We start from the raw sequence: 57,671 nt of genomic DNA on the forward strand, positions 1-57,671 counted from the left end.
ATCAACAACAGTATTGTAAAAAAGTGTTTTGAGCTGCGTAAATGCAGTCCTGCGATCTGATAACTACAATATAGATTGCCAAACCAAACCTCTAAGCCCTTGTTTTTTGAAACGGGGGTTTTTTATTGCCATCACTCCCTAACAATGGCGACTGGCTATTCCCTTTACCTCAGAAAATTGCACTTACGCCAATACTATCTCTCAAAAAAATATGCCAAGACTGACTCAACTTGAACAACCTTGACATATTTTCCTTAAATCAACGGATTGAGGTTAAGCACCAACCGCTTCTTTGGCGGCATACAGCACTTCAGCTGTAATTTCGGTAATATTGCGCTCACGAGCGAACTTCTCGGTATTGCGCTTCACTTTACCGCGCACAAAACCGGGGATTTTGTTGAGTTCGGCTTGCCCGTCGGCACTCCAACCCAAATCAGAATCAGCTGAAATTCCCTTCGTAATCACTTCCTTCGTGTCATGGCCACCGAAGATTTCGAGCAAGTGGTCTTCCATACCGAGGGTGAAGGAGTTGTAAACCAAATCAGCCACCTGATTGGTCCCTTCATAGCCAAGAAAAGGCTTGTAGCCGATGGGAAAATCTTGGATATGGATGGGAGCCGCAATCACCCCACAGGGAATATTAAGCCGCTTGCCGACGTGACGCTCCATTTGCGTGCCGAAAATAGCAGAGGGTTCGACTCGGGCGATAGCATCACCGATGGCACCATGATCTTCATTGATCAGCACTTCGTCACAATACTCGCTGACTTCTTTGCGGAACCATTCTTGATCATATTTGCAGTAGGTACCGGCCCAAACCACATGAATGCCCATTTCCCGTGCCAAGATTTTGGTCATGGCTGCAGCATGGGTGTTATCGCCATAGACGACTGCTTTTTTACCGGTGAGGTTTTGGCAGTCGATGGAGCGAGAGAACCAAGCCGCCTGGGAAACATGTAAGGTTTGATTCTCGATGTACTCTTCATAGTTAACATCTGCCCCTTGCGCATTCAGCACTTCTTGAATCTTGCGAATGCAACGAGCCGTTTCTACCACACCCATGGGTGTGATATCGACGAAAGGCATACCAAACTCTTTCTCCAGATAGTGAGCGGACATATGGCCAATCTCACGATAGGGAATCAGGTTAAACCAAGCTTGAGGGAGGCGCTTGAGGTTATGAACTGAAGCCCCTTCAGGAATGACTTCGTTGACTTCAATGCCTAGGTCAGTCATCAACCGCTTCAGTTCGGTGCAGTCATGCTGGTTATGGAACCCTAGGGTTGAAACTCCAATGATATTAACGGAAGGCTTAGCGGTTTTTTCTTCCAGTAAATCGCCATTCTTACGGGCTTTTTGGATATAAAATTGAACAATTTGGTCAAGGGTGCGGTCTGCAGCCTGTAGCTCGTTGACCCGATAGTGATTGACATCAGCCAGTAGGACATCCCCTTGAGTACTAAGGGAGGCGCGCTCTACAAAGTTCTCCAGGTCTTCTTGCAAGATGCTGGAGGTGCAGGTGGGGGTGAGGACAATTAAATCTGGATTTTCCTCTTCATCCTTGCGAGTAATGTTATCGACTACCTTTTCTTGGGAGCCACGGGCCAATACATGACGATCGACAACGCTGGCCGTGACGGGTGTGAAGTTCCGCTCTCGTTCTAGCATGGAGCGCATGACGTTGAAGTAGTCATCCCCCAAGGGAGCATGCATAATGCCGTGAACATTTTTGAAAGAACTGGCCACTCTCAATGTGCCAATATGCGCTGGACCAGCGTACATCCAGTAGGCTAATTTCATTCTCTAGAATCTCCCTTGAGTTTCAGCACCTGTAAGCATTATTGACTAGTTTGTAGTGCTTTAGGAAGAATAAATTCCCCTTAAATCTCAAAAAAAAGAATTAAATAAGCTAATAGGAAAAATAAATCATCCATAGCCTCTAAAATAAAATAAATAAAAATTATATGGATATTTACTTTATTAATTTATAAATATAAGAACAATAGACAATTAAGCCTTTGATCAAATGCCAGCCACCAAAGACCCCATATGTGAGCACAGCTGATCTCAATGGCTAGGGATGAGGGACCAATGTTGTTGAACGATAGGATTGATGTCCCTTAGATCCTTTGGGTTGGCGTAAACCTATCAGCGTTATTCATAAGCGGTTTGTCAGGGATATCGTGTTCTGGCCCTTCAGAACAGCATTGCTAATTGGAGCAACAGAACATATTAAGGATATCCAGAGAAAAGGGTTGGCATTGAAAGAAAAAATGTTGGTGATTAACTGAGCCCGTTCCTTCGATAGATCTGATCACGAGTCATCCATAGGAGTAAACATTAAATTTAGTTACTTTTTCTATTTGGGGGTTTAGACGGGGCCTTAGAGGTTGAAGTAGGAGGCCAATCAACCCAATGGACAAATTTAAACTTGAGAGTCGAGGTTTGAGGCCAAGTCCAACTTTATCGGTGATTCCTTCAAAGGTTTCGATAAGATGGGACAAGTCCGTAAAATTAGCTGAAACAATAGATCCACAATGTCCGCTGAACAGCAACCTGAACAACAGCCTGAAAAGATTCACTTACCCAAGACTAGTGAATCAGAACAACTCAAGAAAATCCGCCACACCACCTCTCATGTGATGGCGATGGCTGTTCAGAAGCTGTTTCCCGGTGCCCAAGTTACCATTGGTCCGTGGATTGAGTCGGGTTTCTATTATGACTTTGACAGCCCTACACCTTTTACGGATAAAGATTTGAAAGCCATCAAAAAAGAGATGGTCAAAATCATCAAGAAAAAGCTACCCGTAGAACGGGAAGAGGTGAGTCGAGAAGAGGCAAAGAAAAGAATAGAAGCTTTGGGAGAACCTTATAAGCTGGAGATTCTAGAGGATCTAGAGGATCCGATTACCCTCTATCACCTAGGCGATCAGTGGTGGGATTTATGTGCGGGTCCCCATGTGGAGTCCACTGCCGATTTAAATCCCAAGGCCATTGCCCTAGAAAGCGTGGCAGGGGCCTATTGGCGTGGGGATGAAACCAAAGCCCAACTACAGCGCATCTATGGCACTGCTTGGGAAACCCCCGAACAGCTAGCAGAACATAAGCGACGCAAGGAAGAAGCCCTACGTCGTGACCACCGCAAGTTGGGTAAAGAGCTGGGGTTATTTCTCTTTTCTGATCTGGTAGGACCGGGATTACCCTTGTGGACACCGAGGGGAACCTTGTTGCGATCGCAACTCGAAGACTTCCTCAAACAGGAACAGGTCAAGCGAGGATATCTGGGCGTAACCACACCTCACATCACTCGGGTTGATCTCTTTAAAATCTCAGGTCACTGGGAAAAGTATAAAGATGACATGTTCCCGCTGATGAGTGACGATGATGCCGAACGGAATGCTGAGCTGGGCTTCGTGATGAAGCCGATGAATTGTCCATTTCACATTCAGATTTATAAGAATGAGCTACGCTCCTACCGCGACTTACCCATGCGATTAGCTGAATTTGGCACCGTTTATCGATATGAGCAATCCGGTGAGCTAGGTGGACTCACACGAGTACGCGGCTTTACCGTCGATGACTCCCATTTATTTGTCACCCCTGATCAGCTCGATGATGAGTTTCTGAAGGTAGTGGATTTAATTCTCTCCGTCTTTGAGAAGCTGCAGCTCAAGAATTTTAAAGCTCGCCTTAGCTTCCGTGATTCAGATTCCGATAAGTATATTGGCTCTGATGAAGCCTGGGAGAAATCTCAGAATGCCATTCGCCGAGCGGTAGAGACCCTGGGAATGGACTATTTTGAGGGCATTGGAGAAGCTGCATTCTATGGTCCCAAGCTGGACTTTATTTTCCAAGATGTTCTGGATCGGGAATGGCAGTTGGGAACGGTGCAGGTGGACTACAACCTACCCGAACGCTTTGAACTGGAATATATGGGTGAAGACGGTAATCGCCAGCGCCCGATTATGATTCACCGGGCTCCCTTCGGATCTCTCGAACGACTGATTGGCATCTTAATCGAGGAATATGCAGGTGTCTTTCCCCTATGGCTAGCCCCCGAACAGGTGCGGCTGTTGACGGTAAATGACGACCATATGCCTTTTGCCCAGAAGGTGGCAACTGATTTGCAAGCTACGGGTATTCGAGTTTCGGTCGATCAAAGTGGCGATCGCCTAGGCAAGAAGATCCGCAATGCAGAGAAAGCCAAAATTCCAGTGATGTCGGTGATTGGGGATAAAGAGGTGGAAGCCAATAGCCTCAATATTCGCACCCGAGCATCGGGAGAGTTAGGGGCGATTCCAGTGGATGAGGTGAAGCAGAAGTTAGGAGATGCGATCGCAACCTTCTCTGCTTTTTAGATTTGGCAGTGCAATCAGTTCTTTGAATCAAGACCAATGTCAGCCCCAAATATTGGTCTTGTTTCTTAATGTGCAATCATCTACATTGAGAGGGAAGGCTTTTAGAGTATCTCCAAACACTATCCACAGGGCTTATTCGTATTAAACAAGCTGCTCTTTTATTCAGCTTGGATTTCTTCCTGTTTTGGTCCCAAGTTCAATTGAGCATGGCTAATCAACACTAGCAGTTCTATCAATTAGCTCCATCTGTAAATCCTTCATAAAGTCCAAGAAAAAATTCATAAATGAGCAGGCTCTTTCTGAAGTACCCGTTCCGAAGGTGAAGTATAGATCGCTCGTTTTTTGTGCCGCTTTTGCAATTTGAAATATAACAACAGTCCACCCTGGTTTGGTCTTGGACTTAAGTAGCCCTCCCAAATCTGAATCGCGTATTGCAATTCGAGGAGCTTGTAATGTTATTGGGTTTTTTGTGAAAATTTTATCGACCGGAAGATTTATATTTTCTTTCAAAATATGTAAAGCATCGACCATACTTTTAGCTGCTCCAGCAATAGTATGCTGGCCTGCATCTACTAAGTGATAATCGTCAAGCAAATTATGGGCACAAAAATCATAGAGTTTCCCATGTGCTTTTTTTGCTTGAGCGTATCTAACAGGATTGATAGCTTCAGGAAGCCTTTGCAGCGTTTCTCTTCCAGCCAGGCAGATATCTAATGGTATTTCTGCCTGAGAGAAACGGCCCGCAATAAGTTGAGCCATGTGAAATGATAAGTCGCTGTCGTCAGCATTAGACACTAATAAATCTGCAATTTTAGTTATATCTTGTGGACGATATCCCCGCGCAATTTGATCGTCCATTTGTGATCTTCTTTTTTGGTATTCACGATTGGCTGATGATTCAAAGGGAAGAAACCAATTATCATCCTGAGGGGTATGGAACCGAGTTGCGCTTAAATAATACTTAACCCACCATGGTAATTCAGCAGTAGGATAGGCATGAAGTCTGTCTACATCACTAGAAGACTCAATTCTTTTAATCTGTTCAGGATTGGAAACAATAATAATATCTAAAACAAAAGGAATATTGATACGAGAAGGATTAGGTAAAAAGCTTTGTTCTCTAGTCATATAAATCACTAAATAGCTTTTTCTTTATCTAGCTAGCAAACTGATGATAATCTCATCTGATGTATAAAATCTACAACATTAAAAACCATTAAATTATTTACAGGAAATAATATCAAAAAATCAATATTTTGAATAAGAGAAAAATACAATCATCCTACAAGTCAAAAAAGCACTATTTTCCTAGCAATTGAATTGAGAATCGATCATTCAATAACTTAAAGACTTATTTGGAAAGAGTCATACCATGGGAAATCAGGGCTACATTGGAGAAATAAATACATCCCATCGTCAAAATACAGTTTGAAAGATTTAATGAATAGTCATGCCTATTAGTACCGAGTTTAGATGAAATCCTATGTTGAGATCTGGAATCTGTTACACGATGGCAACATTGCCTCTATCAGGGGTGAGTGTCCTGGCAATGTCTCTGTGAAGGTCGAAATAGAATATCTATGCGAAGTACTAGCCGCCGAGTCTACTTTCATCTGGGTACATCTCCATGGTTGTAGCACCATAGCGTACACTCCCTTTCATGACTCAACCTGTATCACAGCACTCTCTCAATTAAGGGATTGTGATTTCGAAATCTTGAGCGCGAAGAATGAGGGAGATCACATATCCGTCTGTTGTACTGATGGCATACTGCACCTTAAGCACTTAGCTAAAATTAATTACATAATCATCGCTGTAGGTTTTCAAAACTCTTTCCACATATTCGACCAAAGATGACCACCCCCAGTAGGCACTCATTTCAATCCACTGATATTTCATGAATTGCCACAGACGCTCAATCAAATTTAGATGGGGAGAATAGCTTGGCAACTCAAACAAGGTAATTCCCCGTTCGGCCCACTCTGCCTTCATCTCATAGATTGCTTGGCTCGTATGGATAGGGGCTTGATCCATCACAATGACGGTGGGCAACTCCACGTCAGCAAAGAAGGTATCAATGCAATGACTGACAACCTCACTGGTGATGGTCTGTTCTGATGTATAAGCATATAGCCCCAGGGTTGTTTTACGTTACTCCTAGAAAAAATAGGATGGTTCTACTGACCAACAGTAGAGAGACCGATGAGCCATCTAATCGATACTTTGAAGCAAGTCCCGGATTTCCGCAGTGCCCATGGCCGTATTCATCCGTTATGGCTGCTGTTGCTATTGATGGTGATGGGCATGCTTGCTGGATATCAAGGGTACCGTCCGTTAGAAACCTTTGTGAGCGATTATCGCCAGCCTTTAAGTGAGCTATTGGGGCTTGAGAGCCTCGAAGTTCCGTCTCACTGTACCTTTCGTCGAGTGATGAAGGGGCTTGACTTCCAAGCGTTGAGCCACCAATTTGAAGCATGGATGCTCTCGAAAGCCCAGACTCACTCTCCCGATAATTATGCAGCCTCCATTGATGGCAAACGGATTCGTCAGGGGCTGACAGATGCCAAGGGGAAGCAGCGTTTTGTAGGGTTGGTGAGTTTATTTGCGGTGGAAGCAGGCATCACCCTCAAGCTCGAAGCCCTCACTCAGGAGGATAATAGCGAAATCAAAGTCGTCCAGGCACTGTTGGAAACCCTTCAACTCGATGGCTTGCTGATTACCATGGATGCCTTACACGCCCAAAAAACACTTGAGAAGATTGTGGCCTCGGGTAACGACTATCTTGTGGCGGTCAAATCCAATCAGGGAAGACTTTACGACCACCTCCAGACTTACTTTGAGTGTCTTAAACCCATGGCTGAGCACATCCACTCCGCCCAAAGTAGAGGACGAGATGAACATCGGTGTATACAGGTTTATGAGCCTGTCGGCATAGCCCTACAAGAATGGGAGGCAATTCGCTCTGTGCTTTGTGTCCAACGATGGGGCACTCGCAAAGGAAGGAGTATCACAATACGGCCTATTACATCAGTTCAGCTGCCACCTCACCCCAGCATTGGCAATCTCTGGTCCGAGAACATTGGGGCATTGAAAATCGGTTGCATTGGCCGAAGGATGTTGTTTTTGGCGAAGATGATTATCGACTCGAAGATGAACAAGCACTGCTCAATTGGTCAGTGCTTAGAACTATTGGGATTAATATCCTGCGGCTAAACGACTATCAATCCCTCAAAACCGCGATGACTAAGCTGGCTAATCGGGTCGATATTATTTTTTCGCTGCTAACTTAAAACAGCCCTGCATATAGCCCTTGTCGTCGACTCAAAAACCCCAGAACATTCAAGCGTTTACTTGAACGAGTCGGGATTTCCAGATAAGTCCCTATGGGTTGCCATCCATAGGGAATACAGGGGACTAACGAAAAACCACTCTCATCCATAAAGAATAGGTGGATGTCTCCCTTCTCTTCTTGTTTCTTGAGATGTTCTAACTGCTGTTTTTTCGAGGTAGTCGGCATATAAAGGCTGGCCTGATGTCCCTTGGCGAAAGCGATGCCAGCTCATGTCCATCTGCTTCAAGACGCGTTTAACGGTGGCCTTTGACACGCGTACTGACCACTGCTGTTCAATCTGAGCTAGCACCCGATTGAGTTGGATGGGAGATGCCTGAGTCCACTCATAAATCTGCTGTTGTTGGTCGGGATTAAACATCGGTTTTCGACCTCGGCCTGGGCGATTATAGAGTCCTGCAAAACCACGGTTATTCCAAGCCTTAAGCCAGTTGTACACGGTTTTAGGACTCACACTAAAAGGGAGGCTAAGGTGTAGGGACTCCAACCCTGGGCAGACAAAATGAGGCAATGGGCGCGTTGTCTGACCTGATGATGGCGACTACAGTGATAAATCCGATGCAATAAGCGTAAGCTTTCGGTGGAGATAGGACGGACTAATGACATCAAATCAATGGATGTAAAAAAGAGGACTCAGGTAGTTTACAACCTGGAAATTCTATGTAATTAATTTTGTCCATCTGCTTAACTACGTGGACACTACTTGCGAGCTGGACAACGGTACTTCAGTGACACTCGATACTCTATTGCAGGCGTGTCAGAAATATTGGGATGAATGGAGCCACAGGGAATGACCTACGACAAACCATCAATCATTGACTACCAATGACTGAAGATTCTGACAAAATTACGATTGAACAAGCCTACTTGGCAGCATATGAGTACTTGCTGCGTAGATGGAAATATATACCCGAACGGCTGATAGCCGATGAACTCAGTGACATGAGTTTATTAGATGACGGATGTAGTGCCGACCCAGCTTGCAAACATGAGTTTGTCGAAGCTCTTCACGCAGTTCTTGACGCTGAAGACACACCAGAGGGATATAGAAGAGCCGACCAACAGCTAAATTGAGATCAATGGCACTGAATTAACCTTAAGCAATCAGCTAGCTTGGCTTTGAGAATATGCTTGCAGTCACTAAGATGATTTCCTACGAGTAAGTGGGTAGCGTTGACGGCACTATCTTAAGACAGATAAAGATCAAAAAAGTATTTGAACATGGACTCCCAAGAAAATCTCACTGCCATGATTGTGCCATTCTATTTGGGTGAACGCCCCGATGTGGAAGGACGGAAAATACAAGAAATATGGGCATGGGATTTTGAAGAACTAGAATGTGTCCATAATTACGTCCAATGGTTATTCCCCCTTACCGAACAAAGCCACTTTAATCCCCAGGCTCCAGTAGTTGAGCAGGAAGTTATCCGTGCATTCCGAGAAGCCCCAAGACTACGGCAACACTTGTCCCAGTCTTTCTCAGTGATGTTAAATTTCTATGGTTTATCTATTGCTAGTGACAAGAGAGTAGCGCCAACGGTAGAGAAATCAGAAATCTACTCACAGCGAAAGAAGGAATGGGTCAACATGCTTAACCATAACTACCTTCGCATTACCCGAATACTCAAGTGTTTAATGACATTCGGATTAGAAGAAGAAGCCCAAGCCTTCTACAAGTGTCTGAGTCAGATTTATCGGGAAGAGAGCGACCAGATTGGAGGTGAAACATTCCAGTACTGGACTGATGCTGTTAACTCTCCGGTCATGGATCAGTAAAGTGCAGTGACCTTAAGACTGGTGCTGACCTATTTTAACTGGATCTGGTGCCACTCTCGATTCAAGAATACGGGTCTGCACAACGTGCTGGACTGACGGAGCATCCCTGGGAATAGCAAGACTTAGTCACCTATCCCACACTTTATTGAAGCACAATCGCCTTAGCCCTCATACACTTGGTCTATAGGTTCCCTAACCAAAGGCCAAGTGTATGAGGGGCTTGATATCGTGCCAGATATCCTATAAATGGTGTAACCGCACCAATTGCATAAGAGCTGCTTTTCAGTGCATTGCTTATAGAACAGAACGAACGGCTTTTAGAAAATCTTCGCGGGTGTAGGGCTTAGTGACGTATTCATCTGCTCCTTGCTTTTTACCCCAGAGCTTATCTAAATCCTGATTCTTAGTCGTGCAGATAATCACAGGTAATTGCTGAGTCGCTTCATTCTTCTTTAGACTTCGGCACAACTCAAACCCACTCATTTCAGGCATAACCACATCAGTAATGACAAGATCAGGCTTCTGAGCTTCAGCTTTTTTCAAGGCATCTTTGGCATCATCTGCGCTAATCACAAGATAACCAGCTTCTTTCAAATATAGACACATTAGCTTTAGTTCAGCTGGACTATCATCCACTACTAAAACAGTTTTCACTGGTTGTTTCTCCTATAAACAATCGAGGTAAGCTCATAAAAAATGGCTCTACCTAATACCTTTAGGATGCCCTTTTTTATCTAAGACTCACTGCCTTTTGGCGGCATGGTTTTAAAACAGAGGATTTTAGGTTACACCTCCACAGCAAAATAAGCCATCAATTATCGATGACTTGAGGTCTATTCCTTACCGATCAGGTCAGACTATGCCCTTTGGAATCGCTTAAATCCCTGTAGCTGCCTGGGGGAAGATAACATTTAAGTTGAACTGTCAGAGATCCTAAAACTGAATCTCCTATCATAAAAAAGTAAGTGGCTCACATCATAAAAGTATTGATATACATGGCTTTAAGAGAAACGTGAACTTTTACGAATCGTTGCCATCTCCCGTTCTGGCTCGATTCTCCTGTTCGCAGTCAATTCTCGCCCCGATTATCTGGAACATTTAACCAAGCATATGGTGATGGTATGAGTAACAATCACAAATCGCGAACGGGCGTAGCTAATGGATCGGGGATGCCTTAGACTTCGGAATGGTTACCCCTGGGAATAGGGAGTCAAACCGTTGATTGACCCAGGCAAGCCGCAGCATGAGTAGATGATTGAAACCATCCTCACTCCAGCGCATACCAACGGGAGCATGTCACCTTTGCAGATTGTTTTGAAATCGTTCAGGATACAAGTGTTGCCCAGAAGTCTTCATCAATGAACTCCGAAAAAGCAGCTCAACTCAAAGTCCATCTTGATGCGATAGCCCAATTACTGTACGAAGAAAGCGATCCAGAGAACCTGAAGACGCTAGAAGGTATTGAGATGACGGTGCGTCAGCAAATTCAGACCCATGTCAGTCCCGAACTCGGTCATTTTTATCCGCACAGCTACTGGCACAGCAGCAGGCCGCAACCGACGCCTGAAAAGCACCTTGGGCGTTCTAAGCATTACAACTCAACAGGCACAGCATCTAGCCGTTTCCCCCTATCGTCAAATCAGTCCTCATTTAGAGAATTGTTGCTTGCGCATCAGTGCCAATGTCTCCTATGCTCAAACTGCTAAAGATGTGGCTTATTTAACTGGGATTCAGGTACCAGCCAAAACCCAGCAGCGATTGGTGCATCAACAACGGTTTCCTACCCCCAGGCTCATGAAGCTTTAACCGAAGTGAGTGTAGATGGTGGCAAAGTGCGCATCCGCACCCCTTTAGGACACCCTTGTCAGTGGAAAGACTATAAAACCCTGGCAACGCATGTGGGACTCATCGCGGATTATCACAATAATGCCCGGCTCATTGACTGGACTCACCAGCAACCGTTAGCCTCTCCACTGACTTGTTTAGGGGATGGTCATGATGGCATTTGGAATATCATTCGTCAGCTGAGCATACCTGAGCAACGGCGAGAGATTCTGGACTGGTACCATCTGGTGGAAAATCTTCATAAGGTCGGTGGGTCCCTCAAACGTCTGCACCAGGCTGAGCAGCTCTTATGGCAGGGGAAGGTTGATGAAACCTTGGCTCTATTTGAGTCATTGAAGAAAAAGCAGGCCCAAGTCTTTTGCAACTATGTTCGCAAACATCGGCATCGGATCGTCAATTATGACTATTACCAGAGTGAGCAAATCTGCTCTATTGGGTCTGGGGCTGTTGAATCTGCTATCAAGCAGATTAGTCGCAGAGTCAAAATTTCAGGGGCGCAGTGGAATGAAAGTAATGTCCCGCAAGTGCTGGCACATCGGTGTGCTTACCTCAATGGCTTAATTGGAATGCAAAGGTGACATGCTCCCCATACCAACCCCCTTAAAGCGCTGTTGAATCAGCCACTTACAAGCACTTTCGACCATTCCTGACCCCAGCGGTATCTGTAGTTGTTCAAAGTGGCGATATTGGATGTGTCGCAGATGGCGCTGGAAATAAGCCTGTACCTGGAGCAACGTCGTAAAAGATTTGCCCGTAAACAATTGTGAGTGAATCAACATCGTCAAGGACCGCAATACTAATAGGTGTTGCCCATGTCGCAATTGGTGTCGCCAGCGCCGAAACCAGGCTTGGGCTTGAGCAGAGCGAGCATCCCCAAACATCGCTTTTGTTGCTCGTGCAAGATGGCCTGCTGCATGAAAGAAATCGAGAACTGCCACAGCACAGTGAGAGAACAAGGTGCGGTAGACTCGCCAGAAGCCTCGCCCCCCATCACTCAACCAGATGACGCTTGGGGCCGATTCAAAGTCTTGTTTGCGGGCTTCGAGGTGCAGTAAGGGGATGAACTGGTCGATATCGCCCAATACTGCCACCAGTCTTCGACGTAGTAGTTGGGGGACACGCTTTTGTGCTCGGGTGCCCCGTGTTCCTAGGCGGGCTAAGATAGCAACTTTGACTTCTCGCCACTGGATTTTCCCTTGGGGGTTTTCGGGGTGGGGCGAAAGGGCACCATCACACCGTCAGCAGCAATGGCCAAAGGTAGAGCAGACAACACCTCTGAAATCGCTTCACAAGGAGTCTGGTCACCTGAGGCTTGAGCTTTGAGTTGAGTCTCTAGCTCCTGATAAGCTTTGTTGCCCATGACTTGCACCCAACTCCACAAGCTTGATGAGCTGACGGATAAACCACTCCACTGACTCAGCATCCAACTGGCCAGTTCATAGGGCATAAATAGACTTAACAAGCAGCCTAGACGAACCAATTCTTCACTGCTGTGCTGATAGGAGGTAATCCCAATGGATTGATCCAAAGGAGCGGATAGACTACCTGGACACCTGTGGGGACAACGACCCACCCGTCGCTTTCAGGCAATATTTCCCACCAGTGTCTGCATCTGACGAGATTCCCATCCCTTCGAGTGCAAGCGGGTTCCGCAAGTGGGACACCTCGGCCATTCCAATACTGTTTTTGCTCGCCGTGAGAGTTCATCCTCCAGAAGCCAGCGAGCCAAAAACAAACCCATTTGCAGAACGATATAAACCATCTGACTCAGGCTGGGTGCTTCTTTGAGTGCTTCGACCTGTTCTAGAAATTCGTGATGGGCTAGTACGGCTGGCAATTGCGATGTTAGGCTCATGACAAGTTTTTGATTCGGGTACAGGATCTATTGTCCTTGACCCGTTTTTCTTTGAGCCATACATCCCCGATTCTGTGCTTACGCCCATCGCGAACAAAGGAAGCGATGGCAAACGTTGAAGCCGTGCAGGCAATCCTAAGACGTTGGGATCCGATGGATCTTGCGCCGGGTGAATTCGCTCCAGCAGACGAGTATGACAGCTATGCACCCCATATTGTGTCGCTGGTTGCTCAGGGGTATTCAGTCGAACAGATATTGGATCATCTGCAGAGATTGCGATCAGGCATGGTTTGTATGAGAGAAAATCCCAAACATGACATAGAAATTGCCGGTGAGATAATCGCCACATTGCGGGGAAATCTTGCCCCCGGAATGGACTTCAATCCATTGGCCAGCTGATAACTAGATGTTGTGATGCTGCTCTTAAGTCTTATCCCTTGAGCACACTACGATTATCACAATCTTATTAACCCAGCACTATAAGAAATACCCCAAAGGGGTTTTGTATACAGAGAAATCTATCACTAGATCTAATTGATCCAACAACGCTTGCGATCCTGCTGGTGCATAGGGTGCCAACAATCGATCTAAGGTAAATCCCGTATAGGCCATCGTATTCAAGCCTTCTAATTTCAAACGCTCTACTAGTAACGCTAACGTCGGTGCTTGCCAAAAGGGTTCTCCTCCGGCAAAGGTCACCCCTTCATTCTTGGGATTGCGAACAATAGTTTGAAACAAGCGATCAATCGATATCAACTCATTGATTTCAAAGGACCAAGATTGGGGATTTGCACAGTCAGAACAACGACGATGACAACCTTGCAACCACACTACCGCCCGACAGCCTGGACCATTCTCTTCCGATGCATCCCAATACCCCATAACGTTCAAATAACCGGGTGGCACTGCAATCAGGGATAGTAAGGGATCAATTTTTTGGGTTGTTTCCATTCTGTTTACTACCGTTATGAAGGGTATCTAGGGTTGCGATCGCACCTATCGTTCCTTGCCTCAATCTCCAAAGGAGAGAAGGGCGACCCATACCAGTCGCCCCAAGCTGTTCATTCAGAGGAGATTGCAGCAACAGGAGTCAAAGTTTTAAGATTCAGCAATCAGAGTGGGGCTATGGGGGCTGAGGTTAGCCTGTGCTTCTAGAGACTGGCAGGCCACCATGGTTTTCACATGCTCCATTTCATCGTCCCGAATATTGACAAACACGTCGTATAGGTTATCCACGGCAGGACGGCGTTCTTCGGGAACACGAGCGGACTGGAACTCATCAAACATGTAGAGATCGCCATCGCGATAATAGCTAACGGCTATCTGGGGCGCAGGTTGACTTTTGAGTTCCTCGGCATGGTCATGCAGAAAAGAATTGTAGGTCTGAAAGGCTTCCTGCTCGACGAGTTCCATGAAATGATAGGCGGAGCGGGGTGACACCACATACAGCGCCACAACAATCCAGTAGTACAGCAACGCCACATGGCGAGCGAGAAACCGATCAATCCACTTTTTATCTCCACCCAACGCTTCCATAATCAGCAGGTGGTGAAGTTCATTCCAAGACTCCGCAAAATGCACCTTCAGCCAATCAGCCCGTCGCCAAAAGCCTAGAGTTTCATAGAAATGCAGCACAGAGAGATAGGAAAAATAGGGAATTCGAGCCACTGTTTCTAAGACATAAAAACGCGGAATAGGACGATCTCGATAGACCGTCTTTAAGACAAAAACAAGTACACCAACCAGTAGTCGAATCATGTCTAAGGGTTCCCTCTAGCTACTGATTGCATCCTGACTGATCCCTCCTGGGGCGGCAAGATAGTTACCTAGAGGTAGGCCTAGTTACCTAAAGTAAAAAGCTAGCGTCCGATCTATCCTTGACGGACTTCTGAACGAATTCTTAAATTTTGGATAATCTGTCCCCTATCCCTTGACGTCCCCTCTAGAACCGTCAGGATGGAAGTGTACCGACCCTGGGGTGAATGATGGACGATACCCAAAACTGTCTCAGCTCCTACTGTCCGATTGAATATACCCTGGATAGAATTGGCGGCAAGTGGTCTATTCCCATTTTGCGAGAACTTTTTAGCGGTCCCCAACGCACCCATCAACTCCAATCCGCCTTACCCGGCATCAGCACCAAAACTCTGATGGTGCGTCTACGGGATTTAGAGGATCATGGCCTGGTCGAGCGACAAGTGTTTGCAGAGGTTCCCTTGCATGTGGAATATTCCATCACCGACAAGGGACGCCAGATTCAACCCGTTTTAGCCGCCCTCTATCAAGTTGGACAACACTGGCTGCAGCAGGAAGAGTGCCATTGTCCCCTAAACGAAAAGGTCGGCTAGCTCTCTGAAGTCGATTGTCGCAAGTGAGGGCTACAGATCGCTCTCGGGAATCTCTTCTTTAAAGTCAACGACTAACTGCATGGCTTCTAACACCAAGGCTCGTAAATCTTGGGTTAGGGGCACCTTTGCCTGGTCTCCAAACCAGCGATCAAATGTCTCCACATAGGATGCTTTACCTTGCAAATACCCTTGCATAAAGCGAACTAACGAATAATTCACCTGATCGGCAAACTTAGAGTTATTCTCAGGCAGCATGCAGGCAATCCCTTCTTTGGAAAAATACCCGATAATGTTGAATTCGCTGGGATTTTTAGCCGTTTGCAGCCAAGCATCCAACAGAATGCCATCGGCGGCAAAAGCATCTACCTTACCCTGCTGAAGGGCATCATATCCTTCCCCATGATTTTTGACAATCACGATTTGGGCTTGTGGCTGAGCCCGACGGATGGCCGTTTCATTGGTGGTAGCGGCAAGGGCTGCAATTTTCTTATTGGCTAGGTCAGGGGTTTCCCACGCTGCATTTTCTTGCTTTACGAGCAGGCGAGTGCCCGTCAGGCCATAGCTCACGGAGAAGTCAATTTGCTTATCCCGCTCCCAGGTATAGCTACTGGCATCACAAACAATATCCACCTCCCCTTGGACTAGTTTAGGAATCCGGTCTTCGGGATTGATGGCAACCAGCTGTAGCTGAACCTCTCGCCCTAACTCTTTGGTCAACTGATCTTTGATCAGTTGCAACATCTCAATCGAGTAGCCTTGTAATTGCCCTTGCTCATCTGCAAAGGCAAAAGGTTGCGCTTCTTGGCTAGTCCCAGCCGTTAACTGCCCCGTACGCTGCACTTTCTCCAACACTGATTCGGCAGCAGCAAACGGTGCCCCGAAGCAGGTGAACAGAATCGTCAGGATAGCGATTGTTTTTGACCGCCTGAGCAGGCTCGGTCGGCGTGGGGAAGAAGGAGAGGTGTCCCTCTCAGAGGGACTAAGATTGCCTAGTTTCATAGGGGAAGACGGTATTTAGTATAGGGTTTTCAAAGCTGAGTCAAATGAACGAAGCCAGCGCAGATGCGTTAAAGCGTTCATCCATAAGCGACACATCTGCCAGAGATTCCAATGAACCTTGCACGCTAAGCTACCAGCAATACCTAAGCTTGAGAAGCCAAACGTCATGTTCTGTTACGAGGCTGTTGCTGCCTTAGCAATAACTGAGTCACAAAAAAGCACACTTGAGTGTAAGTGTGCTGAATGGAGTTCACGTAAGAGATGTGTTGGTTGGTGCAAGCTCCTTTATTGTAAATAGATTCATATATATCTTCAACCAAGAATAGATTTATTTTAATCTATCAATAATCTAAACGTTTATTGACTTTGACTGTTATCGAGATAGACAGCAGTGGCTCCAAATGTTTTCTCTGTCTAGCTTTTGGCCACTCATGGACAAACAGAGCACCACTTCATCCCAGCAAGCAGCTTCGAACAGATGATCTCTCCCTAAAATTTGCTCAGCACTTTGCTGCTTGATACCAATACGGGTTTTGCTGATGCAAACCCCTAAATTGCCAACCCCCACTGCACGATTTCAATGGCGGTTCTAGGGTCCATCAGCTAAGCCGTTTGAGCACCGTTTCGATAACCAACAATCCACAGTTGTTGCGGCGGTCGAGTTTTGACCAAGCTTTGGTAAAAACTAGCGGGGATGTGAGACTTTAGGGTCACAAATAGACGTATCAAAAACAGAAATACACTATTGTTTACTGCCAATACAAATTGCCAGCAGAATTCAAAGCAATATACTGATGCAACAAATCAAGACTTCATTGCAGATCGCAGCAGTCTGCTATAAACCAATTGATAGTTATCCCTATCTAACTCACCTACAATAGGGTGAAATCCAAAAATCTGGGCTTGGCTAATTAATATTCATTATCAATAAGTAGCCTTTTAGGGTCTCCACTTTTTAGACTGTCTTAACGAACTCATTCCATTTCAAAACCCTGAAATACCCTCACCACAATTAATTCATGGGAAGCCTAAGTTTTAGATGCCCTATGACAATGAATAATATTTTTTGATTTAAATCAAAAAATTACTTGTTCTATTTGCTTCTACATAGTTGCAGTAAGCCGTATTTATGACTGATGATTGATCTCAATAGCAGTTCTTAAAAAACAGCCCCAGTAGCCCTATGACCCTCGATAATCGCCAAGATGTGCGCAATGTGCTCGTCACAGTCTTGTTTTTAAATGTGACGGTGATGTTAATTAAGGCCGGACTCGGATGGTGGACTGGGTCCCTTAGCTTATTTGCCGATGCCCTCCATAGCATTACGGATAGTGCCAATAATGTCCTGGGATTGACGATGAATCGGTTGGCATCCCCCGAACCGGATCGAGAACATCCCTATGGACATCAAAAATTTGATGCCATCGGCGCATTAGGTATTGCTGCATTTTTAGGAATTGCCTGCTTTGAAATTTTAGAAGGGGCGGTGGGACACCTCTTCAACCATGAGTCTCCCGTGGAGATGTCTCCCCCAGTCTTAGAGCTATTGCTGGTGGTGTTGGGCATCAATATTGTGGTGGCGGTGTACGAACGCCGCGTGGGTGAGCGGGTAGGCAGCAGTATTCTGCTATCGGATGCGCAACATACGATGAGCGATATTTGGGTAACTGCCATGGTCATGCTTGGCTTAGTCGGCGTGGGGTTTGGCTATCAGTGGGTCGATGTGTTGCTGGCCTTTCCCGTTTGTATTTTAGTGTTTGCTAGTGGTTGGTCAGTATTGCAGCGCAATCTGCCCTGGTTGGTAGATGAGATGGCCATTGCCCCAGAAGCCATCCATGACGCCGTCATTAATGTGCCTGGGGTACTCAACTGCCACGATATTGCTTCTCGGGGGTTATTGGGACGACAAGCTTTTATTGAAATGCACCTGGTGGTTGACTCAGATAGTGTTGAAGTGGCCCATAACATCACAGAAGAGGTGGAATCGATTCTGGATGAAAAGTATGCTCCTGTTCGGGCCACCATTCATATTGAGCCCCGGTCTTATTCCTCCGAACAAATTAGTTTTGGTGAAGTGCCTGCCACAGAACAAGGCGTCTAATCGGACAAGTTTGGGGATTGACTTAAGGCGATCTCAATCCAGTATCGTCACATGGGGATTTGCGATCGCAATTTTCCGCAGCATGGTTGAACGATTTCAATCCCTGACAATTCACGCAATTTGATAATGGATACGATGGCTATGCCTTCTCTTTGAGAGACAAGGCGTTATCAACCAAATCAGCAATTTGATCGAATTGAAACCCGCTAAACAGCTTCATCAGCTTCTTGGTCAACCTGGGATTGTCAGCAGTAATGTCCCCTATTTTTTGGCTCACTAATTCTTCATCCAGTTCCACCGCTGCTTGTTGAAATTGAGCTAGCCATTTCTCAGTCCGTTGCGATAGCTGCAATTCTGCTTCTCGATCGCTCATCAACGGCGAATCCCCATCACCAGATGCCGCAACGGTCTGCCCCTGATTACCATACAAGAACTTCAAATTCAGATGTTGGACCAGTAGCTCGTATAACATACTGGGTTGATAAGGTTTGCATAGAAAATCATCACAGCCCACGTCTTCGCATTCAGCTTGAGTATCTTCAAAGACACTAGCAGAGACCGCAATAATGATGGTTCTTTCAGGCGACCGATCCGTGATCTCAATAGCATTTTGTGAAGCAAGATCGCCAGTATCCTGATCTTGAGCTTCTAAGGAGCGAATAGCTTTCGTTGCTTCATATCCATTCAGGATCGGTAGTTGCCAATCCATCCAAATCATATGAGGACGCCAAGTCTGCCAACACTCTACCGCAGCTTGGCCATTGTCGACGGTTTGCACCTCAAATCCCAACTCCGTCATCAGGCGCTTTAAGATCTGACGGTTTTCTGGATTATCTTCGACAATCAGCATTCGGATCGGTACTTGGCCAGGAGCAAGACCAATAACATTCGCATAGGCAGAGTCTTCAACAGCCTTCGCTTCTGGGATCAATACAGGAATCTGCACAGATACTGTTGTTCCTTGCCCCAGCTGACTCTGGATCTGAATATCGCCTTCCATCAGGTGGATAAAGTGATGACAAATCGCTAGGCCCAACCCCGCTCCTTCATGTGAGCGTCGCCCCGATGAGGTTTGGATAAAGGCTTCAAAAATATTATCGAGTTCATTGTTCGCTATGCCAATTCCCGTATCTTCGACTTCAAAGCATAAAGAAAGGCTCGGTTGAAGTGTCTCCTGATTGAGCGAAAATGGCCCTGGTAAGGGTTGGGTAAAAACTCTCAGAGTAACGGAGCCAACATCTGTAAACTTCAAGGCGTTGGTCAACAGATTAATCAATACTTGCCGAAGCCTGCTTTCATCAACACGGATATGAGACGGCAATTGGCTTGATTTTTGAATGTTCAGCACTAACCCTTTCGACTTGGCTTGTAAAGCAAACATTTCTTGCAAGGAATCTAGCAAGGGGAGCAGGTCACAGTTTTTGGGATTGAGGGCAATTTTTCCTGCTTCTATCTTGGACATGTCCAACACATCATTGATTAAACTCAGTAGATGGGAACCACTCCGATTAATAGTATTGAGAGTTTGTTTTTGTTCAAGGGTTAGGTTTTCATCCCGCGCTAACAGTTGGCTAAACCCCAAAATGGCATTGAGGGGGGTTCTCAACTCATGACTCATATTGGCTAAAAAAGCACTTTTAGCTTTATTTGCTGCTTCTGCTTTATCTCTGGACTCTCGGACCTGCTTTAATAACTCTGCCTGTTGCAATGCCACGCCGAGCTGAGCCCCTGCCTGCTTTAAGAGGTACAGTTCGACTTTATGCCATTGACGTGGGACGTTAAGCTGATAGGCTGCCAGCAATCCCCATAGGGTTTCTCCAATGAAAACGGGAACAACCATATAGGCACGAATCTTGTACCATTCCAAAATCTCTAAATGGCAGTCTCTATAAGATTCTTGGTAAATGTCAGCTACAACTGTAGTGGCATTATCTCGGTACTTTCCCCCTTGGTTTTCTTGCAAATAAGTATCCTGCCAAACCATTGGCACCTCTAATTCTGAGAGGGGCAGGATATTAGGGGCAGTTGCTTCAACGAGAAATTCTCCAGACCAATCAGGAAAAAATTTGTAGACGACGATGCGATCGCACCCCAAAGACTCCCGCACATCATGGGTCGTCGCCCGAAAAATATCTTGAATATCTAAGCTTTGCCGAATACGCAGAATAATCTCAGCAATATTACGCTCATACTTTGCTTTCCAAGCCTCCTGCTCCTTTTGGATCTCGACCTGCTGTAAGGCAATTTGTATTTGTTGGGATTTCTGCAACGCCTGTTCATACAATTCAGCTTGGGTTAAGGCAATCCCCAGCTGAGCCGCAATTTGCTGCATAAATTCTATTTCCGCAGTCAGCCATTTGCGAGGTCCTGAACACTGATGTAGGCATAACAACCCCCACAGATGATTCCCTTGAAGAAGAGGCAGCACTAACGTTGCCCGAACTTGAAACCGTTCATAAATCTGAATATGGCAATCACTGAGTCCTGCATCATAAATATCTGCAGCGGCAAAGTATTGGCCTTGATGATACTTTGATACATAATTAGACCCAAAATACTCATCCCTTACTTGGGCCGCAACAACTGAGTAAAAGACCGGAATAACTTTTTCAGCGACAAATACACCATCTGTATAGTTGGACTCAGGATCCAGCTGAAAGATTGCAACTCGGTCTACGTTCAGTATGTTCTGAGTCCTATCGACCGCAATCTGAAAGATAGTGTTGGTATCAAGGTTTTGCTGAATTTCATTGGTCACCTCTCTCAACAAAGTAGATTGCTGCAGAAGCATTTCCAAATTGGCATCACAGCTCAAAGCATCTTCTTCTGCAACAAAGCTATCCTGCCCATGTGAGCTTGAGACAGGAGAAGAATCAGGCATAGATTCAGTCATTTCATCTTCCTCACAATCAAAGATTCTTGAAATTCGAGAAAGTTTCATCTTTCTTTTTTTTCACTTCTCCAATCTTTCCCGAATCGGCTCAAATCATGCCAACAAGGAAGATCTATTTTTCCCACAATATTATTAGAAATTTCGTGCATTATTCATGCAAGCTTGCACCTAAGAAATAGCAGCCCTGCGAATACGCTAAAAGCAATAACCACAAGGCCATACATCTCTATATCAAAACGCTAGTTCAATCCAATAATGCCAACAAAATATTGAGATATAAAGTCACTTCACAATGATTCTGGCACTGGTCTACTAACAGGGCACATACCTAAACCCTTTATTGGTGAGGAGTTCTAGTGTGCTCAACGGACGAGAACAAAATCCCATCTCCATTGCTGGTGTGGTCTGCTTACTGAGCCCCCAATGGGGTCTAACCCAGTTATGAATCAGGCGTTGTACATCTAGCACTCGCTGTAACCCCGACCGCTTCTTAGCGTAGAGACTCTGCCGTCTTCGATAAGCACTACATCGTCTCCTCAAGGCAGCATTGTGAGCCTCATTATGATTGGCATGGACCTCAGACCCTAGACTGATAGCGGTAAAGGGATGCTCTGCTTTCACCCACTCTACTCGCCGATTCCCCTGAGACCCTTTAACTTTCATCGCGACTTCTAACCCCTCTCGCCAAACCTTGCGATGCCCATAGTCAGGATGACACTCCTCACCATTGAGATAGACATTGGCGAGCTTCCAAAGTTCTTGTCCATAACGCCTCTCACCATCGGTAAACCATCGAATCCCATCACAGGCTTTGACCCACTCCCAAGCTGAGTAAACGCCATTTGCAAAAAGTTGTGCATCCTTGAGGCCAGCTTGTGCTGTCAACCAATAGCGGCTTTCGCGTTCAAGGAAATGGATGGTCCAGCCCTGGGATTGGCTGGGGGGAAGATTTTTGCCTACACGCGTGTAAACTTCATCCCCTTCTACCGTCACATCAGAGGCTGCTGGTGCGGGAGGTGACCAGTTCTGTGCTTGGTCTGCTAGGCGTTTTTCCCAACGCATAATGGTGGTATGAGATTTACCGAAAGTTCGACCTGCAGCACGAATACCCATCCCTTCGGTGCGAGCTTTGATGGCATAGCTCACTACTGAACTAGCGGTGCGTAAGCGAGCCATTGGGGTACCCGTGCGTTCGTTGAAACGCCGATTGCAATCCTTACACTGATATCGCTGGACTAATGTCCCATCTTGCAGGCTATCAAAGCCGCGCTTTAGGATCTTCTCGCTTAGACAATATGGGCATTCCATTGATCTACATTAGGTTGCGTCGGAAGCATTATAGCTAGATCCTGCTAACAGACCAGTGCCATGATTCTATTCGATTATTACCCTGGACCAAACGGGAGCATGTCACCTTTGCATTCCAATTAAGCCATTGAGGTAAGCACACCGATGTGCCAGCACTTGCGGGACATTACTTTCATTCCACTGCGCCCCTGAAATTTTGACTCTGCGACTAATCTGCTTGATAGCAGATTCAACAGCCCCAGACCCAATAGAGCAGATTTGCTCACTCTGGTAATAGTCATAATTGACGATCCGATGCCGATGTTTGCGAACATAGTTGCAAAAGACTTGGGCCTGCTTTTTCTTCAATGACTCAAATAGAGCCAAGGTTTCATCAACCTTCCCCTGCCATAAGAGCTGCTCAGCCTGGTGCAGACGTTTGAGGGACCCACCGACCTTATGAAGATTTTCCACCAGATGGTACCAGTCCAGAATCTCTCGCCGTTGCTCAGGTATGCTCAGCTGACGAATGATATTCCAAATGCCATCATGACCATCCCCTAAACAAGTCAGTGGAGAGGCTAACGGTTGCTGGTGAGTCCAGTCAATGAGCCGGGCATTATTGTGATAATCCGCGATGAGTCCCACATGCGTTGCCAGGGTTTTATAGTCTTTCCACTGACAAGGGTGTCCTAAAGGGGTGCGGATGCGCACTTTGCCACCATCTACACTCACTTCGGTTAAAGCTTCATGAGCCTGGGGGGTAGGAAACCGTTGTTGATGCACCAATCGCTGCTGGGTTTTGGCTGGTACCTGAATCCCAGTTAAATAAGCCACATCTTTAGCAGTTTGAGCATAGGAGACATTGGCACTGATGCGCAAGCAACAATTCTCTAAATGAGGACTGATTTGACGATAGGGGGAAACGGCTAGATGCTGTGCCTGTTGAGTTGTAATGCTTAGAACGCCCAAGGTGCTTTTCAGGCGTCGGTTGCGGCCTGCTGCTGTGCCAGTAGCTGTGCGGATAAAAAATGACCGAGTTCGGGACTGACATGGGTCTGAATTTGCTGACGCACCGTCATCTCAATACCTTCTAGCGTCTTCAGGTTCTCTGGATCGCTTTCTTCGTACAGTAATTGGGCTATCGCATCAAGATGGACTTTGAGTTGAGCTGCTTTTTCGGAGTTCATTGATGAAGACTTCTGGGCAACACTTGTATCCTGAACGATTTCAAAACAATCTGCAAAGGTGACATGCTCCCGGACCAAACAGCCCATATTCTAGCTTGATAAAATTGAATTTGAACACAAAATAGCCAAAGACTTCTCAAAAACTTTTCAACAGGAAATCTTTCTCTTGCTAGCTTCAAAATAAACTATATTTCATCATATTTAAATAAGCTAGATTAACTCCCACAAAAACCTTGAGTATAAACATTAATCATCCTTCAATTTGTATCAAAAAAGTTAAAAAATCCAAACACTCATCCATAGATGCTTGATAACCCCACTCACACATGACTTCCCATTCCTCTCTCTTAGTCAATCATGCCTTCGCTAGTTCTATCCATACAGCCGGAAGAGAATATCAAATGCCCAGACTCCACACAGGTCTCTACAGGCAAAAGTAGTACTTCACCTACAAGTCAGTTTTTAAGCCACAACACACTTTCCCCAACGGATTACTATGAAGATAGTCCTGCAGTATCCACCTAACAGGGATGACCAAGTCTGATCCCAATCGCATATTACGTTTACTGCCCTTTGCAGTCGGGGGGTTAGGCGGCACCCTACTCATGCTGAACCGCTTACTCACCCCAAATTTAACGACCTCCCAAGCTCGTTCTGATGCAGTCGGCGTCATTATCAGTGCTGTACTGATATTGACAGGGTTACTCTGGCAACGAGTCCAACCACGTTCGCCTGAAGCGGTCGAACTTATCGGAGAACAGGGCTTTGAACTCGCACCTCACTTACCAGAATCCATTCAAACGGAGTTGGCTTGGGCCTCTCACATTTTGCTCACCAATACCGTTACCAAATCTGTGGTGATTTGGTATCGCGATCAGGTATTGCTCCGACGAGGGGTCTTAGGACCGACCTCAACCGTAAAACCTGGTGCCATTGTTGAGCGGGTCTTGAACACCGGAAAAGCAGTCTATTTAGTCGCCCTAAAACTTTATCCAGGCAGGGTTGAGTTCGATTATCTACCTGAAAATACTCAGGGTGTAATCTGCCAGCCCATTGGTCAGGAAGGCGTTCTTATTCTAGGTGCCAATGTCCCTCGCAGCTACACCAATCAGGACGAAGTATGGGTGAGTGCGATCGCAGATAAATTAGACAATACCCTCAGCCAACAAGAATCAACCCCCATTTCTGGATAATGTCTGTGGACTTTTTAAGCACTCTTCAAGACCAGCAAATCATTCTGTACTGGTTCCTCATCGCCGTCATGATCGTCGGCGTTATCGGCTCCGTTGTCCCCGCTTTACCGGGCTCTAGCCTTGTACTAATTGCCATCTTGCTCTGGGGCTTAGTGGTCGGCTTCGGCAAAATTGGCGTGGCCTTGGGGGTCGCCATAGCAGTACTCGTCATCAGCACAGCCGTAGATTTTCTAGCCACTTTTTGGGGAGCGAAAAAAGCCGGGGTCAGCCGTTGGGGGCAAATTGGTGCAATGGTCGGATTAGTTGCAGTTCTATTTGGCCTTTTACCCCCTGCACTAGTCGTTGGCGGTCCCATTATTGGTCTCCTGATTGGCCCATTTCTGGGTGCATTTATCGGAGAGTTTTTGTATCGGCGCAACCTAAAGCAGGCATTAAAAGCTGCGGTAGCAGTCGTTGCTAGCTCCTTGATCGGTAATTTAATTCAGGGAGTATTAGCGTTAGGGGCCGTGATTGTCTTTCTCATCACAACTTGGTCGAGTGTAATGGGTTGACAAGGCGACTCGGGCAAGCCCAACTGTTCCATCATTTTGCAAAATAGGTTAATTACACGACCCACATTGAGCGGAGATCGCCTACTGCAATTAGTGGACGCTAATCGATGCAGATTCATAGGTCTGCACGGAAATCTAGAGAGTTTTACAAGGCCCACCCATAAAACCTACAGTCTTTTAGGTCTCAGAATTTCGGGTTCTAACGAGATCTTGGAATTCTGAGACCATTTCAGCTCATGACTCTAAGGTAAACGCGTTTGACTCTCAAACTTGATCAGGATTTTCAATCACCATAAATATATGGTCATTGAGTAAGTCTGCACCTACACCTGCAAAGAAAGCCAGATGATCGCCTGTACTTGCAACGCTTACCGCTGAGCTGTGTCCTACAGAGGTAACCCTAAGGTCGTCAAATGAGAGATGCCCGGCCATCAAGATCACTTTATCAACAGCTACATCAAAATCAAGAATATAATCTCTCTCTTCACCCGGTTCAAGGACAAAAGTATCTGATCCTGCGCCACCAACCAGCAGATCTTTACCGTTTCCACCTCTCAATCGATCATGACCATCACCGCCAAACAGATAATCACGACCATGGCCTCCTAGCAACTCATCATCACCCGATCCTCCCTTGAGAGTATCCTTGCCAGCATTACCCTGAATATGATCATTACCACCCCGTCCAAATAGATGATCGTCACCGCCAAGGCCTCTAATGGTGTCCTGTCCATCCATACCGACAAGTTTGTCATGGCCATGAGTCCCATGCAGCACTTTGCCCGAGCTAGTATTTTCTTCGCCATCTCCTGAATCATTCTCATTTCTCTCCTCTCCCTCATCATCCGAATCATTATCTTCATTCGAGAAATCATCGTTCAAGATAGTGGTGGTGGCAGAGTCGGTGCTAATAGTTGCGATGCCGGGGGCAGTTCCATTCGAAAGGGACACCACAATGGTTTCATCAGGCTCTATATGCGTGTCGCCTAATACATCAAGGGTGATGGTTTTGCTAGTTTCATCGACACCAAAATTGATAGTCCCAGTTAAACCAGATGCGCCACTGGTACCGCCAATATTGTTGAAATCTTCCGTATTGGTTGCAGTACCTCCAAACGTAAAGTCAACACTGCTAGCATTTTGAGTAGAGCCAGTTCGAGTGACTGTGAAAGTGACCTGTTGGGTTCCACTATCTCCCTCAGTCAGCGCGACTGCACTGGTCACTATGGCGTAGTCAATATCAGCTGGGGGTGGAGGCGGAGGTGGAGCAACATCATCATTCAAGATGGTTGTAGTCGCAGAGTCCGTGCTGATAGTCGCAGTACCAGGAGCAGTCCCATTGGCAAGGGACACCACAATAGTCTCATCTGGCTCAATATCACTATCACCTAGAACATCAAGGGTAATCGTTTTGCTAGTTTCATCTACTCCAAAATTGATCGTTCCAGTTAAACCAGCAGCACCACTGGTACCCCCAATATTGTTAAAGTCTTCCGTATTAGTAGCTGTACCACCAAACGCAAAGTCAACACTGCTGGCATCTTGAGTGGCCCCTGTTCGAGTCACTGTAAATGTGACTTGCTGTGCTCCACTATCTCCCTCCGTGACAGTTACTGCACTCGTAGCAATGACGTAATCAATATCAGCAGGTGGAGGTGGTGCAGCATCATCGTTCAAGATGGTTGTGGTCGCAGAGTTAGTGCTGATAGTTGCGGTGCCAGGAGCAGTTCCATTAGCAAGGGACACAACAATGGTCTCATCTAACTCGATATCAGTGTCACCCAAGACATCCAACGTGATGGTTTTACTGGTTTCATCTGCTGCAAAATTGATCGTTCCAGTTAAACCAGCAGCACCACTGGTGCCACCAATATTATTGAAATCTTCAGTATTAGTTGCAGTACCATCAAAACTGAAATCGATGCTGCTGGCAACTTGAGTAGCCCCTGTTCGAGTGACTGTGAAAGTGACTTGTTGGGTTCCGCTATCTCCCTCAGTCAACGTGACTGGATTTGTTGCTATGGCGTAGTCAATATCAGCTGGGGGTGGGGGTGGGGGCGGCGGTGGAGCAACATCATCGTTCAAGATAGTTGTGGTCGCAGAGTTAGTGCTGATAGTTGCTGTACCAGGAGCAGTCCCATTGGCAAGGGAAACAACGATAGTCTCATCTAGTTCGATATCAGTGTCACCCAAGACATCCAACGTGATGGTTTTACTGGTTTCATCTGCTGCAAAATTGATAGTTCCAGTTAAACCAGCAGCACCACTAGTGCCGCCAATATTGTTGAAATCTTCCGTATTGGTTGCAGTGCCATCAAAACTGAAATCGATGCTGCTAGCAACTTGAGTTGCTCCTGTCCGAGTAACCGTAAAGGTAACTTGTTGGGTTCCACTATCTCCCTCAGTCAACGTGACTGGATTTGTTGCTATGGCGTAGTCAATATCAGCTGGGGGTGGGGGCGGCGGTGGAGCAACATCATCGTTCAAGATAGTTGTGGTCGCAGAGTTAGTGCTGATAGTTGCTGTACCAGGAGAAGTAGCATTAGCAAGAGACACAACGATGGTTTCATCGGGTTCAATATTGGTGTCGCCCAGAACATCAAGGGTAATCGTCTTACTGGTTTCACCAACACCAAAATTAATAGTGCCCGTTAATCCCGAAGCACCACTGGTGCCACCAATATTAGTGAAATCTTCAGTATTCGTTGCTGTGCCACCAATCGTAAAGTCAATGCTTGTAGCAGCTTGAGCAGCAGCCACTTGAGAGAACGCACTGCTAGTAGATTGAATCGTACCGGTTCCTGTTTGAATAACTGCAGCGCTAGCAACCTGAGTGATCTCTGTTCGAGTGACGGTGAAGGTGACTTGCTGGGCTCCACTATCCCCCTCAGTGAGCGTTACGGCACTCGTCGCTATAGCGTAATCAATATCAGCAGTTGGAGGGGGCGCAGTGTCATCATCAGTAATGATCAAGGTACTACTGGCATTGGAAAATCCAGTAGCCGATGCACTAATCATGACGAGTTGATTACCATCAACCACAACATCATCCACTCCATTGACGGTAAATTCAACTGAATCTTGGCCATCTAGAATGGTGACTTGAGCTGGTACTGTAGCTTCAGTAATATCATCGCTCATTAGATCAACCGTTAAATCGCCAATCGTTGAATTCCGAGTCAATGTTGCTGTCGCTGTACCACCATTTTCTGAAATGCTATTGGGACTAATACTTAAACTCAGAGAAGGAGAAGAAGCTCCATTAAAATTCAAAATATAGTTTCCAGTTGTATCACCTACACCATCCACAAGCAGTGTGTAGGTTCCGGAATTCTGAATTTGAAAGTTTTCTATTGACACATCTCGAGTGTTCAGTGGAGAGCTTTGCTCGTCTAGAACTGTCACACCATTCGAATCCAATAATCGAATCCGGACGCGACCTCCAGTCAAATTATCAACAAAGGCTCCTATCAGGTCACCGGTCTGAGCGGTAAAGGTATAGGCTTCCCCATCTCCTGCAAAGTCAAGAGAAGAGGCGACAACTTGGTTATCCGCAATGGTCTGAGAGTTTTCGGTAAAGTTGGTCAGGCCTACTGTGTAGTTTCCCGTTGTGTCTCCTACCCCATCGACCAATAGGGTGTACTGGCCTGTCGCTGCAATGGCAAATGGTAGAGAGGTTAATCCAACACCAACATCCCGAGTGTTCAAAGGCGAACTTTGCTCTTCTAAAACTGTCACACCATTCGAATCCAGCAATCGAATCCGGACTCGACCTCCGGTCAAATTATCGACAAAGGCTTCTATCAGGTCACCGGCTTGAGCAGTAAAGGTATAGGCTTCCCCGTCTCCTGCAAAGTCAAGAGAAGAGGCGACAACTTGGTTATCCGCAATGGTCTGAGAGTTTTCGGTAAAGTTGGTCAGGCCTACTGTGTAGTTTCCCGTTGTGTCTCCGACTCCATCGACCAATAGGGTGTACTGGCCTGTCGCTGCAATGGCAAATGGTAGAGAGGTTAATCCAACACCAACATCTCGTGTGTTCAAAGGCGAACTTTGCTCTTCTAAAACTGTCACACCATTCAAATCCAGCAATCGAATCCGGACTCGACCTCCTGTCAAATTATCGACAAAGGCTTCTATCAGGTCACCGGCTTGAGCGGTAAAGGTATAGGCTTCCCCATCTCCTGCAAAGTCAAGAGAAGAGGCGACAACTTGGTTATCTGCAATGGTCTGAGAGTTTTCGGTAAAGTTGGTCAGGCCTACTGTGTAGTTTCCTGTTGTGTTTCCTACTCCAGCTACTACCAGCGTATACTGATCTGTTGCGGGAATGTTAAATGGTAGAGAGGTTAATCCAACACCAACATCCCGAGTGTTCAAAGGCGAGCTTTGTTCTTCTAAAACAGTTACACCATCTGAATCTAACAACTGAATTCTGACTCGGCCTCCGGTCAAATTATCAACAAAGGCTTTAATCAAGTCTCCTGCTTGAGCAGTGAAGGTATAACTTTGAGTCTCTCCTATAGAGGTAATACTCGCAGCAAGACTTTGGTCATCATTAATAGGAGGCATTTTTCTACCTAAGATAAGTTTTTATTGGTTGCAAACCCTCAGATATAAATGAGCTGAAATTCATCTATATCCAGCATTCAAAGTCCACATACCATTAGACTTTTAAGATCTAGAATCAGCATGTGATGATCGCTGCTCAATGATTATCTGAGATACTCAACTGAGTAGCAGCGCTAAGGTAAAATTTGGTCTTGAATAGCTATGAGATGGGATCAACCTAGGATCAAGAAGCGCATCTTGATATTTAGATATAAGAACTATCTATCTTTCGACAGGTGGCTGATTACGCTTCTAAGATTGAGCACTAAGAACGACATCTCAAGCTTATATATTGGCCTAGATAGCTACTCTAGAAACATATTAGAAATGTTGAAAAACTATTTTCATAAAATACTTTATTTGAGGCATTAAATATTTTAAATTTCTAAAATATATTTTCTCATAAAACTTCGGAAAAAGAATTTAATAGCAACTTGATTACAATAAGAAATCTACAGCTCAATCTCATTCATTTGTCAAAACTTTAATGAAACTTTTTTTATATTAATCAACAAAAAATAGAAAAAAGAAAAGAGACAGAAAGTCAATAATAGACTTACAAATATCTCATCTCCCTAGATTTTTGAGGGAATTTGTATTACATATACAGAACAACAGAGGCTTCAGATATCTTGGAAGGAATAAGCTACCTATCAAAATCTATGGATATCTCTGCTGATTAGACAGGAAAAAGCTGCTTTGTCGTTTGCGATCGCAACTCATCCATCCAAGCTTCCCAGCGCCACCTCACATTTTTCCGTTTTTCCCCTTGACTCTCACCCTACGTGAGGTTTCTATCATGGAACCATTCACACATGAGGATTGCTTCCCAATGCCGGAGAGAAACATCAGCCAACGGGTTTCTATGAAAGTGGGCGAATTAGCTCAACAAACTGGCGTCTCCGTGCGTACATTGCACCACTACGACGAGATCGGTTTACTCTCGCCCTCTCGACGCACCGAAGCAGGATATCGACTCTATGGCGATGATGACATTATTCGCTTGCAGCAAATTGTCTCATTACGTCAACTTGGTTTTTCCCTAGCGCAGATCCAAGACTGCTTGAATCAGAATGAGTTTTCTCCCCATAACGTGGTGCAACTGCATCTATCCAAACTCAAAGAGCACATTGAGCTACAGCAGCAGCTATATGCACGGCTAGAAATCATCGCTTCTCAGCTGCAGTCTACAGAAGCAACCTCAATCCAGGACTTCCTTCAATTAATAGAGGTCACAACCATGATCGAGAAACACTACACTCCAGAACAGCAAGCGCAACTTCGGGATAGACGGGAAACCCTAGGTGAAGAGCACATCCATCAGGTCGAGGCAGAATGGCAAACGCTCATTGACCAAGCCCGGACTGAAATGGCAAAAGGCACGAATCCAGCTAGTGAAGCCATGCAAGTCATTGCCCAAAAATGGCAATCACTGATCCAACAGTTCACCGGGGGCGATTCAAGAGTTGCCTCATCTTTACAGTCGATGTATCAACAAGAGGGGGCAGAGGTAGCTAGTAGAGGCATGGTGGATGCTGAGCTGATGGAATTTATGGGGAAAGCGATGGCAGCCACCAAAGGCTCGAATGATATTGGCCAGGTTTAATCGACGGGGAGTATTGCCGTTGCCAGAATAGGATATCGCTGGATGAGAGAGGTTCACCGAGCGATATCCATATCACAGAAACCTTATGCCATCAGATTGTTTTCAAGTCCTTTCAGGAGAATTTGGGAGCTGCCACCGTCAATAGATCAAGGTAGATCACTTAGGGAGCATGTCACCTTTGCAGATGCACAAAATTTAGAATTAAAAATTTGATGTCTGAAAGCAAGGCTAGCAAGGATTTCTGAGATGAGTATAAATACTAGCTTGCAAAGGTGACATGCTCCCGATCACTTAAATCCACTGTCCTGACCTAAGCTCATACGAGTGCCGATCGCTTCAAAACCTTGCGATTGATAGAACTTCAAGGCTGATGAGTTGGAAGTGTACATATCAAACCAAATCCATTTCAGGTTTTCGATCTCTTGAGCAAACTGTTTCATTGTGGAAATCAGTTGACTACCGACTCCCTTCCTACGAAATTCCTTCACTACATAGATTTGGTGTAAGTAGAGATTTTTTCTGGCATAAGAAAAGATCGTTTCTGCCCGTTCACAAAATTCAAAGTGGATATACCCCACTAGCTGGTCATCAGCCACTGCAACATAGATGAATTCTTGCTCAGCCTCTATTTTCTCTTCTAAATATTCCCTAGCATGATCCACCAGTAGGGGACGATGGATATCTGGGTGTGATTGCACCGCTATTTGGCTGAGATGAGTCATCAAATTGGCGACAGCACTAATATCAGCCCTCTCTATTTTTCGGATAATGGGGCCACCTACCACTGTATTCTCCATGGTCTACTCAACTATTTTGTTTATGCTCTATGGTATTTCCAACTTGAGAGATGGCAACCCCTCTCGATTGCCAATCCTCAAAATCTATCCTTCATTTGCAGCTGTTTGCTCTGCGGGAAGTCGGCGAGATACAACGGCAAAAAAGGGATCGCTTCCTCCTAACCCCATCCAGGATAAGAGGGTCGATTGAGGCGTTTGATTCGATACCACCTGGGGTTCACTCAGGCCTTCGACAGAACCCATATAGGATCGCACCAGCTGGACCCGCTGAGCATCCGTTCCGTCTCGCCAAGCTTGGATCGCTTTTTGATAAAACATACGGTTGGAGAAGCTGACAATCACTACACCACCGGGCTTCAGCACTCGATGGATTTCGCTAAAAATGGCTTCAGGATATTGCAAATACTGGACAGAAACGGCGATCAATACCGCATCAAAGGTCTGATCGGCTTGAGGAAGCTGCAGCTCTTGATTGAGATTTTGGACAAAACATTCATCAAAGCGAGGATTCTTGGCCAGCTCTTCAGCATTTAGACCATGGCCCACCACCTGATCAAACTTGATATCCTCGGGCAGGTGAGACACCCAGCTACTCATCAAATCTAAGATGGTAAATCCTGGCTGAAGATGCTGCCGATACAGATCCGTGAGTTGTTGAATAAACCCATCATCAACATGGGTGACAAAGCGCGGATAATCATAGAAAAACTGATCATCACCATTGTCTAGCTTGGTTCGTTGATGGGGTTGCAACAACATAATCAGGTAAAAATACACTCCAGAGATAGGCCCCAGTCTTCATCACAAAGACTCAGGTAAAGCCCAAGGCTTACCTCAAAGTGTAAAAGAATATGATTCACAGGTGTGTTGCCCTCTATTGGTTAGGCGAGAACACCCCGACAAAGATAAGGAATCAAGCTCTAGCAGCAATAAACTAGAGACGCTTACAGAGCAGTAGTCGTTTGGGGGAAGCAAACAGAATATTGGGCCAAGTCGGTGGGCTGTCTACGAGTTGATATCCCGCTTTCGCATAGAGCCGACGAGCCGGGGTATTATCATCCATCACATGGAGATAAAGTCGGTGATGTCCCCACTGACGAACCATTTCTTCACAGGCAAATAAAAGCTGCTTGCCCACTCCCTGACAACGACATTGAGGTGCCACTGCCAGATTGGAGATATAGGGCACAGACGGAGCAAAGGGCATCCAAGGCGACAAGGATTTTAGAGACACCTCAACGGTACCCACCAGTTCCGACTCTACGGACGACTCCCGAGCAATTTGAGCACCAATCAAGCTCGTAAACGGCATCAGGCGGACGCTGTAGCGGGACTGCAGATCGTGAAAGATACCCATTTGCATAATGGGGTTAAACCAGGACTGCCAGCCTTCCTCGGGATAGAAACACCGACAGAGAAGGGCCGCCACCTCAGGCAAATCTTTTGGTTTTAAAGTGCGCAGTCGAAATGAGGCATCCACTCGACTGATATATCGAGCACCGTCAATGGCGGAGTCTTTGGAACGAAAAATACCTAAATCTGCCACGAATTTCTATAGAAACTGCACGAAACAATCTGAGTCTTAAAGCAGGAATGCCAGCCATTATAAGGTGATCTCTCTAGGGAAAGCCTTACAATTTCTTTACGGAGTGTCCAAGCCTTAGGGAGAGGTGCTTGCAGACGTTCCGTCATCGGTTTCAACGTCTAGCTCACTTAATGCAGCCTGAATTTCAGGGGTCGCAAACACCACTTTCGTGTCTGCAATCAATTTTTCGCCCCAGAGGTTCTCTTCGAGGAAGGCTACCTTGCCATAGCGTCCATCCAATTTCAGGGCAGACATGGCTAAAGCCAGTCCTTCTTCTTTATCGCCTTCGACATAAGTCGCAACGGCAAGGGCAAGCTTTGGTTCACCAGATTTCTGATCAATCTCAATCGCCGCTTTCCACTGCTTAATAGCTCGGCTGACCTCACCCTTTTCGTATTGGACTAAGCCAATATTATTGATGGCAGGCCAGAATTTTTCGTTTTGATCTAAGGATTTCTCATACTGCTTGATGGCATCTTTCAATTTACCCATCTTGTAAAAGGTATTGCCTAAATCAAACAGGGCTTCTGGAACGTCCGGCTTAATTTTGAGGCCCATGGTCAACAGTTGGGCCGCCTGTTCATATTTCTCTTGGCCAAAGTAGGCAGCACCTAGACTGAAATGAACCCCTGCATTTTTGGCATTTAAGGTTCTGGATTTTTCTAGCGCGGAAATCCCTTGATCGACTTCTTTTTGGCTGAGATATAACCCTCCCAACAAGGCCCAGGCATCTGCAGACTTGGGAGCGAGTTGGGTTGCCAATTTGACGCGAGCTAGGGCAGGTTCAATTTGCTGAAATTGGCTCAGGTAAACCGCTTCTTTGAATAAGACCAGCCCCGTCTTCTCGAGTTCTTTGGAATCGAGTTTAAGGGTCCGAGGCACAACTGCCTGTCCTAAGGCAGGTTGGGCAACAGCACCAAGGCCTACGGCTAGGAAAAGCGAAAGTAGAGTTGAACGTTGAAGCACAGCAGATGCCCAAATATAACGTATTCATAAGTTAGCTTAGCTCAGATTTTCAGCTCTTGACTGAAACCGTTACAGACTATTGATTGTGAAAAGGGAATCAGCCATTGCATAGGTCCCTTCCTATTCCAGATTCTTCACCCCAACAATTGACGTTTACCGTTATGATTCGGTTGTTAGAATTATTAAGTCTTGTACACATTCAATTGGCAACGAGGGTACCTTGGTGGATAGTCAAACGATGCGCGATCGCATTGCCTTATTGGAATCAAAACGTGGGTTATTGGTGCAGTTACTCGATCAACCCGATTTAGGCACCCTCCGCATTGACGTCAACCAGGCCCTAGAGGAAATGGATGACCTGATTGATGAATTCAGAAAAACCTTTCCTGCTAATGCCTAGAGACTGCTAGACCTGGATGCCCCTCACCCCCAATATCACAGCCGATATTTGCCCACAACTGTATAGCGAAATTATCGATGTACGATCCCCCGCTGAATATGCGGAAGATCACCTCCCCGGTGCCATCAATTTGCCCGTCCTCTCGGATCAGGAACGGGCTGAGGTAGGGACGCTATATAAGCAAGTATCGGCATTTGTGGCCCGCAAGAAGGGGGCGGCACTGGTCTCTAAAAATCTCTCCTATCATCTCAATCACCACTTTGCAGATCACCCCAAGGGGTATCACCCGTTAATTTACTGCTGGCGTGGGGGGCAGCGATCCCAAAGTATGGCCCTGGTACTCACTCAGGTGGGATGGCGTACAACCCTTTTGAAAGGGGGATATAAGACCTATCGCACCTATGTCCGAGAACAGCTAGAACAGGTGCCGTATCACTTTTCGTATCGCGTATTGTGCGGACTCACGGGCACTGCCAAAACGGAGATTTTGCAGCGTTTGGCTCAAGCTCAGGTGCAGGTCCTAGATTTAGAAGGATTGGCTAACCATCGAGGTTCTCTATTAGGAGCGGCAGCAACCTCTGCCCAACCCTCCCAAAAGCAATTTGAATCGGATTTACTATCGGCCCTCCAAACCTTCGATACCGCTCACCCAGTTTGGATCGAGGCAGAAAGCAATAAAATCGGTGAGCGCTTTGTCCCCAAAGCCCTCTGGGACCAAATGCAATCTGCTCCTTGCGTCGAAGTCCAAGCCCCCATAAGTAGTCGAGTGGACTGGTTGGTAACCCACTATGAGCATTTCACCCATAATTCCGCTTTACTCAAAGACAAGCTGAATTTACTGCGACGCAGTTACAGCAAAGCCCAACTGCAGCACTGGTATAACCTCATCGACGAGCAACAGTGGCCAGCATTCGTCCAGTCCCTGTTGGAAGAGCATTATGATCCAGCCTATCGCCGGTCCATGAAGCGCCAATATACCCATATTCAGCAGCAACATCAGCTCCCTGATTTGTCAGCTACCAGTTTGAAACAGTTGGCAAGCAAACTGGCTACAGTCAACATAAATATTGATAGTTCTCTTCAATGAGAAGGTTAAAATCAACTCTTTCTATACTGAAACGAATAAAAATATCAATTAACGTAAATATCTAGGCAATAGATCATTATTCCCCTGAAATATTTATTGGAGTGTTCGCAGCAAAGTATCTGTAGCTGCAGATTTCCCTGATGACTGATTCAGTGAGCGAAAATGATCAAGCCGATCTTTTGGACATATGCTGTAGCGGGTTGGAGTCTCTTTCTCTGCCCAGCGTTTTCTCAAGTCACACCTGACCAAACTTTAGGGAATGAGAACTCAATCATTGAACAACAAATCCAAAGAAAATTAATTAAAGGAGGAGCAGTTAGGGGAAGTACTTTATTTCATAGTCTCAAGGAACTTAGTATTCAAAAAGGACAGCAAGTTTATTTCGCCAACCCCAGCGACATCAGCATTATTTTGGCTCGGGTAACTGGAGGGAATCAATCTAATATCAATGGCACTTTGGGAGTGCTCGGTAATGCTGACTTATTCCTAATGAATCCATCAGGCATCACTTTCGGTCCAGATGCGACCATGAACCTAAATGGATCGTTTATTGCAACTACAGGAAGTAGCTTTATCTTTGAGAATGGTCAGATCTTTAGCGCTACTAACCCTCAAATAGCACCTAGTTTAAGGATAAGCGTCCCGGTTGGCATTCAATTTGACGGTACTTCAGGGCAAATAGAGGTTAATGGGAACTCAAAATTAATTTCTAATCCTAAATCCAGCAGAACATTTGCCTTAGTAGGTGATGGAATAAATACCAATAATACATCTATAATTCAGAACAAAGGGAATATCTTTTTTATAAGTATTAGTACTGGGATAGCACAAATTAGCCAGCAACAGGATCGCTACAAGTTACTTTCACATAATTTTGATGGATTGTCAGATATTAAAATCCAAAATTCTGTTTTATTTGTGCAAGATGAGGTACTCTTTATTGACCAGGCCTCTGATAATTCCTCACTAAATGGAGTCTTTTTTCAGTCAAAATCTTTATTTATTTCAAGTTTCATCCTATTCACTTCATTCGGTGAAGGTGTGGACATTCCAGAAATAGTAAAAAAGCCACAAAAAATACAAAAGAGTTGTCGCCCAGGTCAAGCTATAGGCAACAGCTCTTTTGTCCACATTGGTCGGGGAGGAGTGCCATTAGGCCCAAATCACTTACAAACACCCCCAGCAATTTGGCAAGATTTGCGTTCCTCTCAACTCCCTCAACAAAACTTGTACTCTCAACAGGTTGAACATTCCAGAGAAACAAGCCCTAATAAGGTTTATACAAAAGTTTCTCAATCCAATATTACAGAAGCAAAGGGTTGGACTCGTGACGATCAGAATCGAATTGTACTGACTGCACAAACCTCAAAGCTTATGGCTTATGATTCCAGGCGGCCTACAGTTAACTGTTAAATATAACCAGCCCTCAAACTTAGGATTGAGGATTGAGGTACTTCGTGCTCCACAGCCTACAGGTATGTGAATCTTTGTCCATGAATGAAGTGGAAAATTAGCTTTGTGATCTCAATCATCTGCTCTTGATGATTGAGATCAACGGTCCCTAGTAACGCACATCCTAGGATTGGACTAACACATTGCGAACTTCATATCCCAATCTAGAGTGCCATAGGGAATAGAAGTTTTAAGGCTGGGGGAGTGCCAATCATGGCAGAACATTTGGAATCTTCCAGGATTGGCTCAACGCTTAATCACGCAAGGGATTAAATCAAACCGATCCATCTGGTTGATGCTCGTCTCGATTCCGAGAACCATCTACCCAATCCCAGGTTTTTATCCAGATTATTTGAATCCATCATGAATTATTCTGCGACCTTTCTCAGTTTGCTGAAAGACCGTCAATCCTTCCTGCAAGAAATTCACGATCGCAAACGGTTACACAGTAAAATTTCGGCCTTATTGCTCTGTAGTTTTTGCTGCTTTGCCATCTACGGCGGCATTGTCGGTTCCTTTCATAGCCCCATGCAGGCGTTGTCGTCGGCGGTCAAGTTGCCCGCCCTTTATCTGATTACCCTAGTGGTTTGTTTGCCCGCCCTCTATATATTTAACGCCCTCTTCGGTTCCCAGAAAACCCTGGCTCAGCATTTTACCTATGTCCTGAGTGCTGCTTCTGTAATCTCTATTCTGCTCTGCGGGTTTGCTCCCGTTACGCTCTTCTTTGTTATTACCATTTCCCCCATCAAAGACTATGCCTTCTACCAGCTTCTGAATGTGGTGATTTTTGCCCTCACAGGAGTGTTTGGGGTGACCTTCCTCTATCAGGCCATGCGGCCAGCCGATGAAGATAGCGCCAACTATAAGCTCCGACTGACGATCTTGAGATTGTGGTTAGGACTCTATGGCGTCGTGGGTAGCCAGTTGGGATGGATTTTGCGACCCTTCTTCGGTTCTCCTGGCCAGTTCGAATGGTTTCGAGCCAGAGAAGGCAATTTTCTGACCGGAGTTTGGAATGCCTTGGCGAATCTTCTGGGCAGTGCCGGATAGGGATGATGACCCCAGCATTGGAAGATTTACGCATCTCTACCCTTGAAATTGAACGGCTCAGTGGCCTGGAAGTCAGCGATCATCTTCTCAATGGCTTTCTAATTGGCACCTATCGGTTACCTTTGCATGCCCCTGGACGTCTCTTAGTGGTCGCCACAACGGAACCCTTAGTTCTGGGACTCTTGCTGATGTTTGCGACCCCCATCGGCCTAGGACTGGCTCGTGGTTCAACGTCTGATCTGATGGTCTTGGGATGGATTGGTGCGATCGCACTAGGTCTCTGGATCGTCCGTCAATTCAGAATGTGGCTCAAAGCCCGACATCTGCGGAGCTTGATGCGGCTGCTCGATGAAGTGGACCATTATCATCAAGTTCTGCAAGCAGTCGATTTATTCGAGCAATTAGGCGGTGCCGAGCAAACCCAAACCACAATTGTCGAAGCCCTCAATAAGGCCCGAGAAAGTTTAATTGCGGGTCTCATGACGGAGAAAATTCTACGGCAGAATCGGGGCCTGCTGTCTCGTCGCCAAGCTTTATTGGACAATATCGAGCAAAATCTGATTACCTTGCAGGCGATAGAACTCCAGCATCAGGCCCAAACCTACAGCGATATTTTGAATCAGGCCGTCGATATCAGTATCCGGGTGCAAGATGAGGTCAGCCAGCTATCCCATCTAGAATCAAGCCGTTGACCCGCTAGGTGGTCAGAGTCTTAGTTCGCTGACGATTGCAGCCATTGATCTAAGCGGGGAAATTCATCCTCAATGGTCAGCTTGCTTCGTTTACTCGTAGGGGATTCATCTGTGGAGAATAATCCATACTCAAGACCAGCCATCAGCAAATGTCGAAAGCTGCTCTTATCTGCTGGATTCATATCCTTGAGCAAGCTGAGCACTTGCTCTTCCCCCAGTTGATACGTCACTTTAGCCAAGACTTCACCATGCCAATAACAGAAGGATGCGCCTCCACAGTCAAACTTGATCAGGGTCTGAAAGGCCTGGGAATCGCCATCGATAGATTGTTGAATCAAGTTTTTATAGGCGTTCTGTTCTTGGCCATCAAAAAAGTTAAATAGCTCTTGCCGAATAGGGATTTCTGAAACTTTCGGGGGACTGCTGGCGAGCCACATACTGGCCACTAACACTCCCAATGCATTCAGAACTTGTCCAAAAAACACAGTATAGACCTCTTGCTTCAAGGACCGTTATAGCAATGGAACCTCAAAAGGGCTACTGTAATTTCCTCAGTAAATCGCGGGTGATTCGATACCGTTTAGTATCGCCTTGTTGCTGAAATAAGTCCTCTGCAATTTTCAGATCCTCAACTGCACCGGCAATATCATTCAGCTTACTTTTGGCACTACCCCGGTTGTAGTAGCTATCGGCAGGACTATCGCTATTGCCCCAACCCGAATTAATCGTTAAGGCCTGAGTATAGTCTTCAATAGCAGCTTTATACCGTTTAAGAGCATGATTAGCCTTGCCACGGGCGCTGTAAGCAAAGGAACTTTGAGGATCTAAGCGGATGGTTTCACTGCAGTCTTTGATCGCTCCTTCTGCATCCTTTAACTTCAGTTTGGACTCGCCCCGATTGCAATAGGCAAACGAATTCTGGGGATTAAGACGAATGGCTTCAGTGAAATCTTTAATGGCTTGACGGCTTTCGCCCAACTTATAGCGCGCCACCCCTCGATTGTTGAACGCACTATCATTTCCGGGATTGAGGCGAAGGGTTTCAGAATAGTCTTCAATGGCTCCGGCATAATTCGTTAGGGCAGCTTTGGCAACACCCCGCTGTAAATAAGCTGGCTCATATTGAGGATTGAGGCGAATAGCTTGGCTAAAGTCTTCAATTGCTGCTCGATGTTCCTTCAGGGCAGATTTGACATTGCCGCGATTGTAAAAAGCCAAGGCAAACCGAGGATCGGACTGAATCGCTTGATTATAGTCTTGGATAGCCCCCTCAAAGTCTTTACGAGCAAATTTGACATTGCCCCGACCATTGAAAGCATAAACATAGTCCGGGTCGTGCTTTAAGGCCTCGTCATAATCTATCAGGGCCTCTGGATATTCTTCTAAAGCGTACCTGGCATTCCCTCGCCCCAAATAGGCTTGGGCACTGTCTGGACTCAGACGAATCGCTTCGGAATAATCTGCGATCGCATCCTCATAATCCCGCCGATTATACTTGGCATCTCCCCGGCGAATAAAAGCTGTGGCGCTTTCTCCTGAGGTTTCAGAGGACGACATGCGCGTGGCAATCATATAGGTGATACCAGACAAACCGCCAAGGGTTAGGAATGCGATCGCAGTTCCGATCCAAATCTTCCGGGAGGCCCCCATCTGACTGAGCCAAGAAGACGGGCTTGGAGGCTTGTGGGTTAAGTCAGCCAAAACCTGCTGAGCTGACTGATACCGTTGTGCTGGATCAGGCGAAAGCAATTGGGTCAAAATCCCTTTTAGTTCAGGGCTAGCTCGATCCACATGAGACTGCCAATGCTGGATCCAGGACTGGCCTTGGGTTTGTGCTAGCTCTGAAGGGGAAATACCGCTCAGGAGGTGAAAGCAAGTAGCCCCTAGTCCAAACAAATCACTGACAGGGCTGGCCTGTCCTTGCAGCTGTTCAGGAGGCCGATAGCCCAGGGAGCGGCTGCTAGTAGGCCGTTGCAAGGTTTGATTTTCATTGAGGAACTGAGCAATGCCAAAGTCAATCAGAATGTAGTGCCCTTGAGAGTCTTGGAGAATATTCTCTGGCTTCAGGTCTCTATGCACGACTCCCTGGTTATGCACCACCTGCAACACGGGCAATATATCCAAGAGAAAATTGCGAACTTGAGTTTCGCTAAAGGTCCCTTGCTGGAGCTGATCGAGTAGGGTTTTCCCTTCAATCAACTGGTGTACCAGATAGAGATACTCTCCCTCCTGGAAATAGGCCAATAAATCTGGGAGTTGAGAATGATGGCCCAAGGTTTGGAGCTGTTTGGCTTCCTCTCGAAAAAGCTGAACGGCATTGGGACTAGCCCCAAATGTTTTCAGGGCTAACTGCTTAACAATGCATGGGGTATTGAGCTGATCAACATCCTCTGCCAGGTAAGTCTTTCCCCAACGTCCAGCTCCAAGGGGTTTGATGATCTTGTAGTGTTTGTGGAGAAATGGGACGAGGGCCGTGCCACATTGCTGACAGAACTTGTGGGTGTCAGGGTTAAGGGGTTTAGGGCACTCAGGATTCAGACAACATGTCATAAAGCTGCAATCTTCCGGGCTTCACGAGCCATAAGCTGTTGTCAAAAGCATATTTAGTATGCGACAAAGACCTGGCTGAGAGCAAACTCAATTCTCTAAGAAGTGAAAAATCTCAACTCTCTCTTCAGGCTTGTTGAAAAGGCTCAGTGCAGGGAGCAGCCAAACTCAGGGTATGAAGACAAATCCCCGACAATAAATTGTTGCGATAGCATCAGAAGACAACAACTGCTCCAAGGATCAAAGGAGAGAAACCATTTACACTAACCATCATTACCGCCACCCATAACCGAGCAAATATCCTCCGGTATAACGCTTTGGCCAGTCTGCTCCAGCAATCTAGGCTGGACTTTGAATGGATTGTCATCAACGATGGCAGAGATAAAGCCACCCAACACCTGATTCAATCCACCCCGTTCCCTTTTCCTCACCAATACCTAGAAATCGATCATCCCGTAGAAGAGTTTGGTCTGTGTATCGCTCGTAACCTAGGGATTAAAGCTGCCTCTAGCAACTATGTCTGCTACCTCGACGATGACAATAGCTTTCGTCCGGCTTTTGTGGGAACCATCCTTGATTGGATTGAGCAGTATCCCCATAGTCGATTTATCTTGCCTCAGCAATGGCGTCGCAGAGATGTGATTCAGGAAGGGAAAATGATCAAGCAGGGCAAACTCTTTATATCTCCCAGTGCTGACACAACCCTTGATGATTTGGTCTGTCAGCAAGCCCTCTTTGACAGCAACGGCTTTGTCCATCGTCGACTCAATTCACTGGGCTGGAATCCTCAGTACAGAGTTTTCTGCGATTATGAATTCTTTCTTCAGTGTTTAAGTCAATGAAATCCTACTCCAGGAGAAGACTTCCTGTTTAAATCTGAAGTTCTCATCAACTACATCCAAACCACAAATGGCATCATCGGACAATCAGGCTACAGGGACTGGGCCAGGGAGTTGCAACAGCTCTATGAAAACCGATTAGCTTATCCAGAGTTAAGCCAAGAGTGGGCAGACTGGATGCCCCAAGCCATCGAAAAATATCAGCAGAAATCTCAGGTGCCTATTCCAGCTTTTGAACTGTAATCGTCATGTTGAGCCAAAAGCAAATGGTAGCCAGCCTCAAGCTCCAAGCTAGACCAAACAAATTGATTTCCCAAGGCATATATGAGTTTTCTATCCATTTGATTTGGTCAACACTTAAGGACGGAACTCATCTTAGTTACTTGCCCAAATGCAGACTATTTCTAATGACATTACTTTAATGGAAACTTTTCTAGAGGCCATTGAGGCTGATGATGTAGGTATAGTCAGGCAATTTATTGTTGAGAATAAAGCAGAAGTCAATAGACCTCTTGCAATATTCGTTTCATGATGTGCCACTTACTCAATAAATGCTGCGATCTGCCCTGGTTTTTTAGTCCGGTACCATATCGCTCGTTGAATTATGCAAGAGGTCTATTCTGAGCGACTGTTTTTAGGCGTGTATCTAAAGTTAGCAATGGACTAGATAACGTTTGAGCAACTTAAGCATCATAAGCATAAATATTATGCTCAATAGCGATTTCCAGCGCTTTAGGGATACTAACTTTCGCTAAACTCACCGAAATCTGTTGTGTTATTGAGTAAATGGCTTACACATCGCTTGTTTCAAGTTGAAGTCGAAGCTGCCCCCAAATTTTATGAGATTAATCGTTCTGAGCTAGGTCGAGGGTTTCTTGACGAAGTAGATACGACTGTCCAGTGAATCGTTCAGAATCCAAGAGCGTGGAAAGTACTCGATGGGCAGATAAGTCGTTGCCGCCTAAGACGGTTTCCCTATGGTATCGTCTACAGCATTGAAGAAGGTTCAATACTCGTTTTATCTATCATGCACCTCCATAAGCATCCCTCTTCTTGGCGGGGTAATGTTAGCAGTGGCTAGGACACCTAGTTGTGGCTTCACGCGGTCTAACGGCGAAAGTAAGCGGCGGCGAGTGGGCTAAAGCGTCGCACGAAGATTCATTACCGTCCTCTCCACCGTGTTGTTAGACCGTGCCTCAACGGAGAGACTTGCAACTACTCAATCAACGTATTCTCAGATATCCAGTAGTTTAAGAGACATCTCGGTGAGTTAATTCATTTGGTCAACAATCTGAGTCAGATCAAGACAAATTCAGGCTGAGCGTGATCCTGTTATGAAAAAAATAAGACATAACGCTTTCACTAAGTTAGTATCCTTCTTTTTAGGTTTGCTGCTTGTGACCAGCAGTACATTAATTGCCTGCTTCAATCCGCTGGCTTCCCCACCCCCCGATTATTTCCCCCTCAAAGTTGGTGATTGGTGGCAGTACCAAACCGTTGATGTAGAAGCTTCTGTTTACGGACCTGTCACTGAAAAAGTGAAGTTAAGCGTAGTCAGTCAGGAGAGACAAGCCGAAGGCACGCTCCTATATGTAATTGGAACATCGTCTATTAACAAGCCAAGTGAACTATTCTCGCGAGAATGGTACTCTAAACCTGCTGGGCAAGTACTCGCTCATCGCAAAGAATACCCCCAATGGTCGAAAGAAAATCGAGGTTTTTCTTTTGATCCACCACATATTGAACTCAAAAATCCGCTACAACCTGGGGACTCTTGGGTATGGGAGGGCAAAGGATTTTTTGGGGTCTACACTTCTGAATCCAGCAAGGTTGTCGCCAGCGAAACTGTAGTTGTTCCTGCAGGTGAATTCCTAGCTATGAAAATTGAAACGCTGGAAAGAATCCTGAACTCGGAACAAAAAATTATCTCTTGGTATGCCGATGGGGTTGGGTTGGTGAAGTCAGAGAGATATTCCAACTACAAAAGCTCTAAACCTGCCGCCAGCACTACGGAACTCCAAGATTACAGCTTTAGAACCTAGCTCTGTTTTGTCATTGTGACCTTCAGGAAAGATTATCTTTGCAGTCCAGGACGCCTAGTTGAGTGGGCACAACACAACGAAACCTGTGATTCAAGGGAAGAGTAAATGAGCGTGGTTGCTGTCATGCGGGCTAACGTTTAGCTTAGCGGCATCCGTGCCGGATCCGCTGGCCATAAAAAACTGTTAATTGCGGATGTCCGTTGCGGCGATAGTTCAATTGTCTGTTAACTGATAGTGTTCCCAGCTAGTGATCATTTTTTTAATCGTCAACTGCACTATGGTTATACGTCAGGTTGTCGCATAACACCCTATTTCAGTGGGTTATATGCCAAGTATTGGATAATACGCCGATATTGACACACTATGTTGCATAAAATTGCCCAATCGTGCCATAAATTATCATTTCCTCTATTCCACCTGCTGATAATTGCAAGCAATACTTCAGCAATGCCTGGTCCACTAAAAGACTATTGCTAGGTGATGGTGTATATGAATCGATAGCCAGCATCATAATGGGTCTGTTTGCGGAGATATCTATGCTTTTGATCCCATATTCCTGTCTCTAAATCTCTGCGTAGCTTTGATAATCCTAGTTCTAATTCATCCTCATTGAGCTTGGCAAAGGATGAAATTCCGTTGCGAATATTGTCCTCCAGATATAGTTCGGGTCGTGCCCATCCGACCGCAGCGAATGAGTCTGATAAATCATGGGGTAAAGGGAAAGGAATGATATTCACAGCTGTATCCATAAGGGTTTCAATCTCAGCCGTTAACGTTGCGATAGGTATAAAAGTAGACTGAACATCGGCAATGAACGAAGGGAAATACTCAGTTAGCCAAAAACTAGAAATGAGGTCTGGATCGTAGGTAAAGATAACTACCCGACCATCTCCGGTCACTCTGTGAATCTCTTGTAGCGCTTGCGAATAATCTGGGAAATGGTGCAATGCCAGGATGATGATGGCTACGTCTGCTGCATGAGAGGACAATGATAGCTGTTCAGCCTTGGCATCTATCCAACGGACTGCCGGATGGGCGATTGCCTGACGCCGCATTACCGTTGATGGCTCAACGGCCAGAACTTGATATCCATGCTCGGCCAGATACAGTGCATAAGATCCTGTACCCGCACCAATATCTACAATCGTGGAAGCCTGAAACGGCTCTAAAATTTCTAACAGTTTGGCTGCGATGCGTGGATCGCTCTGTCTAGTTTGGGCGTAAGTTTTCCCAATCGTGTCGTAAAGCATGATGCTCTCTACTCTACCTGCCGAATACTCAACACAGTACAGGACGTCTCCATCAGATAGGTGCAAATGCTCAATTTCTTGCGCGTAAGATTGTGGGAATTGGCATGGTATTTGGTTGCGGCCTCTTTCCCTTTCCACCTACAATCGACGGCGTAGAACTGCTTGCGATCGCTCATGTGTCAGTTATTAGGGATGAACTGTAATGGGCCAACGGACATATGTTTCTCCTTTGAAGGGTTCTGCGCCCGAGGCGGAAAAACAGACGATCATAAAGACGGGTGGGGCATTGCCTTCTTTGAAGGGGCAGCCTGTCGGGTCTTCCTAGATGACAAGCCTTCTGCAACCTCTGCTATTGCCAAACTGATTCGGGAATACCCGATTAAATCGACGAATGTTATCGCTCATATTCGCAAGGCCACCATTGGTCCCGTCGGCTTAGAAAATTGCCATCCCTTTATGCGGGAACTTTGGGGGCGACATTGGGTGTTTGCCCATAATGGAGACCTACCCACTCTGAAATCTGGAAGTTTAGGCACCTATCGCTCCGTGGGCCAAACGGACAGTGAACGAGCATTTTGCTTAATTATGAATCAGCTCCGAGATAAATTCCCCCAAGAACAGCCGCTGATGGAAGAGCTGTTCCCCGTCTTGCAAGAGATGACCCAGGCCATCGCCAGTCATGGCATCTTCAACTATTTACTCTCAGATGGAAAACATCTGTTTGTGCACTGTTCCACCAAGCTTTGCTATATCGTCCGCCAGTCCCCTTTTGCAGCAGCACACCTGATTGATGAAGATCTGACGGTTGATTTTCAAGAGTTAACGACACCTTGCGATCGCGTTGCCATTATTGCCACCACTTGTCTAACGGACAACGAAACCTGGACCACCATTCAACCGGGAGAACTGCTTGTCTTTCAGGATGGATTACCGCTGATTTTTCAGGATGATTGGGCTTGTAAAGTTAGTCGTTACTGAGGAGAAAGCTCCAAGCGTATTGCTGAGATCAACTGATTAAAATCAGAGAGTGTGATGGGCTGGCGATGCTCAACACATAAAACGGCTGGTTGGAATGACAGTTGCCTCAACCATTGCCCCAAGGAGAAATCAGGCGGGGTTGAATTGGGGCCTTTCAGTTGAAGTTCTTCTGTTGGGAAAGTCCAGTTGGACAAGAAGGTTCCCAAATCGTAGCCACTATCGAGAATATGCCCAGTATCTAGCAGAGTGGTAAAAACCTTGGGGTCTGCTAAGGTTTCCACGAGCTGACCGATTCGGTATGGTTCAGTCATGGCTGCACAGCGTCGCGGACTTAATGGCTCAATCATAATTTTGATGCCAAGGGTCTTGGCTTTAGCGGCACAAGAACTGAAAAAGTCTAAGCAGCGCTCAAAGGGGGAATCAACCACATCAGCACCAAATCCGCAGACAGTCACGATTCGAGGGACTTGGAGTTGAGCCGCAATCTCTAAGGTTTGGTGGACATGATGGAGTGCCTGCTGCCGATGGTGGGCATCTGGATAGAGGGGATGAAAGTCGTGCATGGCGTAAGCTTGGACGGCTGCGATTGAAACATTAGCTTTGAGATAGGGGTCCAAGTTCAAATTGCCGGAGTTGGCAATCTCTAATGCAAGATGCTGTTGCGCTGCAAGCTGCAATCGTTCACCCAAGGATGGGGCAGGTAAAGAGCTTTCGTTGTAGGCCAAGATTGGTTGCATAGGCGTTGATTGTACAAGAAGGCATGTTAAACATAGCTAAGTTCCGAGTACTTCCTGAAAGTCAGCTCTCAGAGCAAGACTTTGATGACTACCCGGTGTGGTCAGAATATTATGACTGGGAGGAAATTGAAGACTTGGAGCGCTGGGGACTTAATCGAGAAAAAGTGCTTCATTTATTTGAAAAAAACTCACCTGGGAATGAACACTGTGTTTATACGTTACTTGAGTACAACCCGTTCCCAGATCGTATGAGAGTCTTCATTCGAGCAGCCATTACAACTAAGAATGGTTTGGAACTTAAGGGTTTTATTATGAATGAGGACGCATACTGTTTAGCCCTCTTTTACCAAGACGAAGAGTTTATCTTTAGCCAAAACCCACTTCTTGAACTAGAGAATCAGCGAACAGCAGAACAGCTCCAATCAGTCATAGGTACATCAACAAGTCTCTTTCCTGTTCGATATAAGACAGAGTTCAAGTCTGCTCAAGGTTCTCTGATTGCTGGAGAGTTTATGTATGGTCTTAAGAAGGTGTGAAACTCCAGTTCAATGGGAATAAATGACTAGGGGAAATGATTCGGGATGTCAGCAGTATGAGAGCTGAATCGCTATTTGAATATGACTGGGTTACCTTTGGCCTGGGCGACATTCGTCCAACAAAACCAACGTACTCATCGTCTGCCTATGATCTGCTGCCTCCGATTCCTAAACTTGCTCCAGACTGCGCTTGGCTACCTCCACTCCATCCAACTATTGACGCAGAGATGGAGGATTATCGCTTAGATGAGAAAGCGAAATACGAATACGCTAGGCAACTAAAAACAATAGAAAGGGAGGCTATTTCCCTTGGGATCGAATTGCCTAGTACATTTCTCACTTTGGCTCGGTCATTTGAATTTCAAGAGCGTATTCCTTCTTGCACAGCTTGTTACTTTGACTTACCAGAAAGAATTATTGAAAGTCCCTTTCGGCAAGGAGACTTCATTCTTAGATTTTTAAATGATCAGCAAGTTTGCGTCTGTTGGTATATCTATCTCCCAACGAATGCACCACATTTCGTTATTTCTTCTTCGGCTGATTATGACGAACCGTTTCTAGACTCAATTGACTTTGAGGCTTCTCCAAAATTAGTTCAGAACTGTATGGAATCGACTTCAATCGCAGCCAAATCTTTTGACGAATTTATATATCGGTTTTGGATCGAAAACGTGATTTGGTTCAAGCTGAACGAAAAAATACCGATGCTGGAATTAGAACTTGACTACATTCGCCATATTGCACCTGATTACACCGACCCAAATGGCAGATAACGCATGGATGAACTGCAGTCCGTTTTGTGGTTGCTCTGGCACATCGAATATAACCAGTCCCAACTCAGTTCCCCGAATTGTTATTTGACATTAATTCTGAAAGACCAAAAATTATCCTGAAATGTACAAGAGCCCTTTAGATGAGGCTGGCAAAGGCAACGGTAGATTCGGGATGTTTTGCGTTAAGATTTAATACGCAGAGCACAACATCTGATTGCCCCTCTCCTTCTTCACAGACACCTGCCTTCATTGACTGTAGAGAGGGAACCTTAAGTATTCCAAGGATTCCGGCATTATCCGATACATCTGCGTTAGGCGGATTATCCTTTGGTTACATAAGATACATTTTCTCCCGATTGCTTTGTGCACTACTGGGATTGAAGGCGATCCGCTGAACTTTTTCGGCTGCATCTTGAGATAGCGCAGCCATTTTTTCACCCCTATATTCTGAACCCGATCATGACTCACACCATGAATGCGCTTAATTCCTCCTCCGCTTCCATTTTTCCTGGGCAGCCTTGGCTCATAGAGGAACGGGATGCCTGTGGTGTTGGGTTTATTGCCAGTCCCCAAGCCAATCACGATCTGATTCAGCAAGCCTTAACCGGGTTGACCTGTCTGGAGCATCGGGGTGGATGTAGTGCCGACCGAGATTCGGGGGATGGAGCCGGAATTCTGACGGCCATTCCCTGGCAGCTCTTTCAACAGTGGTGGTCTACCCAAGATCAGTCCCTACCAGGTGTAGAGCAGGTAGGGGTGGGAATGGTGTTTTTGCCCACCGATGCTGAGGCATTGGCCCACTGTAAGCAAATTGTGGAAGAAGTTGCGATCGCAGCCCAATTCCAAGTCCTAGGATGGCGACCTGTACCCATCAAACCTGATCTGCTAGGAGAGCAAGCCCGCGCTAACCAGCCTGGCTTTGAGCAGGTGTTTCTGGCCTCGCCCAACCTAAGAGGCGATGAACTCGAACGTCAGCTTTATTTAGTCCGTAAGCAGATCGAAAAAGCCGTGTCTGAGACAGGAGCAGACTGGGCACCCGAGTTTTACTTCTGTTCCCTATCCCATCGCACCATTATTTATAAAGGCATGGTGCGCTCAGAAATCTTGGGAGCCTTTTATGAGGATTTGCAAAACCCTGACTATCTGAGTTCCTTCGCCATTTACCATCGTCGATTTAGTACCAATACCTTACCCAAATGGCCCCTGGCCCAACCCATGCGCTTCTTGGGCCATAACGGCGAGATCAATACGTTACTTGGCAATATCAAATGGATGGCGGCACGGCAGTCGGCCCTGAGTCACCCCCATTGGCAAGACCGTTTTGAAGAGCTGCGTCCCCTGGTCAATCCGAATGCCAGCGATTCAGCCAATTTAGATAAAACTCTAGAGCTGTTAGTGCAGTCCGGGCGCAGCCCCCAAGAAGCGCTGATGATGCTGGTGCCGGAAGCCTACCGTAATCAGCCTGCCCTGGCAGATCACCCCGAAATCGTTGATTTCTATGAGTACTACAGCGGCCTTCAGGAGGCCTGGGATGGTCCAGCTTTGTTGGCTTTTAGCGATGGCAAAGTTGTAGGAGCGGCATTGGATCGCAACGGACTACGACCTGCCCGCTATTGCACCACTCAGGATGGCACTGTCTATGTCTCCTCAGAAGCGGGAGCCATTCCCATCCCCGAAGCCGAGATTGTTACCAAAGGGCGCTTAGGACCAGGACATATGATTGCGGTGGATTTAGCCACCCATCAAGTGCAGACCAACTGGGAGATTAAGGCTCAAATCGCTGCCGAACATCCCTATGGAGACTGGTTGCGATCGCATCGTCAACCCCTGGCGGAACAGCCCTTCCCTGGCGCCCCCCAGTCTGAACCCCAAACCTGCTTTCAGCAGCAGGTGGCCTATGGCTTTTCCCTAGAGGATGTGGAAATGGTGGTGCAGGCCATGGCTAAGGATGGCAAAGAACCCACCTTTTGTATGGGAGATGATATTCCCCTGTCGATTTTGTCGTCTCGGCCCCATGTGCTCTACGACTACTTTAAGCAGCGCTTTGCCCAGGTTACCAATCCCGCCATTGACCCCTTACGGGAAAAGCTGGTGATGTCCCTGGTAACGTTGTTGGGCCGTCGCCGCAATTTTCTGGATCATGATCCAGAAGCCGCTCGTTTGATTAAGCTCAACTCTCCGGTGATTAATGAAACGGAGCTGGGGGCGATTCGGACCTCTGGGTTTGGGGTGAAAACCCTCTCCACCTTATTTCCCCTCAGCAATGGTCCTGAGGGCTTAGCGACTGCCGTGCAGTCACTCTGTGAACAGGCCACCGCCGCCGTTCAATCGGGGCAGCAGATATTAGTGATTAGCGATCGCCATACGCCCACGGGAGAGACTACCTGGCTCAATGCCGACTATAGCTATATCCCACCTTTGCTAGCCGTGGGGGCAATTCACCAGCATTTAGTCAAACAAGAAATTCGCCTGCAGGCTTCCCTGGTTGTGGAAACGGCTCAATGCTGGAGTACCCATCACTTTGCCTGTCTAATTGGATTTGGGGCAGCGGCCATTTGTCCCTACTTGGCCCTAGAATCCGTACGCCACTGGTGGTCTGATGAACGCACCCAAAAGCTAATGACGCGGGGCAAAATTCCGGCCATGACCATTGGTGGTGCCCAAAGTAACTATCGCAAAGCCGTGGAAGCAGGCTTACTGAAGATTCTCTCTAAGATGGGGATTTCGCTTATTTCCAGCTATCAGGGGGCGCAGATTTTTGAAGGAATTGGCATTGGCCCGGAACTGCTAGAGCTAGGATTTGCTGGTACCACCTCTCGGGTGGGCGGACTGACCATTGCTGAACTGGCTCAAGAAACCATGGCCTTCCATCAGAAAGCCTTCCCTGAGCTGGATCTGAAAAAGCTAGAAAACTTTGGCTTTATCCAGTTTCGTCCGGGGGGTGAATACCATATGAACAACCCGGATATGTCCAAGGCCCTGCATAAAGCCGTGGCTGATAAGGACTATGACCATTATCAGGTTTATAAGCAGCAGCTCCTTAGTCGGCCCGTGACGGCCCTAAGGGATTTACTGGATTTTAAGAGCGATCGCACCGCGATACCTCTCACGGAAGTGGAGTCGGTGGAAGCCATCGTCAAGCGCTTCTGCACCGGCGGCATGTCTTTAGGGGCCTTGTCTCGGGAAGCCCATGAAGTGTTGGCGATTGCCATGAACCGTATGGGTGCCAAGTCTAACTCCGGTGAAGGTGGCGAGGATACAGTCCGGTTTAAGGTGCTCTCCGATGTGGATGCCAATGGCAAGTCAGCTGTGCTGCCCCATTTACAGGGACTTCGCAATGGCGATACGGCCAGTTCTGGGATTAAGCAAGTGGCATCAGGGCGGTTCGGGGTCACGCCGGAATATTTAATGAATGCACAGCAAATTGAAATTAAGCTGGCTCAAGGCGCAAAACCCGGTGAAGGGGGTCAGTTGCCAGGGAAAAAAGTTAGTCCCTATATTGCCATGCTGCGCCGCTCCAAGCCTGGAGTTACCCTGATTTCACCCCCACCCCACCACGATATTTACTCCATTGAAGATCTGGCCCAGCTAATTTTTGATCTGCATCAGATCAATCCCCAAGCCAAAGTTTCTGTCAAACTCGTGGCAGAGATTGGTATTGGCACGATCGCGGCTGGGGTGGCGAAAGCCAATGCTGATGTGATTCAAATTTCCGGTCATGATGGGGGTACCGGAGCCTCCCCCTTGAGTTCGATTAAACATGCAGGCAGTCCCTGGGAATTGGGGCTAACGGAAGTGCATCGGGCTTTGATGGTGAATCAACTGCGCGATCGCGTTATTCTTCGGGCCGATGGGGGTCTTAAAACCGGATGGGACGTGCTGATGGCGGCCCTGATGGGAGCAGAGGAATACGGCTTTGGCTCCATTGCCATGATTGCTGAAGGCTGTATTATGGCCCGCATTTGCCATACCAATAACTGTCCCGTAGGGGTTGCCACCCAGCAAGAAAAGCTGCGCCAGCGATTTACGGGTATCCCCGAGCATGTGGTTAACTTTTTCTACTTTATTGCCGAAGAAGTGCGCTCTCTGCTGGCTCACCTGGGATATCACTCCCTCAATGAAGTGATTGGTCGAGCCGATCTGTTGCAGGTGCGAGAGGATGCTCAACTCACCAAAACCTCGCAGCTCAACCTCGATTGCCTCACCCAACTCCCCGATACCCGCACCGATCGCAGTTGGCTAGATCATGGTCCGGTTCATACCAATGGTCCCGTCTTAGATGATCAGTTGCTGCAGGATGCTGACATTCAACGGGCGATTCAAAATCAAACGACTGTGGCTAAAACCGTAAAAGTTGTGAATACGGATCGGAGTGTGGGGGCGCGGATTGCGGGGGCGATCGCAAAACAGTACGGCAATACCGGATTTACCGGCCAGCTCAATCTCACCTTTGAAGGCAGTGCGGGCCAAAGTTTTGGGGCCTTTACCTTACCCCACATGACCCTCAACCTAGTGGGAGAAGCCAATGACTATGTGGGTAAGGGCATGCATGGCGGTGAAATCACTATCAAACCCTCACCAGAAGCCACCTATGCTGCTGCAGACAATGTGATTATCGGTAACACCTGTCTCTATGGTGCGACGGGTGGCACCCTCTATGCCAACGGTAAAGCGGGAGAACGATTTGCCGTGCGCAATTCCCAAGGCCAAGCCGTGATTGAAGGCTCCGGCGATCACTGCTGTGAATATATGACGGGCGGTGTCGTGGTTGTTCTTGGGGAAACAGGCCGTAATGTGGGTGCGGGTATGACGGGTGGACTGGCCTACTTCTTGGATGAAGAGGGCAGTTTCCCCACTAAGGTCAACCCAGAGATTGTTCAAATTCAGCGAGTTAATACGGAAGCAGGTGCCCAACAGTTAAAGGCTCTCATCCAAACCCATGTAGACCATACGGGTAGCCCCAAAGGTCAAGACATCTTAGATCGCTGGTCTGAATATCTGCCGCAGTTCTGGCAGGTGGTACCTCCTTCAGAGGCAGAGCGATCAGAAGTCAGCGAAGGGGTGACGGAAAAGATGTTGACGTCTGCCTAAGCGTAATACTCAGCACTATCTCAGGTGAGTTCACAGTTTATTGGGTAAAATAATTCCCAATTCATCACGCGCGCGACCCATTATCTATGGCTAAGTCCAGCTTATCTCGGGTGTCGTTGACGGCGTTGGAACAGGATGAGGTTGGGAACAAGGGACAACGCACCCAGCTGGGTGCCCAAAAGTCATTGTCTTGGTGGTTGGTGGGGTGTATCGCTCTCCCCATCAAATTGCCATTTCCAGTACCTTTTGAATGTAAAACGCCCCGACAAACACCGACTATTCGTCGACAGCCCCGACGGCGAAAATCAGTCCCTCGTCCTGCCCCAGAGCCCGTCTTAGAGGCGCCTGAGCCGATTCCTTCTCAGAAAACGAGGCGCGATTCAACAGCCGTTACTCAAAGCAATTTATCCCAGCTGATTTATGCAGAAGTGAATGATATTCGCCAGTCCTATGGTCTACAGCCCCTCCAGTGGAATGCAGAGGTTGCCAACGTGGCTCGCAGCCATAGCCAGAATATGGCTGCCAATAATTTCTTTAGCCATGCTGACCCCCAAGGTAATACGGCATTGGAACGCTTATTGAATGCCGGTGTTCGGTTCAATCTGGTGGCCGAAAATTTGGCTTTGAATGAAAATGCGCCAGATCCAGTGGCCCAGGCCATTATGGGCTGGTGGGATAGCCCTGGACATCGACAGAATATGCTACGGGCGGACGTAACAGAAACGGGGGTAGGCGTCATCCGCCAGGGGAAGGAATATTTCTTTACACAGGTCTTTATTCGCCAACCTTAAATGATTAAAAGAGTCTAGATATCAGGCTTTGAGAGGCTTCTATTAAGTAACATTGTTTGAAGTTTCCTCTCATTTTTGTAGAAGTGGCAAATGCGCTGCTGTAAACTAAAACACGTTATAGGATCCTTGACTATACAGTTGTCTTTGAAAAGCACCCGGCGCTAACAGACGCCATTTATTTTTTGGAGCTCTTATTCAATGTCTCACACAGTCAAAATTTATGACACTTGCATCGGATGCACCCAATGTGTCCGTGCCTGCCCAACCGATGTTCTCGAAATGGTTCCTTGGGATGGATGTAAGGCGGGTCAAATTGCCTCATCTCCCCGCACAGAAGACTGTGTGGGCTGTAAGCGTTGCGAAACAGCTTGCCCCACCGACTTCCTGAGCATTCGGGTTTATTTAGGTGCAGAAACAACGCGCAGCATGGGCTTGGCTTACTAAGCGTCTTCGCTTTCATCGTAAATCTTGAGTCAATTTTGCTGTGTTGCATTTTTTAAAAGAGGGAGCCTCGGCTTCCTCTTTTCGTGTTTTAGCTATGGATTTGACGGCGGACGATATGAGCCAATCAAAGACGATTTGGGTAAATGAACAGCTCGATCCGGCTGGATTAATGTATGCCTGTATTGCCTGTTGTGATGCCCAACATGCCCAAGACTGTCACACCTCTTTTCAAGACAATTTGACGGAGCATCAAAAGCAAGCCGGATGGGTGGCCCGGTTGAGAACTGTGGAGTCCTGGGATGATGTGCCTGCCTGCGCCCTGAAACTCAGCTAAGATGTCTGAAGTGTCGGGTCGCGCATAGGCAAATAGCATGGAAAACGGTCGAAACCATGAAGATAAGGCTACCAAAATTTCCCAAACTCTCGCGGCAGAGTTGGAGAATGGTCATTCAGCACCGATGCGAGAACGGCCGCTGACATCAGACCCAAACCCTGAACAGGCAGATGCGGCATGGTCGATTGAGGAAAGTGAAAAGCTCTACCGTATTCGGGGCTGGGGAGAACCCTATTTTTCCGTTAATGCAGCGGGCCATGTAACCGTATCGCCCAAGGCTGATCGAGGGGGCTCTTTAGACCTCTATGAGCTGGTCCAGTCCCTGCAGCAGCGAGATATCCATGCCCCTTTGCTGATCCGGTTTTCAGACATTTTAGCGGATCGGATTGAGCGGTTAAATGCCTGTTTCGCCAAAGCGATCGCACGCTACAGCTATCCCGGTCGCTACCGAGGCGTTTTTCCCGTTAAGTGTAATCAGCAACGTCATTTAGTCGAAGACTTGGTCCGTTTTGGCCAACCTCACCAGTTTGGATTAGAGGCAGGTTCTAAACCGGAATTACTGATTGCCATTGCCTCCCTCAAAACCTCCGGGGCGCTGCTGATCTGCAATGGCTATAAGGACTTGGAGTATGTCGAAACCGCTATGCTAGCCCAGCGTTTGGGCCATCAGGCGATTATTGTGATTGAACAACTCGAAGAAGTGGAGCTGGTAATCGAAGCCAGTCGTCGGCTCCAGATTCAGCCGATTTTGGGTGTTCGAGCCAAGCTCAGCGCCAAAGGAATTGGTCGATGGGGGACGAGTGCAGGGGACCGCGCTAAATTTGGCCTCAACATTCCAGAAGTAGTGGCCGCCGTTGAGCATCTGCGGGCCGCGAATCTACTGAACTCTTTGCAACTGCTTCATTTTCATATCGGCTCTCAAATCTCAGCCATTAGCGTCATCAAAGATGCCCTGCGAGAAGCCAGTCAAATCTATGTAGAGCTGGCCCGGTTAGGGGCCAATATGAAGTTCTTAGATGTGGGAGGTGGCTTGGGGGTTGATTACGACGGGTCTAAAAGTAACTCGGCAGCGTCCAAAAACTACAATATGCAGAATTACGCTAATGATGTGGTGGCTGAGGTGAAGGAAGCCTGCGCGGAAGCAGATATCACTGTGCCTACCCTAGTGAGTGAAAGTGGCCGGGCGATTGCCTCTCACCAGTCTGTCCTGATTATGAATGTACTGGGCAGTAGCGACACCCTCAACCTCACCCCAGAACCTGCCCAAGCCGACGAACATCTGATTATTCGGAATCTATGGGAAACCTATCAAACCATCGATGCC

At 46.7% G+C, this 57,671-nt stretch carries 47 protein-coding genes and 5 pseudogenes (1 of these 52 running past the window's edge); 28 read left to right on the top strand and 24 right to left on the bottom strand.

The window, feature by feature from the left end; translation table 11 throughout:
* Positions 1-273: 273 nt before the first annotated feature.
* Positions 274-1,800, bottom strand: a complete 1,527-nt coding sequence (bchB, locus tag ON05_RS27345) for a ferredoxin:protochlorophyllide reductase (ATP-dependent) subunit B (protein ID WP_010479960.1) — start codon at positions 1,798-1,800, stop codon at positions 274-276.
* 737 nt (positions 1,801-2,537) lie between these two features.
* Here bchB and thrS point away from each other — a divergent pair.
* A complete protein-coding gene (gene thrS / locus ON05_RS27350; protein ID WP_010479964.1) occupies positions 2,538-4,358 on the top strand; it encodes a threonine--tRNA ligase in 1,821 nt (606 codons plus the stop codon).
* Positions 4,359-4,568: 210 nt separating this feature from the next.
* Here the strand turns inward: thrS and ON05_RS27355 are convergent, their stop codons facing one another.
* The gene (locus ON05_RS27355; RefSeq protein WP_010479965.1) at positions 4,569-5,486 is read right to left on the bottom strand and encodes a hypothetical protein; all 918 of its coding nucleotides are present in this window, start codon (positions 5,484-5,486) and stop codon (positions 4,569-4,571) included.
* A gap of 657 nt (positions 5,487-6,143) precedes the next feature.
* Positions 6,144-6,494, bottom strand: a pseudogene (locus ON05_RS27360) (transposase); the annotation flags it as partial.
* A gap of 141 nt (positions 6,495-6,635) precedes the next feature.
* Here ON05_RS27360 and ON05_RS27365 point away from each other — a divergent pair.
* Positions 6,636-7,648: pseudogene (locus ON05_RS27365) on the top strand (ISAs1 family transposase).
* An 8-nt stretch (positions 7,649-7,656) separates the two neighbouring features.
* Here the strand turns inward: ON05_RS27365 and ON05_RS27370 are convergent.
* A pseudogene (locus tag ON05_RS27370) lies at positions 7,657-8,313 on the bottom strand (IS630 family transposase); the annotation flags it as partial.
* 219 nt (positions 8,314-8,532) lie between these two features.
* On the opposite strand from ON05_RS27370, the gene ON05_RS27375 reads away from it, so the two are divergent.
* The 3 genes and pseudogenes from ON05_RS27375 to ON05_RS27385 form a co-directional block, all read left to right on the top strand.
* Positions 8,533-8,781 (top strand): hypothetical protein, encoded by a 249-nt coding sequence (locus ON05_RS27375; protein ID WP_010482421.1) that lies wholly within the window; start codon positions 8,533-8,535, stop codon positions 8,779-8,781.
* Between the two features lie 147 nt (positions 8,782-8,928).
* Positions 8,929-9,483, top strand: a complete 555-nt coding sequence (locus ON05_RS27380; protein WP_010482422.1) for an opioid growth factor receptor-related protein — start codon at positions 8,929-8,931, stop codon at positions 9,481-9,483.
* 3 nt (positions 9,484-9,486) lie between these two features.
* A pseudogene (locus ON05_RS27385) lies at positions 9,487-9,599 on the top strand (IS1 family transposase); the annotation flags it as partial.
* A 178-nt stretch (positions 9,600-9,777) separates the two neighbouring features.
* Here ON05_RS27385 and ON05_RS27390 read toward each other — a convergent pair.
* Together ON05_RS27390 and ON05_RS27395 are read right to left on the bottom strand one after the other, a co-directional pair.
* Complete coding sequence (locus ON05_RS27390) at positions 9,778-10,137, bottom strand: PleD family two-component system response regulator (RefSeq protein WP_010482423.1); 360 nt, start codon at positions 10,135-10,137, stop codon at positions 9,778-9,780.
* A 501-nt stretch (positions 10,138-10,638) separates the two neighbouring features.
* Positions 10,639-10,764, bottom strand: a complete 126-nt coding sequence (locus ON05_RS27395) for a hypothetical protein (protein ID WP_010469044.1) — start codon at positions 10,762-10,764, stop codon at positions 10,639-10,641.
* Between the two features lie 77 nt (positions 10,765-10,841).
* On the opposite strand from ON05_RS27395, the pseudogene ON05_RS27400 reads away from it, so the two are divergent.
* A pseudogene (locus tag ON05_RS27400) lies at positions 10,842-11,906 on the top strand (ISKra4 family transposase).
* Here ON05_RS27400 and ON05_RS27405 read toward each other — a convergent pair.
* The 3 genes from ON05_RS27405 to ON05_RS27415 form a co-directional block, all read right to left on the bottom strand.
* Entirely contained in the window at positions 11,886-12,410 is a 525-nt protein-coding gene (locus tag ON05_RS27405; protein WP_262562390.1) for a hypothetical protein, read from the bottom strand. The pseudogene ON05_RS27400 and the gene ON05_RS27405 overlap by 21 nt on opposite strands.
* 74 nt (positions 12,411-12,484) lie before the next feature.
* On the bottom strand, positions 12,485-12,901 hold the full coding sequence (locus ON05_RS27410) for a hypothetical protein (protein WP_262562391.1): 417 nt from the start codon (positions 12,899-12,901) through the stop codon (positions 12,485-12,487).
* A gap of 9 nt (positions 12,902-12,910) precedes the next feature.
* Positions 12,911-13,183: a hypothetical protein gene (locus ON05_RS27415; RefSeq protein ID WP_262562392.1), complete on the bottom strand. Its 273-nt coding sequence runs from the start codon at positions 13,181-13,183 to the stop codon at positions 12,911-12,913.
* Positions 13,184-13,288: 105 nt separating this feature from the next.
* Here ON05_RS27415 and ON05_RS27420 point away from each other — a divergent pair, with 105 nt between their 5' ends.
* Positions 13,289-13,582: a hypothetical protein gene (locus ON05_RS27420; RefSeq protein ID WP_010472283.1), complete on the top strand. Its 294-nt coding sequence runs from the start codon at positions 13,289-13,291 to the stop codon at positions 13,580-13,582.
* A 78-nt stretch (positions 13,583-13,660) separates the two neighbouring features.
* On the opposite strand, the gene ON05_RS27425 is transcribed toward ON05_RS27420, so the two are convergent.
* Positions 13,661-14,134: a 4Fe-4S single cluster domain-containing protein gene (locus tag ON05_RS27425; RefSeq protein ID WP_010472282.1), complete on the bottom strand. Its 474-nt coding sequence runs from the start codon at positions 14,132-14,134 to the stop codon at positions 13,661-13,663.
* 147 nt (positions 14,135-14,281) lie between these two features.
* Entirely contained in the window at positions 14,282-14,941 is a 660-nt protein-coding gene (locus ON05_RS27430; RefSeq protein WP_010472278.1) for an alternative oxidase, read from the bottom strand.
* A gap of 227 nt (positions 14,942-15,168) precedes the next feature.
* On the opposite strand from ON05_RS27430, the gene ON05_RS27435 reads away from it, so the two are divergent.
* On the top strand, positions 15,169-15,531 hold the full coding sequence (locus tag ON05_RS27435) for a helix-turn-helix domain-containing protein (RefSeq protein ID WP_010472275.1): 363 nt from the start codon (positions 15,169-15,171) through the stop codon (positions 15,529-15,531).
* A gap of 30 nt (positions 15,532-15,561) precedes the next feature.
* Here ON05_RS27435 and ON05_RS27440 read toward each other — a convergent pair whose 3' ends face one another.
* On the bottom strand, positions 15,562-16,530 hold the full coding sequence (locus ON05_RS27440) for an amino acid ABC transporter substrate-binding protein (protein WP_029315132.1): 969 nt from the start codon (positions 16,528-16,530) through the stop codon (positions 15,562-15,564).
* A gap of 1,183 nt (positions 16,531-17,713) precedes the next feature.
* Between ON05_RS27440 and ON05_RS27445 the strand changes: the two genes are divergently transcribed.
* Positions 17,714-18,631 (top strand): cation diffusion facilitator family transporter, encoded by a 918-nt coding sequence (locus tag ON05_RS27445; protein WP_010472271.1) that lies wholly within the window; start codon positions 17,714-17,716, stop codon positions 18,629-18,631.
* Between the two features lie 139 nt (positions 18,632-18,770).
* Here the strand turns inward: ON05_RS27445 and ON05_RS27450 are convergent, their stop codons facing one another.
* The 3 genes from ON05_RS27450 to ON05_RS27460 all read right to left on the bottom strand — a co-directional run bounded on the left by ON05_RS27450 (position 18,771) and on the right by ON05_RS27460 (position 24,001).
* Positions 18,771-21,524 carry a GAF domain-containing protein gene (locus ON05_RS27450; RefSeq protein ID WP_039779719.1) on the bottom strand — a complete coding sequence of 918 codons (2,754 nt, stop codon included), beginning with the start codon at positions 21,522-21,524 and terminating at the stop codon, positions 18,771-18,773.
* Between the two features lie 312 nt (positions 21,525-21,836).
* Positions 21,837-22,832: an IS1 family transposase gene (locus ON05_RS27455; RefSeq protein ID WP_262562394.1), complete on the bottom strand. Its 996-nt coding sequence runs from the start codon at positions 22,830-22,832 to the stop codon at positions 21,837-21,839.
* A 102-nt stretch (positions 22,833-22,934) separates the two neighbouring features.
* Positions 22,935-24,001 (bottom strand): ISKra4 family transposase gene (locus ON05_RS27460; RefSeq protein WP_085945178.1). Its coding sequence is split into 2 segments (ribosomal slippage): positions 22,935-23,845 and positions 23,845-24,001, totalling 1,068 coding nucleotides; the frame shifts between segments, so codons are not numbered across the junction.
* 530 nt (positions 24,002-24,531) lie between these two features.
* Between ON05_RS27460 and ON05_RS27465 the strand changes: the two genes are divergently transcribed.
* Positions 24,532-25,194 (top strand): cofactor assembly of complex C subunit B, encoded by a 663-nt coding sequence (locus ON05_RS27465; protein ID WP_010470588.1) that lies wholly within the window; start codon positions 24,532-24,534, stop codon positions 25,192-25,194.
* Positions 25,194-25,745: a DUF456 family protein gene (locus ON05_RS27470; protein ID WP_010470587.1), complete on the top strand. Its 552-nt coding sequence runs from the start codon at positions 25,194-25,196 to the stop codon at positions 25,743-25,745. Before ON05_RS27465 ends, ON05_RS27470 begins: the two co-directional genes overlap by 1 nt.
* Before the next feature lie 264 nt (positions 25,746-26,009).
* On the opposite strand, the gene ON05_RS27475 is transcribed toward ON05_RS27470, so the two are convergent.
* Positions 26,010-30,311, bottom strand: coding sequence for a Calx-beta domain-containing protein (locus tag ON05_RS27475; protein WP_262562397.1), 4,302 nt, complete (start codon positions 30,309-30,311; stop codon positions 26,010-26,012).
* A 904-nt stretch (positions 30,312-31,215) separates the two neighbouring features.
* Between ON05_RS27475 and ON05_RS27480 the strand changes: the two genes are divergently transcribed.
* Entirely contained in the window at positions 31,216-31,956 is a 741-nt protein-coding gene (locus ON05_RS27480; RefSeq protein WP_010475968.1) for a MerR family transcriptional regulator, read from the top strand.
* 287 nt (positions 31,957-32,243) lie between these two features.
* On the opposite strand, the gene ON05_RS27485 is transcribed toward ON05_RS27480, so the two are convergent.
* The 4 genes from ON05_RS27485 to ON05_RS27500 form a co-directional block, all read right to left on the bottom strand.
* Complete coding sequence (locus ON05_RS27485; protein WP_010475967.1) at positions 32,244-32,753, bottom strand: GNAT family N-acetyltransferase; 510 nt, start codon at positions 32,751-32,753, stop codon at positions 32,244-32,246.
* Positions 32,754-32,837: 84 nt separating this feature from the next.
* A complete protein-coding gene (locus ON05_RS27490) occupies positions 32,838-33,512 on the bottom strand; it encodes a class I SAM-dependent methyltransferase (protein WP_010475966.1) in 675 nt (224 codons plus the stop codon).
* Positions 33,513-33,687: 175 nt separating this feature from the next.
* The gene (locus tag ON05_RS27495) at positions 33,688-34,299 is read right to left on the bottom strand and encodes a GNAT family N-acetyltransferase (RefSeq protein ID WP_010475964.1); all 612 of its coding nucleotides are present in this window, start codon (positions 34,297-34,299) and stop codon (positions 33,688-33,690) included.
* A 114-nt stretch (positions 34,300-34,413) separates the two neighbouring features.
* Positions 34,414-35,304 carry a tetratricopeptide repeat protein gene (locus ON05_RS27500; RefSeq protein ID WP_010475962.1) on the bottom strand — a complete coding sequence of 297 codons (891 nt, stop codon included), beginning with the start codon at positions 35,302-35,304 and terminating at the stop codon, positions 34,414-34,416.
* A gap of 223 nt (positions 35,305-35,527) precedes the next feature.
* On the opposite strand from ON05_RS27500, the gene ON05_RS27505 reads away from it, so the two are divergent.
* The 5 genes from ON05_RS27505 to ON05_RS27525 all read left to right on the top strand — a co-directional run bounded on the left by ON05_RS27505 (position 35,528) and on the right by ON05_RS27525 (position 39,985).
* Entirely contained in the window at positions 35,528-35,704 is a 177-nt protein-coding gene (locus ON05_RS27505; protein WP_010475961.1) for a hypothetical protein, read from the top strand.
* A gap of 16 nt (positions 35,705-35,720) precedes the next feature.
* Positions 35,721-36,791 (top strand): tRNA 2-selenouridine(34) synthase MnmH, encoded by a 1,071-nt coding sequence (gene mnmH / locus ON05_RS27510; RefSeq protein ID WP_010475958.1) that lies wholly within the window; start codon positions 35,721-35,723, stop codon positions 36,789-36,791.
* A gap of 162 nt (positions 36,792-36,953) precedes the next feature.
* Complete coding sequence (locus ON05_RS27515) at positions 36,954-38,204, top strand: filamentous hemagglutinin N-terminal domain-containing protein (RefSeq protein WP_010475957.1); 1,251 nt, start codon at positions 36,954-36,956, stop codon at positions 38,202-38,204.
* Positions 38,205-38,606: 402 nt separating this feature from the next.
* On the top strand, positions 38,607-39,293 hold the full coding sequence (locus ON05_RS27520) for a hypothetical protein (RefSeq protein WP_010475956.1): 687 nt from the start codon (positions 38,607-38,609) through the stop codon (positions 39,291-39,293).
* A gap of 2 nt (positions 39,294-39,295) precedes the next feature.
* Complete coding sequence (locus tag ON05_RS27525) at positions 39,296-39,985, top strand: hypothetical protein (RefSeq protein ID WP_262562400.1); 690 nt, start codon at positions 39,296-39,298, stop codon at positions 39,983-39,985.
* Between the two features lie 20 nt (positions 39,986-40,005).
* On the opposite strand, the gene ON05_RS27530 is transcribed toward ON05_RS27525, so the two are convergent.
* Both ON05_RS27530 and ON05_RS27535 read right to left on the bottom strand, forming a co-directional pair.
* A complete protein-coding gene (locus ON05_RS27530; RefSeq protein WP_039780875.1) occupies positions 40,006-40,470 on the bottom strand; it encodes a hypothetical protein in 465 nt (154 codons plus the stop codon).
* Between the two features lie 52 nt (positions 40,471-40,522).
* A complete protein-coding gene (locus tag ON05_RS27535) occupies positions 40,523-42,535 on the bottom strand; it encodes a serine/threonine-protein kinase (protein WP_010475950.1) in 2,013 nt (670 codons plus the stop codon).
* A 269-nt stretch (positions 42,536-42,804) separates the two neighbouring features.
* Here ON05_RS27535 and ON05_RS27540 point away from each other — a divergent pair, with 269 nt between their 5' ends.
* The 3 genes from ON05_RS27540 (at position 42,805) to ON05_RS27550 (ending at position 45,413) form a co-directional block, all read left to right on the top strand.
* Positions 42,805-43,374 (top strand): glycosyltransferase family 2 protein, encoded by a 570-nt coding sequence (locus tag ON05_RS27540; protein WP_255345101.1) that lies wholly within the window; start codon positions 42,805-42,807, stop codon positions 43,372-43,374.
* Positions 43,375-43,485: 111 nt separating this feature from the next.
* The gene (locus tag ON05_RS27545; RefSeq protein WP_255345100.1) at positions 43,486-43,614 is read left to right on the top strand and encodes a hypothetical protein; all 129 of its coding nucleotides are present in this window, start codon (positions 43,486-43,488) and stop codon (positions 43,612-43,614) included.
* A gap of 1,091 nt (positions 43,615-44,705) precedes the next feature.
* Complete coding sequence (locus tag ON05_RS27550; protein WP_029315333.1) at positions 44,706-45,413, top strand: hypothetical protein; 708 nt, start codon at positions 44,706-44,708, stop codon at positions 45,411-45,413.
* Positions 45,414-45,886: 473 nt separating this feature from the next.
* On the opposite strand, the gene ON05_RS27555 is transcribed toward ON05_RS27550, so the two are convergent.
* Positions 45,887-46,663: a class I SAM-dependent methyltransferase gene (locus ON05_RS27555; protein WP_010475943.1), complete on the bottom strand. Its 777-nt coding sequence runs from the start codon at positions 46,661-46,663 to the stop codon at positions 45,887-45,889.
* Between the two features lie 174 nt (positions 46,664-46,837).
* On the opposite strand from ON05_RS27555, the gene ON05_RS27560 reads away from it, so the two are divergent.
* A complete protein-coding gene (locus ON05_RS27560) occupies positions 46,838-47,641 on the top strand; it encodes a class II glutamine amidotransferase (protein ID WP_010475941.1) in 804 nt (267 codons plus the stop codon).
* Here ON05_RS27560 and ON05_RS27565 read toward each other — a convergent pair.
* Positions 47,635-48,378, bottom strand: coding sequence for a sugar phosphate isomerase/epimerase (locus tag ON05_RS27565; protein ID WP_010475940.1), 744 nt, complete (start codon positions 48,376-48,378; stop codon positions 47,635-47,637). The two genes, ON05_RS27560 and ON05_RS27565, sit on opposite strands and share 7 nt — an antisense overlap.
* Positions 48,379-48,383: 5 nt before the next feature.
* Here ON05_RS27565 and ON05_RS27570 point away from each other — a divergent pair, with 5 nt between their 5' ends.
* The 7 genes from ON05_RS27570 to speA all read left to right on the top strand — a co-directional run.
* Entirely contained in the window at positions 48,384-48,914 is a 531-nt protein-coding gene (locus ON05_RS27570; protein ID WP_236619022.1) for a hypothetical protein, read from the top strand.
* Between the two features lie 35 nt (positions 48,915-48,949).
* Positions 48,950-49,687, top strand: a complete 738-nt coding sequence (locus ON05_RS27575) for a hypothetical protein (RefSeq protein WP_010475938.1) — start codon at positions 48,950-48,952, stop codon at positions 49,685-49,687.
* Positions 49,688-50,146: 459 nt separating this feature from the next.
* Positions 50,147-54,778, top strand: a complete 4,632-nt coding sequence (gene gltB, locus ON05_RS27580) for a glutamate synthase large subunit (protein WP_029315330.1) — start codon at positions 50,147-50,149, stop codon at positions 54,776-54,778.
* A gap of 86 nt (positions 54,779-54,864) precedes the next feature.
* Positions 54,865-55,569 carry a CAP domain-containing protein gene (locus ON05_RS27585; RefSeq protein ID WP_029315329.1) on the top strand — a complete coding sequence of 235 codons (705 nt, stop codon included), beginning with the start codon at positions 54,865-54,867 and terminating at the stop codon, positions 55,567-55,569.
* Between the two features lie 198 nt (positions 55,570-55,767).
* On the top strand, positions 55,768-56,013 hold the full coding sequence (gene psaC / locus ON05_RS27590; protein WP_009556083.1) for a photosystem I iron-sulfur center protein PsaC: 246 nt from the start codon (positions 55,768-55,770) through the stop codon (positions 56,011-56,013).
* Between the two features lie 115 nt (positions 56,014-56,128).
* Positions 56,129-56,347: a hypothetical protein gene (locus ON05_RS27595; protein WP_012162199.1), complete on the top strand. Its 219-nt coding sequence runs from the start codon at positions 56,129-56,131 to the stop codon at positions 56,345-56,347.
* A gap of 124 nt (positions 56,348-56,471) precedes the next feature.
* Positions 56,472-57,671, top strand: partial view of a biosynthetic arginine decarboxylase gene (gene speA / locus ON05_RS27600; protein WP_236619024.1) — the 5' portion only. The gene runs 738 nt beyond the window's last position; only the first 1,200 of its 1,938 coding nucleotides appear in the window; it begins with the start codon at positions 56,472-56,474; its stop codon lies off the right edge, out of view.

Source organism: Acaryochloris sp. CCMEE 5410 (assembly GCF_000238775.2).
Lineage (GTDB): Bacteria > Cyanobacteriota > Cyanobacteriia > Thermosynechococcales > Thermosynechococcaceae > Acaryochloris.

Bases quoted from the DNA above. Each gene is read 5' to 3' on its own strand.
- psaC (WP_009556083.1), top strand. From the start codon at position 55,768: ATGTCTCACACAGTCAAAATTTATGACACTTGCATCGGATGCACCCAA.
- ON05_RS27560 (WP_010475941.1), top strand. From the start codon at position 46,838: ATGTGTCAGTTATTAGGGATGAACTGTAATGGGCCAACGGACATATGT.
- ON05_RS27475 (WP_262562397.1), bottom strand. From the start codon at position 30,311: ATGCCTCCTATTAATGATGACCAAAGTCTTGCTGCGAGTATTACCTCT.
- ON05_RS27485 (WP_010475967.1), bottom strand. From the start codon at position 32,753: ATGGAGAATACAGTGGTAGGTGGCCCCATTATCCGAAAAATAGAGAGG.
- ON05_RS27380 (WP_010482422.1), top strand. From the start codon at position 8,929: ATGGACTCCCAAGAAAATCTCACTGCCATGATTGTGCCATTCTATTTG.
- ON05_RS27415 (WP_262562392.1), bottom strand. From the start codon at position 13,183: ATGAGCCTAACATCGCAATTGCCAGCCGTACTAGCCCATCACGAATTT.
- ON05_RS27595 (WP_012162199.1), top strand. From the start codon at position 56,129: ATGAGCCAATCAAAGACGATTTGGGTAAATGAACAGCTCGATCCGGCT.
- ON05_RS27450 (WP_039779719.1), bottom strand. From the start codon at position 21,524: ATGACTGAATCTATGCCTGATTCTTCTCCTGTCTCAAGCTCACATGGG.
- ON05_RS27535 (WP_010475950.1), bottom strand. From the start codon at position 42,535: ATGACATGTTGTCTGAATCCTGAGTGCCCTAAACCCCTTAACCCTGAC.
- bchB (WP_010479960.1), bottom strand. From the start codon at position 1,800: ATGAAATTAGCCTACTGGATGTACGCTGGTCCAGCGCATATTGGCACA.
- ON05_RS27555 (WP_010475943.1), bottom strand. From the start codon at position 46,663: ATGCTTTACGACACGATTGGGAAAACTTACGCCCAAACTAGACAGAGC.
- ON05_RS27565 (WP_010475940.1), bottom strand. From the start codon at position 48,378: ATGCAACCAATCTTGGCCTACAACGAAAGCTCTTTACCTGCCCCATCC.
- ON05_RS27585 (WP_029315329.1), top strand. From the start codon at position 54,865: ATGGCTAAGTCCAGCTTATCTCGGGTGTCGTTGACGGCGTTGGAACAG.
- ON05_RS27440 (WP_029315132.1), bottom strand. From the start codon at position 16,530: ATGAAACTAGGCAATCTTAGTCCCTCTGAGAGGGACACCTCTCCTTCT.
- ON05_RS27465 (WP_010470588.1), top strand. From the start codon at position 24,532: ATGACCAAGTCTGATCCCAATCGCATATTACGTTTACTGCCCTTTGCA.
- ON05_RS27515 (WP_010475957.1), top strand. From the start codon at position 36,954: ATGATCAAGCCGATCTTTTGGACATATGCTGTAGCGGGTTGGAGTCTC.
- ON05_RS27575 (WP_010475938.1), top strand. From the start codon at position 48,950: ATGATTCGGGATGTCAGCAGTATGAGAGCTGAATCGCTATTTGAATAT.
- ON05_RS27355 (WP_010479965.1), bottom strand. From the start codon at position 5,486: ATGACTAGAGAACAAAGCTTTTTACCTAATCCTTCTCGTATCAATATT.
- ON05_RS27435 (WP_010472275.1), top strand. From the start codon at position 15,169: ATGGACGATACCCAAAACTGTCTCAGCTCCTACTGTCCGATTGAATAT.
- ON05_RS27550 (WP_029315333.1), top strand. From the start codon at position 44,706: ATGAAAAAAATAAGACATAACGCTTTCACTAAGTTAGTATCCTTCTTT.
- thrS (WP_010479964.1), top strand. From the start codon at position 2,538: ATGTCCGCTGAACAGCAACCTGAACAACAGCCTGAAAAGATTCACTTA.
- ON05_RS27445 (WP_010472271.1), top strand. From the start codon at position 17,714: ATGACCCTCGATAATCGCCAAGATGTGCGCAATGTGCTCGTCACAGTC.
- ON05_RS27395 (WP_010469044.1), bottom strand. From the start codon at position 10,764: ATGCGCTGGAGTGAGGATGGTTTCAATCATCTACTCATGCTGCGGCTT.
- ON05_RS27490 (WP_010475966.1), bottom strand. From the start codon at position 33,512: ATGTTGTTGCAACCCCATCAACGAACCAAGCTAGACAATGGTGATGAT.
- ON05_RS27525 (WP_262562400.1), top strand. From the start codon at position 39,296: ATGATGACCCCAGCATTGGAAGATTTACGCATCTCTACCCTTGAAATT.
- gltB (WP_029315330.1), top strand. From the start codon at position 50,147: ATGACTCACACCATGAATGCGCTTAATTCCTCCTCCGCTTCCATTTTT.
- ON05_RS27455 (WP_262562394.1), bottom strand. From the start codon at position 22,832: ATGGAATGCCCATATTGTCTAAGCGAGAAGATCCTAAAGCGCGGCTTT.
- mnmH (WP_010475958.1), top strand. From the start codon at position 35,721: ATGCCCCTCACCCCCAATATCACAGCCGATATTTGCCCACAACTGTAT.
- ON05_RS27420 (WP_010472283.1), top strand. From the start codon at position 13,289: ATGGCAAACGTTGAAGCCGTGCAGGCAATCCTAAGACGTTGGGATCCG.
- ON05_RS27480 (WP_010475968.1), top strand. From the start codon at position 31,216: ATGAAAGTGGGCGAATTAGCTCAACAAACTGGCGTCTCCGTGCGTACA.
- ON05_RS27375 (WP_010482421.1), top strand. From the start codon at position 8,533: ATGACTGAAGATTCTGACAAAATTACGATTGAACAAGCCTACTTGGCA.
- ON05_RS27430 (WP_010472278.1), bottom strand. From the start codon at position 14,941: ATGATTCGACTACTGGTTGGTGTACTTGTTTTTGTCTTAAAGACGGTC.
- ON05_RS27425 (WP_010472282.1), bottom strand. From the start codon at position 14,134: ATGGAAACAACCCAAAAAATTGATCCCTTACTATCCCTGATTGCAGTG.
- ON05_RS27470 (WP_010470587.1), top strand. From the start codon at position 25,194: ATGTCTGTGGACTTTTTAAGCACTCTTCAAGACCAGCAAATCATTCTG.
- ON05_RS27520 (WP_010475956.1), top strand. From the start codon at position 38,607: ATGAATTATTCTGCGACCTTTCTCAGTTTGCTGAAAGACCGTCAATCC.